The organism is Nitratireductor luteus (assembly GCF_026162365.1).
Taxonomy (GTDB): domain Bacteria; phylum Pseudomonadota; class Alphaproteobacteria; order Rhizobiales; family Rhizobiaceae; genus Chelativorans; species Chelativorans luteus.
In genome coordinates this window covers 168782-225987 of sequence record NZ_JAOANW010000006.1, presented here as the reverse complement: position 1 = coordinate 225987, position 57206 = coordinate 168782, and the positions used below count along the sequence as shown (strand labels likewise).

Annotated in this window: 53 protein-coding genes (2 of these 53 running past the window's edge); 40 read left to right on the top strand and 13 right to left on the bottom strand. The window is 62.6% G+C overall.

Translation table 11 applies throughout. The features are described 5' to 3' along the window. Both urtB and urtA read right to left on the bottom strand, forming a co-directional pair. Positions 1-1480: the 5' portion of an urea ABC transporter permease subunit UrtB gene (urtB, locus tag N1058_RS10000; RefSeq protein WP_265517367.1), read on the bottom strand. The gene continues 137 nt to the left of window position 1, outside the view; 1480 of the gene's 1617 nt are visible here — the first part of the coding sequence; the start codon lies at positions 1478-1480; its stop codon lies off the left edge, out of view. A gap of 68 nt (positions 1481-1548) precedes the next feature. Then, the gene (gene urtA / locus N1058_RS09995) at positions 1549-2832 is read right to left on the bottom strand and encodes an urea ABC transporter substrate-binding protein (protein WP_265517517.1); all 1284 of its coding nucleotides are present in this window, start codon (positions 2830-2832) and stop codon (positions 1549-1551) included. A 334-nt stretch (positions 2833-3166) separates the two neighbouring features. Here urtA and N1058_RS09990 point away from each other — a divergent pair, with 334 nt between their 5' ends. Next, positions 3167-6544: a hybrid sensor histidine kinase/response regulator gene (locus N1058_RS09990; RefSeq protein WP_265517366.1), complete on the top strand. Its 3378-nt coding sequence runs from the start codon at positions 3167-3169 to the stop codon at positions 6542-6544. Further along, positions 6537-7457, top strand: coding sequence for a response regulator transcription factor (locus tag N1058_RS09985; protein ID WP_265517365.1), 921 nt, complete (start codon positions 6537-6539; stop codon positions 7455-7457). The genes N1058_RS09990 and N1058_RS09985 overlap by 8 nt, the downstream gene beginning before the upstream one ends. Before the next feature lie 15 nt (positions 7458-7472). Here the strand turns inward: N1058_RS09985 and N1058_RS09980 are convergent, their stop codons facing one another. Continuing rightward, positions 7473-8399 (bottom strand): helix-turn-helix domain-containing protein, encoded by a 927-nt coding sequence (locus N1058_RS09980; RefSeq protein WP_265517364.1) that lies wholly within the window; start codon positions 8397-8399, stop codon positions 7473-7475. Between the two features lie 165 nt (positions 8400-8564). On the opposite strand from N1058_RS09980, the gene N1058_RS09975 reads away from it, so the two are divergent. The 6 genes from N1058_RS09975 (at position 8565) to N1058_RS09950 (ending at position 15435) form a co-directional block, all read left to right on the top strand. Then, on the top strand, positions 8565-9959 hold the full coding sequence (locus N1058_RS09975) for a family 4 glycosyl hydrolase (RefSeq protein WP_265517363.1): 1395 nt from the start codon (positions 8565-8567) through the stop codon (positions 9957-9959). Further along, positions 9959-10843 carry a carbohydrate ABC transporter permease gene (locus N1058_RS09970; protein ID WP_265517362.1) on the top strand — a complete coding sequence of 295 codons (885 nt, stop codon included), beginning with the start codon at positions 9959-9961 and terminating at the stop codon, positions 10841-10843. Before N1058_RS09975 ends, N1058_RS09970 begins: the two co-directional genes overlap by 1 nt. 74 nt (positions 10844-10917) lie before the next feature. Continuing rightward, complete coding sequence (locus N1058_RS09965; protein ID WP_265517516.1) at positions 10918-11751, top strand: carbohydrate ABC transporter permease; 834 nt, start codon at positions 10918-10920, stop codon at positions 11749-11751. Between the two features lie 2 nt (positions 11752-11753). Next, positions 11754-12881 (top strand): ABC transporter ATP-binding protein, encoded by a 1128-nt coding sequence (locus tag N1058_RS09960; protein WP_265517361.1) that lies wholly within the window; start codon positions 11754-11756, stop codon positions 12879-12881. Between the two features lie 23 nt (positions 12882-12904). Continuing rightward, positions 12905-14170 carry an ABC transporter substrate-binding protein gene (locus N1058_RS09955; RefSeq protein WP_265517360.1) on the top strand — a complete coding sequence of 422 codons (1266 nt, stop codon included), beginning with the start codon at positions 12905-12907 and terminating at the stop codon, positions 14168-14170. A 131-nt stretch (positions 14171-14301) separates the two neighbouring features. Next, on the top strand, positions 14302-15435 hold the full coding sequence (locus N1058_RS09950) for a glycoside hydrolase family 88/105 protein (protein WP_265517359.1): 1134 nt from the start codon (positions 14302-14304) through the stop codon (positions 15433-15435). Between the two features lie 75 nt (positions 15436-15510). On the opposite strand, the gene N1058_RS09945 is transcribed toward N1058_RS09950, so the two are convergent. The 5 genes from N1058_RS09945 to N1058_RS09925 are packed head-to-tail and all read right to left on the bottom strand — an operon-like array spanning position 15511 to position 19968. Next, a complete protein-coding gene (locus tag N1058_RS09945; RefSeq protein ID WP_265517358.1) occupies positions 15511-16011 on the bottom strand; it encodes a prepilin peptidase in 501 nt (166 codons plus the stop codon). A 1-nt stretch (position 16012) separates the two neighbouring features. After that, positions 16013-16564 carry a tetratricopeptide repeat protein gene (locus N1058_RS09940; RefSeq protein WP_265517357.1) on the bottom strand — a complete coding sequence of 184 codons (552 nt, stop codon included), beginning with the start codon at positions 16562-16564 and terminating at the stop codon, positions 16013-16015. A 49-nt stretch (positions 16565-16613) separates the two neighbouring features. After that, complete coding sequence (locus N1058_RS09935) at positions 16614-17564, bottom strand: type II secretion system F family protein (RefSeq protein ID WP_338040657.1); 951 nt, start codon at positions 17562-17564, stop codon at positions 16614-16616. An 18-nt stretch (positions 17565-17582) separates the two neighbouring features. Continuing rightward, positions 17583-18551 carry a type II secretion system F family protein gene (locus tag N1058_RS09930; protein ID WP_265517356.1) on the bottom strand — a complete coding sequence of 323 codons (969 nt, stop codon included), beginning with the start codon at positions 18549-18551 and terminating at the stop codon, positions 17583-17585. A gap of 10 nt (positions 18552-18561) precedes the next feature. Further along, a complete protein-coding gene (locus tag N1058_RS09925) occupies positions 18562-19968 on the bottom strand; it encodes a TadA family conjugal transfer-associated ATPase (RefSeq protein WP_265517355.1) in 1407 nt (468 codons plus the stop codon). A 659-nt stretch (positions 19969-20627) separates the two neighbouring features. On the opposite strand from N1058_RS09925, the gene N1058_RS09920 reads away from it, so the two are divergent. The 10 genes from N1058_RS09920 (at position 20628) to N1058_RS09875 (ending at position 28803) form a co-directional block, all read left to right on the top strand. Beyond that, entirely contained in the window at positions 20628-20810 is a 183-nt protein-coding gene (locus N1058_RS09920; RefSeq protein WP_265517354.1) for a Flp family type IVb pilin, read from the top strand. 92 nt (positions 20811-20902) lie between these two features. Next, positions 20903-21946, top strand: coding sequence for a Flp pilus assembly protein CpaB (cpaB, locus tag N1058_RS09915; protein WP_265517353.1), 1044 nt, complete (start codon positions 20903-20905; stop codon positions 21944-21946). 61 nt (positions 21947-22007) lie between these two features. Further along, positions 22008-23432 (top strand): type II and III secretion system protein family protein, encoded by a 1425-nt coding sequence (locus N1058_RS09910; protein WP_265517352.1) that lies wholly within the window; start codon positions 22008-22010, stop codon positions 23430-23432. Continuing rightward, on the top strand, positions 23419-23709 hold the full coding sequence (locus N1058_RS09905; RefSeq protein ID WP_265517351.1) for a hypothetical protein: 291 nt from the start codon (positions 23419-23421) through the stop codon (positions 23707-23709). Before N1058_RS09910 ends, N1058_RS09905 begins: the two co-directional genes overlap by 14 nt. A 176-nt stretch (positions 23710-23885) precedes the next feature. Beyond that, positions 23886-25361, top strand: coding sequence for a pilus assembly protein TadG-related protein (locus N1058_RS09900; protein ID WP_265517350.1), 1476 nt, complete (start codon positions 23886-23888; stop codon positions 25359-25361). Between the two features lie 4 nt (positions 25362-25365). Further along, a complete protein-coding gene (locus N1058_RS09895) occupies positions 25366-25878 on the top strand; it encodes a TadE/TadG family type IV pilus assembly protein (protein ID WP_265517349.1) in 513 nt (170 codons plus the stop codon). Then, positions 25853-26497, top strand: coding sequence for a TadE/TadG family type IV pilus assembly protein (locus tag N1058_RS09890; protein WP_265517348.1), 645 nt, complete (start codon positions 25853-25855; stop codon positions 26495-26497). The genes N1058_RS09895 and N1058_RS09890 overlap by 26 nt, the downstream gene beginning before the upstream one ends. Beyond that, on the top strand, positions 26494-27657 hold the full coding sequence (locus tag N1058_RS09885; protein WP_265517347.1) for a CpaE/TadZ family protein: 1164 nt from the start codon (positions 26494-26496) through the stop codon (positions 27655-27657). Before N1058_RS09890 ends, N1058_RS09885 begins: the two co-directional genes overlap by 4 nt. After that, positions 27641-28243: a L,D-transpeptidase gene (locus N1058_RS09880; protein ID WP_265517346.1), complete on the top strand. Its 603-nt coding sequence runs from the start codon at positions 27641-27643 to the stop codon at positions 28241-28243. The genes N1058_RS09885 and N1058_RS09880 overlap by 17 nt, the downstream gene beginning before the upstream one ends. Beyond that, entirely contained in the window at positions 28240-28803 is a 564-nt protein-coding gene (locus N1058_RS09875; RefSeq protein WP_265517345.1) for a hypothetical protein, read from the top strand. The genes N1058_RS09880 and N1058_RS09875 overlap by 4 nt, the downstream gene beginning before the upstream one ends. Positions 28804-28911: 108 nt before the next feature. Here the strand turns inward: N1058_RS09875 and N1058_RS09870 are convergent, their stop codons facing one another. Further along, the gene (locus N1058_RS09870) at positions 28912-29352 is read right to left on the bottom strand and encodes a hypothetical protein (RefSeq protein ID WP_265517344.1); all 441 of its coding nucleotides are present in this window, start codon (positions 29350-29352) and stop codon (positions 28912-28914) included. A 244-nt stretch (positions 29353-29596) separates the two neighbouring features. Then, positions 29597-29989 carry a hypothetical protein gene (locus N1058_RS09865; RefSeq protein ID WP_265517343.1) on the bottom strand — a complete coding sequence of 131 codons (393 nt, stop codon included), beginning with the start codon at positions 29987-29989 and terminating at the stop codon, positions 29597-29599. A gap of 264 nt (positions 29990-30253) precedes the next feature. On the opposite strand from N1058_RS09865, the gene N1058_RS09860 reads away from it, so the two are divergent. The 9 genes from N1058_RS09860 (at position 30254) to N1058_RS09820 (ending at position 39415) form a co-directional block, all read left to right on the top strand. Next, positions 30254-31201 carry a sugar-binding transcriptional regulator gene (locus tag N1058_RS09860; protein WP_265517514.1) on the top strand — a complete coding sequence of 316 codons (948 nt, stop codon included), beginning with the start codon at positions 30254-30256 and terminating at the stop codon, positions 31199-31201. 118 nt (positions 31202-31319) lie between these two features. Then, a complete protein-coding gene (locus tag N1058_RS09855) occupies positions 31320-32627 on the top strand; it encodes an ABC transporter substrate-binding protein (protein ID WP_265517342.1) in 1308 nt (435 codons plus the stop codon). A gap of 159 nt (positions 32628-32786) precedes the next feature. Further along, positions 32787-33656 carry a carbohydrate ABC transporter permease gene (locus tag N1058_RS09850; RefSeq protein ID WP_265517341.1) on the top strand — a complete coding sequence of 290 codons (870 nt, stop codon included), beginning with the start codon at positions 32787-32789 and terminating at the stop codon, positions 33654-33656. Between the two features lie 9 nt (positions 33657-33665). Then, the gene (locus N1058_RS09845; protein WP_265517340.1) at positions 33666-34496 is read left to right on the top strand and encodes a carbohydrate ABC transporter permease; all 831 of its coding nucleotides are present in this window, start codon (positions 33666-33668) and stop codon (positions 34494-34496) included. A gap of 12 nt (positions 34497-34508) precedes the next feature. Next, on the top strand, positions 34509-35513 hold the full coding sequence (locus N1058_RS09840) for an ABC transporter ATP-binding protein (protein WP_265517339.1): 1005 nt from the start codon (positions 34509-34511) through the stop codon (positions 35511-35513). Next, positions 35513-36286, top strand: coding sequence for an L-iditol 2-dehydrogenase (locus tag N1058_RS09835; RefSeq protein WP_265517338.1), 774 nt, complete (start codon positions 35513-35515; stop codon positions 36284-36286). Before N1058_RS09840 ends, N1058_RS09835 begins: the two co-directional genes overlap by 1 nt. A 54-nt stretch (positions 36287-36340) precedes the next feature. After that, the gene (locus N1058_RS09830) at positions 36341-37117 is read left to right on the top strand and encodes an SDR family NAD(P)-dependent oxidoreductase (RefSeq protein WP_265517337.1); all 777 of its coding nucleotides are present in this window, start codon (positions 36341-36343) and stop codon (positions 37115-37117) included. Positions 37118-37124: 7 nt separating this feature from the next. Next, positions 37125-37829, top strand: a complete 705-nt coding sequence (locus tag N1058_RS09825; protein WP_265517336.1) for an HAD family hydrolase — start codon at positions 37125-37127, stop codon at positions 37827-37829. Beyond that, on the top strand, positions 37829-39415 hold the full coding sequence (locus tag N1058_RS09820; RefSeq protein WP_420847971.1) for an FGGY-family carbohydrate kinase: 1587 nt from the start codon (positions 37829-37831) through the stop codon (positions 39413-39415). The genes N1058_RS09825 and N1058_RS09820 overlap by 1 nt, the downstream gene beginning before the upstream one ends. Positions 39416-39555: 140 nt before the next feature. Here N1058_RS09820 and N1058_RS09815 read toward each other — a convergent pair whose 3' ends face one another. Next, the gene (locus tag N1058_RS09815; RefSeq protein ID WP_265517334.1) at positions 39556-40236 is read right to left on the bottom strand and encodes a GntR family transcriptional regulator; all 681 of its coding nucleotides are present in this window, start codon (positions 40234-40236) and stop codon (positions 39556-39558) included. A gap of 132 nt (positions 40237-40368) precedes the next feature. On the opposite strand from N1058_RS09815, the gene N1058_RS09810 reads away from it, so the two are divergent. The 5 genes from N1058_RS09810 to N1058_RS09790 all read left to right on the top strand — a co-directional run bounded on the left by N1058_RS09810 (position 40369) and on the right by N1058_RS09790 (position 46268). Continuing rightward, positions 40369-41373: a TRAP transporter substrate-binding protein gene (locus N1058_RS09810; RefSeq protein WP_420847964.1), complete on the top strand. Its 1005-nt coding sequence runs from the start codon at positions 40369-40371 to the stop codon at positions 41371-41373. Positions 41374-41444: 71 nt separating this feature from the next. Next, positions 41445-42011 carry a TRAP transporter small permease subunit gene (locus N1058_RS09805; protein ID WP_265517333.1) on the top strand — a complete coding sequence of 189 codons (567 nt, stop codon included), beginning with the start codon at positions 41445-41447 and terminating at the stop codon, positions 42009-42011. Then, the gene (locus tag N1058_RS09800) at positions 42008-43324 is read left to right on the top strand and encodes a TRAP transporter large permease (RefSeq protein ID WP_265517332.1); all 1317 of its coding nucleotides are present in this window, start codon (positions 42008-42010) and stop codon (positions 43322-43324) included. The genes N1058_RS09805 and N1058_RS09800 overlap by 4 nt, the downstream gene beginning before the upstream one ends. Next, on the top strand, positions 43321-44757 hold the full coding sequence (locus N1058_RS09795) for a malonyl-CoA decarboxylase (RefSeq protein ID WP_265517331.1): 1437 nt from the start codon (positions 43321-43323) through the stop codon (positions 44755-44757). Before N1058_RS09800 ends, N1058_RS09795 begins: the two co-directional genes overlap by 4 nt. Beyond that, complete coding sequence (locus N1058_RS09790; RefSeq protein WP_265517330.1) at positions 44754-46268, top strand: malonate--CoA ligase; 1515 nt, start codon at positions 44754-44756, stop codon at positions 46266-46268. The genes N1058_RS09795 and N1058_RS09790 overlap by 4 nt, the downstream gene beginning before the upstream one ends. Before the next feature lie 87 nt (positions 46269-46355). On the opposite strand, the gene N1058_RS09785 is transcribed toward N1058_RS09790, so the two are convergent. Further along, the gene (locus N1058_RS09785; protein ID WP_265517329.1) at positions 46356-46835 is read right to left on the bottom strand and encodes an Lrp/AsnC family transcriptional regulator; all 480 of its coding nucleotides are present in this window, start codon (positions 46833-46835) and stop codon (positions 46356-46358) included. Positions 46836-46980: 145 nt separating this feature from the next. On the opposite strand from N1058_RS09785, the gene N1058_RS09780 reads away from it, so the two are divergent. Then, a complete protein-coding gene (locus N1058_RS09780; RefSeq protein WP_265517328.1) occupies positions 46981-47994 on the top strand; it encodes a 1-aminocyclopropane-1-carboxylate deaminase in 1014 nt (337 codons plus the stop codon). 17 nt (positions 47995-48011) lie between these two features. On the opposite strand, the gene N1058_RS09775 is transcribed toward N1058_RS09780, so the two are convergent. After that, positions 48012-48779 carry an IclR family transcriptional regulator gene (locus N1058_RS09775; protein ID WP_265517327.1) on the bottom strand — a complete coding sequence of 256 codons (768 nt, stop codon included), beginning with the start codon at positions 48777-48779 and terminating at the stop codon, positions 48012-48014. Between the two features lie 160 nt (positions 48780-48939). Here N1058_RS09775 and N1058_RS09770 point away from each other — a divergent pair, with 160 nt between their 5' ends. From N1058_RS09770 to N1058_RS09740, 7 genes are all read left to right on the top strand, one after another. Then, positions 48940-50451 (top strand): ABC transporter substrate-binding protein, encoded by a 1512-nt coding sequence (locus tag N1058_RS09770; protein WP_265517326.1) that lies wholly within the window; start codon positions 48940-48942, stop codon positions 50449-50451. 66 nt (positions 50452-50517) lie between these two features. Beyond that, a complete protein-coding gene (locus N1058_RS09765; protein WP_265517325.1) occupies positions 50518-51435 on the top strand; it encodes an ABC transporter permease in 918 nt (305 codons plus the stop codon). Position 51436: 1 nt separating this feature from the next. After that, positions 51437-52336 carry an ABC transporter permease gene (locus N1058_RS09760; RefSeq protein WP_265517324.1) on the top strand — a complete coding sequence of 300 codons (900 nt, stop codon included), beginning with the start codon at positions 51437-51439 and terminating at the stop codon, positions 52334-52336. Between the two features lie 7 nt (positions 52337-52343). Further along, complete coding sequence (locus tag N1058_RS09755; protein WP_274709220.1) at positions 52344-53345, top strand: ABC transporter ATP-binding protein; 1002 nt, start codon at positions 52344-52346, stop codon at positions 53343-53345. After that, positions 53342-54319 (top strand): ABC transporter ATP-binding protein, encoded by a 978-nt coding sequence (locus N1058_RS09750; protein ID WP_265517323.1) that lies wholly within the window; start codon positions 53342-53344, stop codon positions 54317-54319. Before N1058_RS09755 ends, N1058_RS09750 begins: the two co-directional genes overlap by 4 nt. A gap of 9 nt (positions 54320-54328) precedes the next feature. Further along, positions 54329-55903 (top strand): gamma-glutamyltransferase, encoded by a 1575-nt coding sequence (locus N1058_RS09745; protein WP_265517322.1) that lies wholly within the window; start codon positions 54329-54331, stop codon positions 55901-55903. Continuing rightward, positions 55875-57206: the 5' portion of a M20 family metallopeptidase gene (locus N1058_RS09740; RefSeq protein WP_420847963.1), read on the top strand. Its footprint extends 111 nt past the window's final position; only the first 1332 of its 1443 coding nucleotides appear in the window; it begins with the start codon at positions 55875-55877; its stop codon lies beyond the right edge, outside the window. Before N1058_RS09745 ends, N1058_RS09740 begins: the two co-directional genes overlap by 29 nt.

The following is a 57206-nucleotide window of genomic DNA, read 5'->3' as shown; positions in this document are numbered from 1 at the left end:
CGAGCGTCAGCGCCCCCACAAGCGTGCCCCATAGATTGCCGACCCCGCCGAAGACGACGACCATGAAACTGTCGATGATGTAGCTCTGGCCGAGATTGGGCGAGACGTTGTCTATCTGGGAAAGCGCGACGCCAGCAATGCCGGCGATGCCGGAGCCGAGGCCGAAAGTCAGCGCATCGACCCAGGGCGTGCGGATGCCCATGGAGGATGCCATGCGGCGGTTCTGGGTGACGGCGCGCATCTGCAGGCCGAGCGGCGTGCGGTTCAGCACGGCCAAAAGGATGGCGAAGACGACGAGCGCGAAGACGACGATCCACAACCTGTTCCAGGTGATCGACAGACCGCCCAGATCGAAAGCGCCGGACATCCAGCCGGGGTTCCCGACCTCGCGATTGTTCGGCCCGAAAATGGTGCGCACGGTCTGCTGCAGGATCAGGCTCAGGCCCCATGTGGCCAGCAGCGTCTCCAGCGGCCGGCCGTAGAGCCAGCGGATGAAGCCGCGCTCGATGGCGATGCCGACAAGGGCGGTGACGAGGAAGGCCAGCGGCAGGGCGATGGCCAGCGAATAGTCGAACAGGCCCGGAAAGGAGATGCGGATCACCTGTTGCACGGCGAAGGTGGTGTAGGCGCCAAGCATGACGATCTCGCCATGGGCCATGTTGATGACGCCCATGACGCCGAAGGTGATGGCAAGGCCGATGGCCGCCAAGAGCAGCACGGAGCCGAGGGAGAGGCCGTACCAGACGTTCTGCAGGCCGTCCCACATGGCCAGTTTCCGTTCGATGCCGGCGATGCCCCGCTCGATGGCGGGGGTCAGCTCAGATGGGGCGGTGGAAAGCGAAGCCGTCAGGACCGCCAGCGCCTCGCGATTGCCGCGGGCGGTCACGGTATCGATAGCGGCGGTCTTCTCGTCGAGCCCGGCATCGGTCTTCAGGATCGTGGTGGCCCGCGCCAGCTCCATCACCGTCTTCACTCCGGTATCCGTCTCGGCGGCAAGGGCCTCGTCGAGCAGTTCCAGCGCGTCCGGGTCAGCGTTCCTGAGCAGGCTTCGCGCCGCCGTCAGGCGGACGGACGGGCTGGGGCTCATAAGAGTAAGCTGGCCGATGGCGCTGCGGATGGCGCGGCGCAGGCGGTTGTTAACGCGGATCTTGTCGAGATCGGAGGAGGGGGCAGCACCCAGCGCCTCGCCCGTCAGCGGGTCGCTCAGCGCATAATCGCGCCCGGCGCGCTTGCCCGCAACTACGCGGCCGTCCTCTTCCCGCACATAAAGATCGCCTTCACCCAGCACCTTCAGGATGCTCGCCACGCGGTCGTCGCCGGTGGCGGCGAGGTCGAAGATCACTTTCTCGCGGTCGGAATAGCTGCCTTCAGGCAGGGTGTTTACGAGGGCTTCCACGTCTTGCGCGAACGCGCCTGGCGCTGCCGTGATCAGCAGCGCGAGCGCAAGGAGGAGCTTCGGTATGAGGCGGAACGGGTGCATATGCCGTGGCCGGAAAGTTTGGGATCAGGGATTGGGGGAAGGCGGCGGCCGCCTTCCCCGCTCGAATGTCAGCTCGCGCCGCCGCAGCTCTTCGTCTCGGTGTTGTAGTTCCCGCAATTGATCGGTGCCGTCCAATCCGCCTCGATCATCTTCGATTCCGGTAGGAAGTCCGACCAGGCGTCGCCCGGCACCACCTCTTCCGTCTCCCACACCACCTCGAACTGGCCGTCGTCCTGAATCTCGCCGATCAGCACCGGCTTGGTGATGTGATGGTTGGGGAGCATCTTGGCGATGCCGCCGGTCAGGTTCGGCGTCTCAAGGCCGATAATGGCGTCGAGCACGGCATCGGTGTCGGTCGTGCCGGCCTTCTCGACGGCCTGGACCCACAGGTTGAAGCCGACCACATGGGCTTCCATCGGGTCGTTGGTCACGCGGTTCTCGTCGCCGATGAATTCGCGCCACTTGGCGATGAATTCCTCGTTCTCCGGCGTGTCGACGGACTGGAAGTAGTTCCAGGCGGCGAGGTGCCCCACCAGCGGCTCGGTGTCGATGCCGGCAAGCTCTTCCTCGCCCACGGAGAAGGCGACGACCGGGATGTCCTCGGCGGCGATCCCTTGATTGGCGAGCTCCTTGTAGAACGGCACGTTGGCGTCGCCGTTGATGGTGGAAACCACCGCCGTCTTCTTGCCCGCCGAGCCGAACGCCTTGATGTCGGAGACGATCGTCTGCCAGTCGGAATGGCCGAAGGGCGTGTAGTTGATCATGATGTCCTCGGCGGCCACGCCCTTGTCCATCAGGTACTGCTCGAGGATCTTGTTGGTCGTGCGCGGATAGACATAGTCGGTGCCGGCCAGCACCCAGCGCTCCACGCCTTCCTCGTTCATCAGGTAATCGACGGCGGGAATGGCCTGCTGGTTGGGCGCCGCACCCGTGTAGAAGACGTTGCGCTGGCTCTCCTCGCCCTCATACTGCACCGGATAGAAGAGGATCGAATTCAACTCCTCGAACACCGGCAGAACGGATTTGCGGGAGACCGACGTCCAGCAGCCGAATACCGCCGCCACGTCGCTGACCGAGATCAGCTCGCGCGCCTTCTCGGCGAACAGCGGCCAGTCGGAAGCGGGGTCGACCACCACGGCTTCGAGCTTCTTGCCCAGAAGCCCACCCTTCCTGTTCTGCTCGTCGATGAGGAAGAGCATCGTGTCCTTCAGCGTCGTCTCGGAAATCGCCATGGTGCCCGAGAGCGAATGGAGGACGCCGACCTTGATGGTCTCTTCCTGTGCGTAGGTAATTCCTGCCGAAAGGCAGATCGAACTTGCCAATGCAGCGGTCATCACCGCGCGGCGGGTCATCTTCATGCTCATCTGTTTGTTCCCCTGAATGTTCTTTCAGGCCTGACCTTGCAGACCGTGGGAACAATTCTGGAACGCAATGCGCGCGGTGCCCTATACGCAGAACGACGTAGTTCAGGATGTTTGAGGAAGGCTGCCCGAGCGATGGACGCCGTTTTTCCAGTGAAAACATGTGGGTAGGCTCAAAACACCTTCTGCGCATTTTTTTGGCATATTGCGAACTTGATGAAAAAGTAGTCATCTAGAGGCAGGCAATGGCTGCCTGGCGGGCGGAAAAGGGTCCGTCCTGGAGGAGCGAGCGGCGGACGGCCGCCAGGGGGACACGAGAACAGGCATGGCGCGGCAGCGGATCCTACCTATCAGGCGGCAGTATAACCGCTGGGTCGCCAACCAGACTCTCGAAGACTACGCCCTGCGCTTCACCGCCAAGAGCGCCCGGCAATTCTCCAGCCGGCGCATTTCGCAGACGGCCATCGGCGCCATCTCGTTCCTGGCGCTGGAGGCGATCGGCGGGGCGATCACGCTTTCCTACGGCACGAGCAACGCGATTGCCGCGATCATCGTCGCCAGCGTCGTCATCCTGGTCGTAGGCCTGCCGATCTCGCGCTATGCGATGCGGCATGGCCTGGATATCGACCTGCTGACACGCGGGGCGGGGTTCGGCTACATCGGCTCGACGGTCACCTCGCTTATCTACGCCAGCTTCACCTTTATCCTCTTTGCGATCGAGGCCTCGATCATGTCGAGCGCGCTTCAGCTGGCGTTCGGCATTCCGCTCTGGATCGGATACATCGTCAGCGCGGTCGCCGTCATTCCGCTGGTGACGCATGGCGTGAGGCTGATCAGCCGCTTCCAGTTGCTCACACAGCCCGTCTGGATCGTGCTCAACATCCTGCCTTTCCTGTTCATCGCCTGGGTCGACTGGGACGCATTCGATGTCTGGCGGTCGTTTGGCGGCATTGGCGTTGCGGCTGGCGAAGGTATCCCGGCGCTGGAACTGGTCAAGTTTGGCGCTGCCTCTGCCGTGATCCTCGCGCTGATGACGCAGATCGGAGAGCAGGTGGACTTCCTGCGGTTCCTTCCCGCCAAGGAGCACTCGAAAAAGCGCCACGCGCTGGCGGTATTCCTCGCCGGGCCGGGCTGGGTGATCGTCGGCGCACCGAAGCTGCTTGCAGGCTCGTTTCTTGCCGTGCTCGTGCTTTCCTCCGGCGTCGCACCGGAACATGCATCCGAGCCGGCGCAGATGTATGCTGCGGCGTTCGGCTACATGATCCCGAACGAGATGCTGGCTCTGGTGCTGATGGCGATCTTCGTGGTGGTCAGCCAACTCAAGATCAATGTGATGAACGCCTATGCGGGATCGCTCGCCTGGTCGAACTTCTTTTCGCGGCTCACGCACAGCCATCCCGGCCGGGTCGTCTGGCTCCTGTTCAATGTGGCGATCGCGCTCTTCCTGATGGAGCTTGGCATCTACCGCATGCTGGAAGCGACGCTGGCCATCTTCTCAATCGTCGCCATGGCTTGGCTCTGCACCGTTTCGGCCGATCTGTTCGTCAACAAGCCGCTTGGTCTGGCACCTGCCGGCATCGAGTTCAAGCGGGCGCATCTCTACGACATCAATCCCGTGGGACCCGGCTCCATGTCGCTATCGGCGGGCATTGCGCTCGCAGCCCATTTCGGCGCCTTCGGCGACATGGCGGCGGCATTTGCTCCCTACATCGCCCTTTGCGCAGCCTTCGTTGCAGCCCCGGCAATAGCTTATGCGACCGGCGGCAAATATTACCTGGCACGCAAGCCGCGCAAAGGATGGCAGGGCGAGGGCACGCTTACCTGCTCGATCTGCGAGCATCCCTTCGAGCTGGAGGACATGGCGTGGTGCCCGGCTTATGCCGCACCGATCTGTTCCTTGTGCTGTTCGCTCGACGCGCGCTGTCATGATCTTTGCAAGCCGCATGCCCGCCTGAAGGCGCAGACGGCGACGGTGGCGCGACATTTCCTGCCGGAACGGGTGCTGGCCTGGCTGGGCACGCGCCTTGGGCGCTATGCGATCGCCATGGGCATTGCGGTCATGCTGATCGGCGCGATACTGCTCATGATCTATGCCGCCGCCGCCAGAGCCGCTCCCCAAACGGCCGACATCGTGGGGGGCACCATCGCGGTGGTCTTCTTCGTCTTCTGTGTGGTCGCGGGCATCGTCACCTGGTTCCTGGTGCTGGCCCGTGATAGCCGGCTGGTCGCCGAGGAGGAAAGCTCGCGCCAGAACACGCTTCTCCTGAAGGAGATCGCCGCTCACGAAAAGACCGATGCCGCCCTGCAGCAGGCCAAGGAGAAGGCCGAAGCCGCCAACAAGGCGAAGAGCCGGTATGTCGTGGGGCTGAGCCATGAATTGCGCACGCCTCTCAACGCGGTCCTCGGCTATGCGCAGATCCTCGAACGCGAAGAAGACGCGCCGAAGCCCTGGGCTTCCTCCATCCGCGTGATCAGGCGCAGTGCGGAGCATCTTTCGGGCCTGATCGACGGTCTTCTGGATATTTCCAAGATCGAGGCCGGGCGCCTCCAGTTTCATATGAGCGAGGTCAATTTTCACGACTTCCTCGATCAGATCGTGGACATGTTCCGCCTGCAGGCGGAAGCGAAAGGACTGACCTTCATCCATGAGCGCGAGCGCGGGGTGCCTCAGTTCGTGCGTGCCGACGACAAAAGGCTGCGCCAGATCCTGGTGAACCTGCTTTCGAACGCGATCAAGTTCACCGAGAAAGGCCGCGTCGAATTCAAGGTCAGCTACCGCTCGCAGGTGGCCGGATTTTCGGTAAGCGACACCGGGCCGGGCATTGGAGCCGACGATTTCGACCACATTTTCGAACCTTTCGCCCGCGGCAAGGCGGAGCGCAACCGGCTCTCGCCGGGGCTCGGGCTGGGCCTGACCATCACCAAGCTTCTGACCGAGACGCTGGGCGGAGAAATACGGGTCGAAAGCGAACCGGGGAAAGGCTCGAGCTTTCACGTGAGGCTGATGCTTACCAAGGTCGACCGGCCGCCGGTGCCGGCCACCCATGAGCGGCGGACCACCGGCTACACCGGCCGCCGCCGCACTATCATGGTGGTCGACGACAATGGCGACCATCGCGAGATGATGCGGCAGATGCTGCAACCGCTCGACTTCACGGTGCTGACAGCCGCGGACGGTCCCGCCTGCCTGACGCTGCTCGAAGGCATTGCGCCCGACATGTTCTTCATCGATATCCTGATGCCGGGGATGAACGGCTGGGAGCTGGCCGAGCGCCTTCGCACCGGGGGCATGACCGCGCCCATCGTCATGCTTTCGGCCAATATCGGCGATGGCGTGGCGGCCTTCCGGGGCGAAGTGGGGCCTGACGACGCCATCGCAAAACCGTTCGGCTTTCGGCAATTACTGGACCGGATCGAGGCGCATTTGAATTTGAACTGGACGATTGACGACAAGAGCGCGTTGACCCGGCCGGGGCAGACGGCACGCGCCGGTGCCGAATTCCGATCGCCCGGCCGGGATCATGTCGACGAACTCGTCAGGCTCGGCGAGATAGGCCACGTTCGCGCCATCGAGGAGCGGCTCGAGATTCTTTCCCAAGAGAGCGCCAACCAGCCACTGGTCGGCCTTCTGCGCGCGCGCATGGACGTGTATGACTTCGTCGGCTACCAAGATATTCTGGAGAACTTGAAGCACGATGGATGATCGCGAGCCGGCTGGCGAAATCGTATTGGTTGTCGATGATTCGCCCGAAACGCTGGGCTTTCTGACCACCGCGATGGAGCAGGCGGGGGTGACGGTGCTGGTCGCAACGAGTGGCGAGGCGGCGCTGAACATCGTCGACAAGATCAGCCCCGATGTTATTCTCATGGACGCCGTCATGCCGGGTCTCGACGGTTTCGAGACTTGCAGGCGGCTCAAGGGGCACACCACGGCCGCCCACATTCCGGTGATCTTCATGACCGGACTGACACAGACCGAGCATGTCGTTCATGCACTGGATTCGGGCGGCGTAGATTATCTGACGAAGCCGATCAATCTGGAAGAGCTGCGCGCGCGCATGAGGGTGCATCTGGTCAACGCCAGGCGGGCACAAAGCACCCGGTTGGCGCTCGATGCCGCAGGCCGGCATCTGCTTGCCCTGTCGGCGGCCGGCAACATCCTCTGGTCGACGCCGCAGACGAGCCGGCTGCTGGAGGCCCCGGAAGCCGGCCCGGATGCGCCTGAGGCAATAGTCCAGGCCGCCGCGCAATGGATGGCGGCGCATGCCGGCACCCCGCCGCTGGGCAAGTCCCTCGATATTCCGGTGAGCGGGACCAGGCGATTCGAACTCGTGTGTCTCGGCCAGATCGGGCAGGACGAGTTCCTGTTCCGCCTCCTGAGCAAGGGCGAGGACCGGCAGGACGAGGTGTTGCGCCGGCATTTCGCGCTCACCCACCGGGAAAGCGAGGTTCTCATGTGGGTCGCGCGCGGCAAGACCAACCGGGATATCGCCGAGATACTGGACCTGAGTCCGCGCACCGTGACCAAGCATCTGGAACAGGTCTATGTCAAGCTGGGTGTGGAAAACCGCGCCTCGGCCGCTGTCAAGGCGGTATCGGCGCTTGCCGCGATGTAGGTCGCAGGTCGCCGGTTACAGGGTTTGTTCCTGCCGTTCCACCAGTGGATACATGACCTGGCCGTCTTCCTCGCCGCGCGGGAACCTGCCGTTCTGGCTTTCCTTGACGGCAAGCTTGTAGCCGACCGGGCTGGTCCCGATGTGGCGCTTGAACATGCGCGAGAAGTAATAGACGTCGGAATAGCCGACGAGGGCGGCGGTGTCGCTCACCGTGTTGCCGCTGGCGAGTATGTTCATGGCCCGCTCCATCCTTTTGAACTCCTGGAACTTTCTCGGCGTCCAGCCGATCTGGCGGCGGAACTCCCGCTTGAAATATTCGGGGTTGTAGGGCGCCTCGGCGACGACGCGCTCGCAGATATCCTCGTCGAGCGGCTCGGCCGTTATCCGGGCGGCGGCCAGCATGATGCTGAGCGAGATGCCGTCGGCGGTGCTCACGGCGCCCACCGGCGGTGTGTTCCAGGCGATGAAGGCATCCTCCAGGAATTCGATCAGGATGAACATGAAGAGATGGTGCTGCAGGAGTGTCGTCGAGGATGCAGGGGCGATGTCGTGATAGTAGCGGATCACCGGTTCCAGCAGCGGCCAGCGCGAAAAGCGCACGATCCGCTCGATGCGCATCTGCGAGATGAGGTCGTGCCTGCCGAAGACGTCGAGCGTGAAGTGCTGCGCCACGCCCGTATAGGCCTCGCCGGAAGCGTGCCAGCCGACGAAATGGCTGCCGGCCGGTATCAGCATGGCGTCGCCCGGCGTCAGCGTGTAGGCGCTGTCGTCGACGACATAGCTGCCGCTACCGCTCAGGCACACGATGAGGTCGTGAACGGTGTTCGACTTGTCGACGCGCCATGTCCGCGGGTGCTGCATCTTGATGGCGGAGCGCGTCAGGTTGAGCTTCAGGGCGTTCTCCGGGATGCCGGCCAGAACGCCACCTTCAGTTTTGTCCATCCCTTTTTCCAGATTCGTCAATTTCAAATGGACGCGTGAGACAGAATACTGTCTCCATACATCGCGGCAAGCGCGAAAACCACGTCATTCTGGGAGGAACCGACGACGCCGGGCACCCGATCTGGGCACTCCGCTCCAGATCACGGCATCGTCCGCTATATCGACATGCATGATTTTGAAGATCAAAAGAGCCTTGCGATAGCCTATATCGGCGGAGGTTCGCTCAACTGGGCGACCAAACTGATGGGCGACATCGCCCAGGACGGCACGCTGGCCGTCGACATGCGCCTCTACGACATCAATCTCGCCGCCGCCGAGCGAAACGCCCGTCTCGGGCGGCGCATAGCGCAGGCCGGCAAGGGCAAGCCCGCCCGCTATACGGCGCATGAGCGCATCGAGGATGCGCTCGACGGTGCCGATGTGGTCGTCATCTCGATCTTGCCGGGCACTTTGGAGACGATGGCCTCCGACATCGCCCTGCCGGAACGCTACGGCATCCGCCAGTCGGTCGGCGACACGGTCGGGCCGGGCGGCTTCGTGCGCGCCATGCGGTCCATTCCCATGCTGGCGGAGATAGCGCAATCGATCAGGGCCTGCTGCCCGGATGCCTATGTCTGCAACCTTACAAATCCGATGTCGGTGCTGACGGGGGCGCTCTACGCCGTTTTCCCGGGCATCAAGGCGTGGGGCGAGTGCCACGAGGTGACGAAGCTGCGGCACATCGTGGCATGGCTCGCCAACCGCAAGGCGGGCAGCGTCAGCTACAGCTTCCGCGATGTCGAGGTGAATGTGCTCGGCATCAACCATTTCACCTTCGTCGACCGCGCCGTGGTCGGCGGTGTCGACATGTTGCAGGATTATCTGGATTTCGCCCGGACCCATCGCGCGTCCGGCTGGCGCGCGACGCCGATCGATCCCGGCAACGAGCAGGAGCGCTGCTTCCTGGACCACAACATGGTCAAGTTCGACCTTGCCTCGCGGTTCGGCATTGCCGCGGCGGCAGGGGACCGGCACCTGGCCGAGTTCGTGCCCCAGACCTGGTATCTCGACCGCAACGAGGAATTCGGCTTCGGGCTGACGCCCGTGGACTACCGCATGCGCGAGCGGGATGAGAAACGCCGCGCGGCGGCTGAGCTCGATGCCGGCGCGCCTTTGCCTCCGCTCGCCGCGTCCGAGGAGGCATTGGTGGCAGAGATCAAGGCTCTGGCCGGCGGCGCGGCGCACGTGACCAACGTCAACCTGCCCAATCGCGGCCAGCTTTCGGGATTTGCCGAGGGCGTCGTGGTGGAAACCAACGCCCGGTTCTCTCCCGCCGGAATCCAGCCGCTGCATTCGGGCCGACTGCCCGAGGCGCTGGAGCTCATCGTCAAGCCGCATGCCGAGCGCCAGACCGCACTGGTCGCGGCGGTTATCGAGGGCCGGCGGGACGATCTGTTCCCGCTGTTCCTCAGCGACCCGCTGGTCGCTCCTCTCGGCCCCGACAAGGCTCGCGACCTGTTCGGCCAGATGGTGGCGGCTACGGCCGAGTTCCTTCCGGAAGCGTTGAAAAGGGCCGGCTGATGGGCGGCGACAGCAGATATCTCGGCCTTGCCTATGTCGCGCCTTACATTGCCGGGCTGCTGATCTTTACCGCGATCCCGTTCATCGCGTCCTTTTATCTCAGCTTTACCGACTACGATTTGCTGAGCAAGCCGCGATGGTCGGGCCTCGACAACTACACGGAACTGTTCACGCGCGACCGGACCTTCAGGAAATCGCTGAGGGTGACGCTTCTCTACGTGCTCCTGACGGTGCCGCTGAAGCTCGTCTTCGCGCTGTTCATCGCGTATATCCTGAACTATCGGCTGAAATTCATCAATTTCTTCCGCACGGCCTATTACGTGCCGTCGATCCTCGGCGGATCCATCGCGGTGGCGGTGCTGTGGCGCTACATCTTCGCCGATTCCGGTCTGGTGAACATGGTCATCACGGCGCTTGGCGGCGAGCCGGTCAACTGGTTCGGCGATCCCGACAATGCGCTCTTCACCATCACGCTGCTGCGCCTGTGGCAGTTCGGCTCGGCCATGGTCATCTTCCTCGCCGCGCTGCAAAGCATCGACAAGACGCTCTATGAGGCGGCGGCGATCGACGGGGCTGGCAAGTGGCATACCTTCGTCTACATCACGCTGCCGCTCATCACGCCGGTCATCTTCTTCAACCTGATCATGCAGATGGTGCAGGCGTTCCAGGAGTTCAACGGCCCCTACGTCATCACCCAGGGCGGGCCGCTGAAATCGACCTACCTCCTGCCTCTCTACATCTACGAGGAAGCCTTCAAGAAGTTCGACATGGGTTACGCCTCGGCGATCGCCTGGGTGCTGTTCGCCATCATCATGGTGCTGACGCTGATCGCCTTCTGGTCGTCGCGCCACTGGGTCTACTACGCCGGGGACAAGAGGAGCTGACGATGACACAGGAGATCGCCGTCCCCGCCGCCGCCGAACTCGAAACCGCACGCGCGCATATCGAAAGCCGGCGCATGCACGTGATCTCATCGGCCGTGCGCTACTTCCTCCTGGCGGGCGTCGGCTTCATCATGCTCTACCCGCTGATCTGGCTGATCGGCGCCTCCTTCAAGACCAATTCCGAGATCTTCACCAATCCCGGCTTCATCCCGCAGGAGCCCACGATCGACGGCTATATCCAAGGCTGGAAGACCTCGACGCCCTATACGTTCGCGACCTTCTTCTGGAACACGTTCCTCATCATCCTGCCCAAGACGATCGGTACCGCCATCTCCTGCGCAGCCGTGGCCTACGGCTTTGCCCGCTTCGAGTTTCCAGGCAAGAAGATCCTCTTCGCCACGCTCATCGCGACGCTGCTCCTGCCCAACGTGGTCACGCGCATTCCACACTATCTGCTGTTCCGTGATCTTGGCTGGCTCGACACCTTCCTGCCGCTCTGGGTGCCGTCGGCCTTCGCGGGAGACGCGTTCTTCGTCTTCATGCTGATCCAGTTCCTGCGGGCCATACCGCGCGACATGGAGGAGGCCGCCCGCGTCGACGGGGCCAACACGCTGCAGACGCTGATCTATATCGTCGTGCCGATGCTGGCGCCGGCGCTGATCTCGGTCTGCCTGTTCCAGTTCATGTGGACCATGAACGACTTTCTGGGTCCGCTCATCTACCTGTCCTCGGTCGACAAATATCCCATCTCGCTGGCCCTGAAACTGTCGATCGACACGACCGAGGCGTTCCAGTGGAACCGCATCCTGGCTATGTCCGTGCTGGCGTTGATGCCCGCGCTCGTCGTGTTCTTCCTGGCGCAGAAGTATTTCATCGAGGGCATCTCGACGGGCGGAGTGAAAGGTTAGCCATGGCGCGTTTGCAGATCCGAAACCTGGAAAAGGTCTATGGCAACGCCTTCAAGGCGGTGCACGGCATCAGCCTCGACGTGAACGACGGCGAGTTCATGGTGCTGGTCGGCCCTTCCGGCTGCGCCAAATCCACCACCTTGCGCATGATTGCAGGTCTGGAGACGATCACCGGCGGCGAAGTGCGCATCGGCGACAGGATCGTCAACAATCTGCCGCCCGGCCAGCGCGGCATCTCCATGGTGTTCCAGAACTACGCGCTCTACCCCCACATGAAGGTGCGCAACAACCTTGCCTTCGGGCTGAAGCTGAAGCGGCGGCCGAAGCCCGAGATCGAGGAGAGCACCCGCGCGGTGGCGGGCATCCTGGAGATCGATCCATTGCTCGACCGGCTGCCCAAGCAGCTTTCCGGCGGGCAGGCGCAGCGCGTGGCCGTGGGCCGGGCGCTCATCAAGAAGCCGGAAGTCTTCCTGTTCGACGAGCCGCTGTCCAATCTCGACGCAAAGCTGCGCGCTTCCATGCGCGTGCGCATCACCGATCTGCACAAGCGCCTGAAGCGGGACGGGCTGTCCTCCACCGTGGTCTATGTGACCCACGACCAGACCGAGGCCATGACCATGGGCGACCGGATCTGCGTCATGAAGGACGGCCATATCATGCAGGTGGCCGACCCGGTGACGCTCTACAACCGGCCGGAAAACGCCTTCGTCGCCGGGTTTATCGGCAGCCCGGAAATGAACCTTCTGGAGGGGACCGTCGTCGCTAATGGCGGGCTGACGGTCGCGCTCGCCGGGCAGCCGCTGTCCTTCGGGCCGGCGCTGACCGACCGGCTGAAGGCAAAGGACGGTGATGCGGTGACGGTGGGTATCAGGCCTCAGCATCTGAGCATCGCCGCACAGGACGACGACAATGCACTGGAAGGCACCGTGGCCCATGTCGAGTTCATGGGGCACGAGGTCTATCTCCACGTCGATCTCGCCGGCATGCGGCTCGTCGCCGTTGTGCCTTCCGATCGCTACAACCCCGCCGACATCCACGACGACCATATCCGGCTGACCCCGCGCGAGGAGGCAGTCCACATCTTCGACCGGCAGACTGGAAGAAATATCAGCCTGCCGCCAGAAGCTTGAACAAGATCAAACGGGAGGATGAAATGAAGAAGACAGCAACAGCACTTGCAACAATTCTTTTACTGGGCGCAGGCGCCGCGCAGGCGGCGGATCTGCGCATGTCGTGGTGGGGTGGCGACAGCCGCCACATCGCCACGCAGGAGGCGCTGAAGGCCTGCGGCGAAAAGCATGGCCATACGATCCAGCCGGAATTCACCGGGTGGACGGGTCATCAGGAAAAGGTGACCACGCAGCTTGCCGGCGGCACCGAGGCCGACATCATGCAGATCAACTGGCCCTGGCTGCCGCTGCTGTCGCTGGACGGCTCGGGCTTTGCCGATCTGCGCGAGTATTCCGATACGATCGATCTCGGCCAGTGGCCGGAGGAGCAGCTGGAAAGCGGGACGATGAACGGCAAGCTGAACGGCCTGCCGATCTCCACCACGGGCCGCGTCTTCTTCTTCAACAAGGCGTCCTTCGAGAAGGCCGGCGTTCCTCTTCCCGCCACCTGGGACGACCTCATCTCGGCGGCATCCGTCTTCAAGGAAAAGCTGGGCGAGGACTATTTCCCCTTCGACGCCACAGGGCAGAACGGGCTGACCGCCGTTCTCGTCGTTTCGCTGGCGACAACGCAGATGACCGGCAAGGACCTGATCGACCCGGCAACCAACACGGTCGCCTGGTCGGCGGAGGAACTGCAGAAGGGAATCGAGTTCCACCAGAGCCTCGTCGACCAGGGCGTCATCCGGTCATGGAAGACGGTGGCCGGTGGCGGCAATGTGGAATTGTTCGAGCTGCCCGCCTGGTCGGACGGCCGCATCGCGGGGTCCTATGAGTGGGATTCGACCTATTCCAAGTTCAACGACCCTCTGGAAGAGGGCCAGGAACTGGTGCCGGTGAAGCTGCTGACGATCCATGATGCGGTGACGGAGGGCGTGTACCGCAAGCCCTCCATGGTCTTCTCGATCTCCAAGAACAGCAAGAACCCGGAAGCTGCGGCCCAGATCGTCAACTGCCTTTTGAACGAGCCCGAAGGCATTCAGGCGCTGGGCGATTCGCGCGGCATCCCGGCAAGCCGGATCGCCTCCGAGACGCTCGCCGACAGCGGCGCCATCAATCCGCAGCTGCTCGAGGCGAACCGGATCGTCATGGAGGCCAAGGGGCCGACCGTTTCGCCCTTCAACGAACATCCGGAGGTGCGCGAAATTTTCCAGGATACGCTGGAAGCGCATGCCTATGGCCAGATCTCGGCCGCCGATGCATCGGTGGAAATCATCGAGGGCGTGAACGGCGTCCTTGAAAAGTTCTGAAAACCCCGACGCGGCGGCGGGCAACTGCCTGCCGCCGTCATTTTCCCGAAACGCCTCTGCCGGACGCCCATATTTCCCGGAACTTCCACCGGGCGGCGGCGGTCCTGCATCATGGAGGGAGCTGCCGCGGCATGCTGATGGACTATTTCGATAATTATGCCGCTGCCTATACGCCCTACAAGAGCGGTTCCTGGTGCTATGAAGACGGGTGCATTTATCGTGGTCTTGCGCTTTTGCACGAGGCGACGGGCGAGGGACGCTGGTTCGCTCACCTGGAGCGCCTGGTGAACGCCCAGGTTTCGACCGATGGCGATCTGGCGGGCTATACGGTCGAGGAATTCAACATCGATCATATCCTGTCCGGTCGCGCCCTGATCTACCTCTACAAGGCCACCGGCGATGAGAAATACAAGGCCGGCGCTTATCTGCTCGCCAGGCAGCTTGCGCTGCACCCGCGCACCAGGTCGGGCGTTTACTGGCACAAAAAGGTGTACCCATGGCAGATATGGCTCGATGGCCTCTATATGGGCCTTCCCTTTCAGATTGAATTCGCGCGCCTGAGCGGGGATGACGCTCTCCTCGACGACGCCTTGGAGCAGCTTGTGAAAGCCCTGTCTCTGACAAGGGAAAGTGCGACGGGGCTTTACGCCCACGGTTATGATGAAAGCCGTCAACAGCAGTGGGCGGACCCTGATACCGGCCGCTCGCCCGCGCATTGGGCACGAGCGCTCGGCTGGCTGGCAATGGCCCTGGTCGATATCGCCGAACTGGTGGGCATGGGGCGGATGGACGCCACGGGCGCCGGCGACCATGCGCGCCGTTTACTCGCCCAGATTCTGGCCTTGCGTACCGCGGATGGCACCTGGCTGCAGGTCATAGACCGGCCCGATCTGCCCGGCAATTATGCCGAAAGCTCCGCGACTGCCATGTTCGCCTACGCGTTGCTCAAAGCCGAGCGCATCGGTTTTGCCGAAGGATTCGCCGCTGTCGGACATGGCGGCCTGCTGGCGTTGGCAAGGCGGGGATTGCAGACCGACGCCAAAGGCAGGTTGCGGCTTGCGGGCATCTGTCACGTGGCGGGGCTTGGCGGGTTCTCGAACGTTTATCGCGACGGCACGGCCAACTACTATCTGACCGAGCCGGTTGTCGAGGATGACGCCAAGGGTGTTGGCCCCCTCATGATGGCTAAGGCTGAATCCATTCGTCTCGGTCTGGACGCGCCCGAACACCCCGCGGTGCCGGCTACCCCTCCGGCGCATATTTGAAGCAACCGGGCTATCGGCGCCGACGATCATCAGAGCCTTTGGAGACCTGTGGCGACAAGGGACTCGAGAGCAGTGCTATACCCTGACGCCTGCGATCTGCAGCAACAGCACCACAAGCAGGGCGGCCGAGATGGGCACGCCAAACGGCACGACATTGTTGTCGGCGAAAAGCGCGACATAGCGCTTGTAGAGGGTTTCCGGCAGAAGCATCGGCATCTTTACCAGGAGCGCGGTGATGAGGGTGAAGACGATGAGGGCAAGCGCGAAGGACAGGAGATAGTCGCCGCCGGCGACCAACGCCGCCGCCCCCATCAGCTTGACATCGCCCGCTCCCACCTTGCCAATCAGCCAGAAGGGAACGAGCACCAGAAAGAACAGCGCGCCGGCGGCGGCGCCGATTGCAAAGTTCGCCCATGATCCGCCGGCGGCCGGCTGTAGCAGAAGCCCGGCGCCGACCAGGGCGATCACAAGGACGTCGCGATTGGCGATTTTCTGCCGTCCAAGATCGGACCATGCGACCCTCAGCAGGAGCACGCCCAGAACCGCGCGCGCAAGGATTGCGGCAGCCGCTAGCATTTCACCGCTGGATGCTGCGCGCGCTGGAGGCGAGCAACTCGAGATTGTTGGTGACGGTCGGGTCGTTTGGCGCCAGTTCGTAAGCTTTCAGGAAGTTGCGCCGCGCTTCGACGAGATTGCCGCGCAGGAGATGGGAATAGCCGACATTGTTGTAGTAGGCGGCCGTGCTGCCGACCAGCCGGTAGGCCTCGCGATAGGCCTTGTCGGCGAGGTCGAAACGGCCGATGCGGTCGCTGGCCGCGGCAAGGCCCAGCCATGCCTCGCCGTCGTTGGGCGCGAGCCGTACGGCCTTGTAGAACAGTGCGCCGGCATTGCCGTAATTTTCCTGCCGGAACTGGTTCTTGGCCGCCGCCACCGCCTGATCAGAGGCGTAGTAATCGACATCCGAGATCGTTTTCAGCCCGTCGAAAGCATCACCGAAGGCCGTGAACTCCAGTTTGGCGGGTTCGTTGGTGCGCACCACGCCGTCGGAGTTCAGTTCAGCGGTCTGGCATCCCGCCAGTGCGGCGGCCAGCACAACTGCTCCAAGCGCAAAGCGCAGTGACTGCATCATCCTCATCCCCCAAGAGGCCATTCTTGCCCCGTTTGCAGCCGATTCCCAGCTAGAAGAATATACCTTTCATTCGCAAAATGACAGGCAGCATCACGATCATCAGCACGACCGGAAACACACACAGGCCGAGCGGGATCACCATCTTTACCGGTAGCGAATTGGCCTTTTCCTCCGCCCGCAGGATGCGCTGGGTGCGCATTTCGTCGCTGTAGACGCGCAACGCATCGGTCAGGCTGGTGCCGAGCTCCTCCGACTGTCGGAAAAGCACGGCCAGCGAGCGGGCCTCGTCGATAGCGATGCGGTCGGAAAGGTCGCGCAGCGCGTCGCGCAACGGCTTTCCCGCCCGCATCTGCAGCGCCATGATGGAAAGCTGCACACCCAGCGCCTTGTGCGTTCCGGCCAGTTCGCTGCTTACCCGCTCCACGGCGGCTTCGAGGCTCATGCCGGCATCGGCGCAGGTGATCATCATATCCATGAAATCGGGAAAGCCGCGCCGGTACTGCTCCTTCTGGCGGTTCTCGAAACGGTCGAGGGCGATGGAAGGGATAACGAGACAGGCAAGGCCGAAGACCGCCGCCACGACAAAGGGAATGAAGCCCGGCAGGCCCGGCGGCAGGATCATCTGGAGCGGGATATAGGCGGCCAGAAAGCCCGCGACGACGAAGCCGATGCGCGTCAGCATGTAGTAGACCGGCGCCTTGGTGCTGTAGAAGCCGGCGCGGAAGAGCTTGGCCTCCAGCGGGTCGGGCTCGCCCTGTTCCTTTTCCAGCGCCTGGAAGTAGGCCTCCACCGGCCGCCGCGCCTTCAGCCTGACGAGCTCCGAACGGGCTTCCAGCGAGCGGCGGTTGATCGGGCTTTCCGTGACCAGCTCGCGGGTGACCCGCCGCCGCGTCTGGATCGCCGGCAGCATGAGGAAGGCGGCGAACAGGAAGAGCATCATGGCCGCTGCGAAGACGGCACCCAGCACCAGCGCTTCCGATTCAAAAATGGCTTCCAGCACGCTTGCCAACACCTCCCGTCAATAGTCGAAATTTACCATGCGATACATGATGAAATCACCCAGAAGCGCCCAGCCGCCGAAGATGACAAGGGTCGGCATGACCGCCGGATTGTCCCATATGTCGCCGTAATAGCTCGGTGTGATGAGCATCAGGAGACCGAACATGACCAGCGGGAAGCCGGAGATCATCCAGGCCGAGACGCGGCCCTCCGCCGAAAGAGCGCGGATCTTCAGCCGCATCTTCCAGCGCTCGCGCAGCACCTTGGAAAGATTGGCGAGGATCTCGGTCAGGTTGCCGCCGGTCTTGGCCTGGATCGACAGCGAGACGGCAAGCAGGTTGAGCCCTTCGAAGCCAACGCGCTCGGCGAGCTTCCTGACCGCCTGTTCCAGGCTCAGGCCGAAGGTGATCTCGTCGGAGACGATGCCGAATTCGGTGCCCAGCGGATCGGGCATCTCGCGCGACACGAGGCCAACGGCGACCGTGGTCGGATGGCCGGCCCGCAGCGACCGCACGATCATGTCCAGCGCGTCGGGAAGCTGACGCTCGAACCGGGTGATCCGCTTCTTGCGCTTGCGCTTCAGATGCAGCCAGGGCAGCGCGAAGGCGATGAAGAGGAAGGTGAGAAAAGAGAGGATGCTGGAGAAGGCGAAGATGCGCATGCCGAGGCCGGTAACGGCGCCGATCGCCGCGAAGACGGCCAAGAACGCGATCGGATTGCCGGTCACGCCGGACTGGGTGTAGAGCCGGTTGAGCGCCACGGCACCGAAGGCGAAGTCGCCGGTCTCGCTCAGACCCCGCTCGCGTAACAGGCCCTTCAACGTCTCCTCCGCCGGAGCGTCCTCGGCCAGCCGTTTCAGCCTCCGGTTGATGATGCCGCTCCTGGCGCGGCGCCTGGCGAAGCTGAGATAGAAGGCCTCGATGGCGAGGATGGCGGCGGCGGCAACCAGCACATAGACGACGTAGAGGAGTGTCTGGCCGGTCAGCATTTCCGCCCCCTCACAGAGGCACCTGAGGGTTGAAGGCGTCCTTGGCGAACTGCAGGCCCATCGTGGCAGCTTCCTGGGCGAAGCGTGGGCGGACGCCGGAGGCGCGGTAGTCGCCGATGATCTTGCCCTCCGGCGTGACGCCGCGGCGCACGAAATGATAGATTTCCTGGATCTGGATCACGCTGCCTTCCATGCCCGTCAGTTCCGCGATTGAGATGACGCGCCGGCCGCCATCGGAAAGCCGCTGCGTCTGCACGATCATGTCGATGGCGGAGGCGATCTGGCCGCGGATCGATTCCTGGCTCATCGGCATGCCGGCCATGCCGACCATCTGCTCCATGCGTGACAGCGCGTCGCGTGGCGTGTTGGCGTGGATCGTGGTCATGGAGCCCTCGTGGCCGGTATTCATGGCCTGCAGCATGTCGAAGGCCTCCTCGCCACGCACCTCGCCCACGATGATGCGGTCGGGCCGCATCCTGAGCGCGTTCTTGACCAGTTCGCGCTGGCGTACCTCGCCCTTCCCCTCGACATTGGGGGGGCGGGTCTCCAGCCGGCCGACATGCGGCTGCTGCAATTGCAACTCGGCCGCGTCCTCGATGGTGATCAGGCGCTCCAGCGGCGAGATATAGTTGGACAGCGCGTTGAGCAGCGTCGTCTTGCCGCTGCCGGTGCCCCCTGAAACCAGGATCGACTTGCGCGTCTGGACTGCAATCCGCAACAGATCGATCATTTGCGGGCGAATGGAGCCCAGTTCCACAAGCCGTTCCAGCGAATAAGGGTTGCGCGAGAACTTGCGGATGGAGACCAGCGGCCCGTCGATCGAGACCGGCCGCACGGCGACATTGACGCGTGAGCCGTCCTCCAGCCTCGCATCCACCATGGGATAGGATTCGTCGACACGCCGGCCGACGGCCGAGACGATCTTGTTGATGATGCGCAGAAGATGCGTCTCGTCGCGGAAGCGCACCGGAGTTTCTTCCAGCTTGCCGCGGCGCTCCACATACACGCTGCGATGCGTGTTGATGAGGATATCGGCAATCGAATCGTCTTTCAGGAGCGGCTCCAGCGGCCCCAGACCCAGCATCTCGTCCGCCGTGTCGCTGGTCAGCCTGTCGAGCTCGCGCGCATTGAGCGGCACGGCGGAGGTCCGCACGAAGTCGCGCACCACGGGGCGGATCTGGTCGAGGATCTGTTCCTTGGTCGCCGTCTCCATGACCGCCAGGTTGAAGCGCTCGATCAGGTGGCGGTGAAGCTCCACCTTGAGATCGAGCATGGCGTCGGTGTGGCTCTTCTGCTTCGCCACGCCGGCTTCGGAGATTACCGGCTCGGGCGGCCTCGGCGCTTCGGCAACGGGCTCGACATTCGGCTCGATGCGCGCCGGCGCTGCGACATTGCCTCTCGTGAACCGTCCGAGCATCTCGGTGGAGCCCCCTTGCCTCCATACAATCTAGCCGGTAGGGGCCGTCTTGTGCAAGACAACTTTAGAAAAAACGCCGTAACGACTTAATCTGCGCTCAATCGTCCCGTATCGGTAAAGTGAAATTTGGGATTGTCCTGAACTTTTATTTGATTTGTATGACTTTTGCTTTGCAACCTGCGGATGCGGCTCCATGCCTATGAGGCCCACCGCTGCTCGGTGGAAAAACTGCAATCTGCGCGTGGGTCAACGCATTCGAGACACGTAAAAGTATATATAGCATTTTACATCGGGAAGGCAAATAGGTGTTTTGTACTCAAGTTTCCAGTTCATTATGAGTTGCCACGAATACAAAAGAAAAGAAGATCGAATACCTCCAACTAGGTAGGTTATTTCTGTTTCTTACGAAAGTGGCGTAAAATTGGCATTGCCGTGAACGTTCGGTTAATGATCAAGAAAACAAATTGAAAACAAATGTTTAGCGCGAATCTGGGCACAATTCCGGGAGGCGTGAATGGGGCCGGAGATAGTTAAGGGTAAGTTAAGCTGATTGACTATTATATTAGCCGGCAGCAAGATTGCAGATGACGGGGGTGCTTGCCGGGGGATCGCCTCGACGCAGGTCTCGTCGAGTAAAAACCGAGTTGGGGTAAGTTGAGATGAAAAAGATCATGTCGATAGCCCGGCAGTTCCGCGACGACGAGAACGGCGCTGCCATGGTCGAATATACGATCCTGATAGGGCTCATCACCGCTTTGGTGATCGCCGCCGTGGTTGCAGTGGGAATCTGGGCGCAGGGTAAATGGGGCGCCTTGTGTACCGCTCTAGGCATCGTCTGCTGAGCAAGAGCATCAATTCAGGCCCGGGTGGATGCACCCGGGCCTGACAAACTAATCAACGCGAGTGTTGAGCGCTCGTGGGGCGGGGCATTAAGATGCGTGCGAATTCAATTATCATGGTCGTTCTGGCGGCCGTCTTCGGCATCGTCGCCGTCGTGCTCGCCAATGTGTGGCTCGACGGCCAGCGCAGCGCGTTCGCGAGCGGCGGGGGCGAGGAGACGCCGCAGGCGACTATTGTCGTGGCGGCCACCGCACTGAACTTCGGCGATACCCTGAATGCCGACAATCTGCGCGAGATCGCCTGGCCCGCCAATGCGGTTCCGCCCGGCACCTTCAGGACGCGCCAGGAACTGATCTCCGCCGAGGGCGGCCGCCAAGTGCTCACCGCCATGGCGGCCAACGAGCCGGTCCTTGAAAGCAGGATCACCGGGCCCGGTCAGCGCGCCACGCTCTCGGCTGTGCTGGCGGAAGGCATGCGCGCCGTCTCCATACGTGTCAACGACGTGCTCGGCGTGGCGGGCTTCGTGCTGCCCGGCGACCGGGTGGATGTGCTGCTTACGCGCAATGCCCGCAACAATGATGGCGATGATCAGCCGTTCGTCGACGTGCTTTTGCAGAGCATCAAGGTGCTCGCCGTCGATCAGCAGGCCGACGAGAAGAGGAACGACCCCACCGTGGTCAAGTCGGTGACGCTGGAGGTCAGCACCAAGGACGCGCAGAAGCTGACACTCGCCTCCGGCGTGGGGCAATTGTCGCTGGCGCTCAGGCAGGTCGCCTCTCCGGAAGGCCAGATCACCGACCGCATCACGCTGAACGACCTGATTGGCGATACGCCGGCCGATGTGGCTGCCCGGCAGGCCGAGCTCGCGCGCCAGCAGGCGCTGGAGGAAGCGCGCAAGCGCGCCGAGGCTGACATCGCCGGCATCAGGGAAGCTGTGGAAAGCGTCGGCAGCAGGCTCGAAACACGTATCGACACCGTTGAGAATGAGCTCAAGAGAGTGCAGCAGCCGGTGATTCGGGAAGAGCCGGAAGTGCGCGAGGTGGTACGGCTCATCGAAGCGGAACCGCCGAAACGTGTGTCAGTGAATGTGCATCGCGGCCTGGATAGGCAGGCCTATGACGTACCACGGCTGCGATAGCCGCGGTGCTGGAGGATTCCGCGTTGGTGGATGCGCGGATGACGAAGTGGGGACGGAACACATGCTGCATATCGGATCAAGGCGGTTCGCCGCCCTCGCAATGTTGGCCCTGGTTGCCGCATTGTGGGCAGGCTCAGGGGCTCACGCCGCCGACCGGCGCATCGACGTCTCCTCGCCGCGCGTCCATCGCATCTTCCTGCCCATCTCGCAGTCGCTGACGATCGAGGTGAACCAGACGCTGGGCGACATCGTGGTGGCGGACAACAACATCGCCGACGCCCAGCCTATGACCGACCGCACGCTCTACATCATCGCCAAGGGACCGGGCACGACCTCGGTCAACCTGTTCTCCGACGACCAGCGCTCGCTGGGCGTGGTGCAAGTGGAGGTGGGCGTCGATATCGAGGACATGACGCAGGCCATCCGCCAGATCGCGCCGCGTTCCAACATCACCGTCGGCACGGCCAACGGCCGCGTGCGGCTGGGCGGCACGGTCAAGGACGGCGCAACGCTCGCCAAGGTGCTGGACGTGGCCGCACAATACGGCCCAGAGAACGTCATCAATTCGGTGATGGTCGAGGACGGCCAGCAGGTGACGCTGGAGGTGCGCATCCTCGAAGTCTCGCGCAATGCCGGGCGCGAGCTGGGAGTTTCGATGGCGGCTTCGAGTGACGGATCAGATAAGGGGTTGCTTTCCGGCGCTGCCGCGGCCGGCGCGCTGTTCGCTACCGGTAATGCGCCTTTCGCTTCCCTGATTGCGCGGGTCATCGACGCCGGGGTTAATGTCGACATCCTTATCCGCGCGCTGGAGGACAAACGGCTGGCCCGCCGGTTGGCGGAGCCCAACCTGACGGCGCTTTCTGGCGAGACGGCGAGCTTCCTCGTGGGCGGCGAGGTGCCGATCCCGGTGGCGCGCGAGGACGACAAGATCACCATCGAGTTCAAGGAATATGGCGTCAAGCTCGCGTTCACGCCGATCGTGCTGGAAGACAGCAAGATCAATCTCCGCCTCAATCCGGAGGTGAGCGAGGTCGACCCGACGACGACGCTGCGCACGGCCGACATCGAGATCCCTGCCTTCGTGACCCGCAAGGCCTCCACCGTGATCGAGCTGCGCGATGGACAGAGCTTCGCGATCGCCGGCCTCTTGCAGTCGACCAACCGCAAGATCCAGAGCCAGGTGCCCTGGATCGGCCAGATACCCATCATCGGGGCGCTGTTCCGCTCTTCGAGCTTCATCAAGAACGAGACGGATCTCGTCATCATCGTTACGCCGCGCATCGTGCGTCCGGTGAAGCCCGGCGAGCAGCTGGCCACGCCCTTCGACAAGACGCGGCCGACCAACGATCCAGAATTCTTCCTGCTCGGCCAGCTCGAGGTGAGCAAGGACATGATCCGCAAGTACGAACTCGGCGACGGGGTGATCGGCCCCTACGGCCACATGCTCGACGTCAAGAAGGATGGGATGGTCTATGTCAAGAAATAGGCTGATACCGCTTGCCGCTTTGATCGGCCTCGCAGCCAGTCTTTCCGGCTGCGCCGACTATCTCAACCATTACGACACGGTGACGCTCGCCGCCGGCGACGTGCAGAAGTACAACATGATGCTGCAGACGACCAATGCGTTCAACCCGGCTTCGGAGGTGACGGAGATACCGAGCGACGGCAAGCGGGCGGCGGACGCGGTGGAGCGCTACAGGAAATCGCAGGAGCCGGGCCAGGCGCAGCCGCCGGCCAACATCACGTTCAATATCGGACAATGAATAAAGCTTAGTTCAAACAGCAGAATCACGAGGAAGGAAAAGGACGAGAGGGCAACAGGGCTTGAACAGGAACCCGGCGCGTGGGGACGATTTGCCGGGAGGAAGTCCTGATCAGGCGCAAAGAAAGGTTCGCGGCGCGTGTTGAGGGTTTGGCGCCGGGGCTTAGGACAACAGTAATGGGTGTGCTGCGTAGAGTATTCTTCAGATTCAGGCACGACGAGCGCGGCGTTGCGCTGATTCTCGTCTCCGTCATGCTGCCGGCCATCATCGGCTTCGCCCTGCTGGCACTCGACATGAGCCGCGCGGGCAACCTCCACAACGATCTGCAAAAGGGCGCCGACGCGTTTGCCATCGCGGCGGCCTATGAACTCGATGGACGCTCGGACTCGGTCGTCCGCGGCGACCGGGCGATCGCCAATCTGGTCGACAACACCTATCGTTTCTCCGACGCTGGCCCCGAGCAGACTCTCACCAATGCCGGCATCGTCCGGCGCTACCTGCGCAGCCTGCCGGCCAATGACAGCGATCCGATCGGTGCCGCCGATGTCATCGCGGACGAGGTGAACGATGCGGACGAAGCGCAGTTCGTCGAGGTCACAGTCAATCCGACCGGCTTCTCCGCGATCTTTCCAGCCTCCTTCCTGCCGGGAGGCGGGCAGAACAACTTCAATGTGAGCGCTGTTGCTGTGGCGGGCAACGCCGGAGGTGTCATCTGTGAAATGACACCTTTGTTTATCTGCAATCCGTTCCCCGGCCAGCCGTTCCACGAGGTCGTCAACGACGACAATTTCTACCGCAGGAGCATCAAGCTCGTGGTCGGCGGCACATCCTGGGGTCCGGGCAATTTCGGCTTCCTGCGGCCGGAAGATGCGCATGGCTATGGCGAGAACGAGTTGGCGGAGGATCTGGCGCGGGGCACCCTGCCCGAATGTGTCAGCAGGCGGCGTGTCTACACCCAGACCGGCAACCTGACGACAAAGGCCAAGGCGGGCTTCAATACGCGCTTCGACATGTACCACAATGGCGGCGGCTTCCCGTCGAACACGAATACGGCCTGGCCGCCCGCACCGAATGTGCGCAAGGGTTTCAGGTATCAGAACGCCAGCGCCAACGCCTGCAACATGGAATTGGCATCTGATCCGGCTCTATTCCAGCAACTGACGCCCGATACGGCCTTCACCGGCCAGATCGGCAACGGCGAGTGGGACTATGAGACCTATCTCGCGGCCAACAACTTCACCGCGACAGACATGGCCAATTTCACCGATGAGGATGGCAGCGCCTATTCGAATGCCAATCCTCCAAGCCGTTATGAGCTCTACAAGTATGAGATTTCGCAGGGATTGGTGCCGAGGGCATCGGTGGGTGACGCAAACGGAGGCGAAACCGGCGTTCCGGCTTGCCATTCCACGGTCGGCGACGAGGAGCGCCGCATGATCCATGCTGCCGTCCTGGAGTGCTCCGATCCCGACGTGCAGGCTCAGCTGCAGGGTCAGAGCGGCGCGCCGCCGGCCATCGGTTTTGCCAGCTTCTTCCTGACCGAAGCCGTCACCGCCGACGAGGTTCTGGCCGAGATCGTCGACATCGACGGTATCCAGGGCCGGGGAACGCTGACGAACTTCGTGCGCGAAGAAGTGCAGCTCTACAGGTGATGTGATGCAGCGCGCGCTCCATGCACTTCTCAAGAAATTCCGCGGCGACGAGCGCGGCCAGGTCCTCATCGAAATGACGCTGATCACGCCATTGATGATCGCACTTTCCGCCGGTGTCTTCGAATTCAGCAATGTCATCTATCGCAAGCTGCTGATCGAGGCCGGCCTGCGCGATGCCGCCCGCTACTATGCGCGCTGCAACGAGCCGCTCTTCACCGAAGCAGGCCTGGCCATCAATTGCGGGACCAATGCTGCGAACATCGCGCTCTACGGCACAATCACCGCCGGCACCCTGCGCCTGTCCGACTGGTCCGGTCCCGTCATAATCGCAACCTACACCACCGCGAACAACGTCGATCCGGGCACCGGCCTTCAGGACTATCGTTCCTCGGGCGATGTAGACACGGTTCGCCTCACCACATCCTACAACTATGCCGGCACCTCCCTTCTCAGCTATCTCGGCATCGGTCCGATCACGCTGACCGCTTCCCATGAAGAACGCGTCGTGGGGTGGTGAGATGACGCTGTTCCAGCACTTTCTCAGGGATCAGAGCGGCGCGACGATGGTCGAGATGACCATCAGCATCGTGCTCTTGCTTGTGCTGACGCTCGGTTTCGTCGATTTCGGCTACGCATTCTACCAGTGGAATGCCGCCAACAAGGCCGTGCAGGTCGGCGCGCGCATGGCCTCGATTTCCGATCCGGTGGCGCCCCAGATTGCAAGTGCCGGGCCTGCGACGACGCCGGGGGATCCCATACCGCCGGGCAGCTACGACTATATCTGCGATGGCGCCACGAGCGCCTGCACTTCCTCCGGCACGTTTACGCCCGCCAACTTCAACCGCATCTTCTTTGGCGACGATCTGAACACGTGCGGACAGGGATCGACCGGCCGACCGGGTATGTGCGATTTCTTTCCGCGCCTTCAGCCAGCCAACGTGGTCATCCGCTATACCGCTTCGGGGCTGGGTTATCAGACGCGTCCCGGTGGTGCCGTGCCGACGATCACGGTCAGTCTCCAGAATCTCACCTTCCAGTTCTTCTTCCTCGGCGGCCTGCTCGGTTTCAACAACGTCAACATGCCCTCCATGCTCAGCACGGTGACGGGCGAAGATATGAGAGGCGTCTACCCATGAACGCCATTAACCAGAAAGTCCTGCCCACACGGCGCAAGCGCATCGCGCTTTTCTCGTCGGACCAGAAGTTCCGCAGCGAGGTCGCCCAGCGGCTCGACGCGCTCGCGATCTACGAGGTGCAGGTAGCCGACGCCCGGGAGTTCCTGCGCGGCGCACCTGGCGATCTCAGGCCGAGCGTCATCATCCTCGACGTGGGCGAGGGGGAGATGCTGGGCGACCCGTCGATCACCGCTGTGCGCTCCTCCTGGGGCGCCGTGCCGCTCATTGCCGTTTCGGCGGAGTTGAAGCCCGAACAAATGCGCAATCTTGTGCGTATTAACGCCTCGGACTGGCTGAAGAAGCCGTTCGACGGCAAAGATCTGTTGAATGCGGTGACCTTCCACGACAGCGGCGACCAGGCGGTGAAAAGCCGCATCATCACCTTCATCGGCGCCTCGGGTGGCGCCGGCGCGACGACGCTCGCGCTTGCGGCAGCCGACTATTTTGCAGGCAGTTCACCCGGCAAGGCGGAGGACACCTGCCTGGTCGACCTCGACTTCCAGAGCGCCTGCTGCAGCGCCTACCTCAACCTCTCCAACGAGTTCGATCTTGAGGCCATCGTCAGCCATCCGGAGCGGCTGGATGTCGAATTGATGGACGTCATCAAGCTGTCGCGCAAGCCGGGCTTTACGCTCTATTCCTTCGAGCGGCCGGGCCTTCCCTACGAGCCGACCGGCGCCGACTTCGTCTTCCGGCTGCTCGACCTCGTTGCCTACCGGTTCGAGGAGGTGATCATCGACCTGCCGAACCTGGAGACGCCCTGGCACAATTCGGTGCTTTCGACCAGCGATGAGATCTTCATCGTTTTCGAGCTCAACATCGCCTCCCTTCGCCTGGCGAAGCGCCTGCACAGGAAGGTGCGCGAGTTGCGCGGCAATTCAGCCAGCATCACCCTCATCGCCAACAAGCACAAGCGCAAGCTCTTCGGCAACCATTTCTCGCAAAGGGAACTCGAGAAAGTATTCAAGGCACCGAACATCCGTTCGGTGGCGCTCGACGGTGCACTTTTGACCGACGCGCTGAACCGCGCCATGCTGCCCACGGAGGTGCACGCGCGGGCGCGTTTCAACAAGGATCTGAAGAATATTTTCCGGGAGCGGCTGCATGCAAAGACCAATTGACGCGCTGCCATGGATGCGGCTTTTGTCGGTGCTCGCGCTGGTGCTCGGCGTCCTTACCGCCGCGCCGCTCTCCCATGCGCAGGGCAGCATCCAGTGGGTCTCGCAGCAAAAGCGGCCACCTCTGCCGTCCATGGGGCCGAGCCTGCGTCGTCAGGTGACGTTCGCCACGCAGGAAACACCCGGGACGATCCTTATTCGCAAGGACGAGAGGGCGCTCTATCTGGTGACCGGCAGGGATACGGCACTCAGATACGACATCAGCGTCGGGCGAGAAGGCTTCGGCTGGACCGGAGTGGTCAAGGTCGGCGCCAAGAAGGTGTGGCCCGAATGGCGCCCGCCGACGGAAATGCGTAAACGCCAACCCGGCCTGCCCGACTATGTGCCGGCCGGTCCCTACAATCCGCTTGGCGCCCGCGCGCTCTACTTGCACGATAACGGCCGGGACACGCTCTACCGTATCCACGGCACGAACGACCCGGACGGCGTCGGATTCGACGGCACCTCGGGCTGTTTCCGACTCACCAATACCGATATCGTCGACCTTTATGAGCGCGTTTCCATAGGTGCCAAGGTGATGGTGCAATGACCGAGATCCACACACTGACGGGTCTGCCCGCCGAAGACCGGGGTCCTCGTCACGTGCAGGCCGGTGGCAGAAATCCGCTGTTCGTGGCGCTGACCATCTCCACGGTCATCCTGACGGTCATGAATCTCGCTGCCGCCGTCTATCTCCTCAAGGCGGCTGGCGAGGTGAGGACGGTTGAGCAGCGGCTGGCCGAGCTCGCCGAGGTCGAATCCCGTATCAAGGCACGTCTCGAAGGGATGAATAACGGTCTGCAGAACCAGTTCGACGAGCAGAACGCCACGCTGCAGGTGCGGTTCGACGATATCGAGCGTGCATTCTCCGCTTTGGACAAGAGCCTTGCCGACATGCGCCGTGCCGAAGTCTGGGCCCCGCCGCCGGCCGATCCGGCATCGGCTCTGATGATGCCGCCGATGGAAGAGGCAGGGGTGGAAGCCCCCGCTGCCATAGCCCGCCCGCCCGCGGCAAAGAAGCCGGCCGCCCGGCCTGCGCCGGAGGCAAGTGCCGCATATCAGCGTTTCGAATCGACCGATGGCAAGGTCTATTATCGCAAGATCAGATAGCGCGGCAGGGAACGAACATCCCGCATCGTTTGGGCAGGAGGGCCGGCAAGGCAGAGGTCATATGTCAGGCGTCTCCCCGGCTATGAACCGGGGAACGCATGGTATTGTTCAGCCGTCGATGGCGGACGGTTCGGCATCAACGTCTTTCGGGTCGACAACGGAGGCTTCAGGCATGACCATGCGCTCCGGAAGATCTTCCATGGCAACAAGGCGCTCGGCGCAGATATCCGCTGCTCCAGCAACCTGCTCGTTGTCTGGAAGGGCCGTCAACGTTATCCAGCCCGCTTCCTCGATGAGATTGTCGCGCTGCCAGGAACTGGCTTCTTTGAGATCGGCCTGGTCGCTGGCCGCGTCGGCGCTGGCGATGAAGCGCTCGACACAGATCGACGCGACTATCTGCTCGCGGGCATCCTGCGCGGCATGCGCGGCAATGCCCTCTGCGGTGCCGCCGGTCACCCAGCCGCCCCATGTAAATCCAAGGATCGCAAGCGCAAAGGCGCCGCCTGCCGCGCCAAAAATGGCGGGTTTAGTCCATTCGGGAATGTTCATTATGTGTCCAATCAATGTGTGAGGACAGACGCGCAGGATCGCGCGCAGGTGAAACATTGTAACACCAAGTGTAACCGATAGCAAAACTTCGTGAATAACGCCAAAACGATGACACTTCCTCTAGTGCAAACGTGATGGGAGTTGCACATTATATATGGGTTTTGTGCAGGATGCTACATGAAGGATGGAGCGAGGAAGCGCGCCAGGGACAGGAAGCACCCGTTGGCGGCACGCTGTCTCAGCATCAGCGAGTGTAAATCGTGATTAGCCCCTCGCCGTCCATCGTCGCTGCGACCACGTTCCTTACCTCGACCGAGCGGCGGCTGAGTTCCTGCATGATTGACTCGTTGCCGACAATCGCAGTCTGCACCATCGCCCAACTGTCGTCAGTTCTGCTCAGGGCTTCCTCGAGCGCTTGATACTCGTCACTCGACTTGAAGGCGCTCAGGTCCACGACATTAAGACGAACATAGGATTCGGCCGTCCGAATCTCGTTCGCGCTCATATCGTTAGCCTCGAGTGCGGCTATGACTTCTTGAACATTCACTTCATGATCGGCCAAGTCACTCCCATGCGCAATCGCCGGCGGGCTTCCGCATGCGATCAACGAGGTAAGCCAGATAGCACTCGTTTTCATCGCAACTCCTTGACGACAGGGACGCTGTAGCAAAGTCAATGTTGCATACGGCGCGGTCGCTGTCACCGCACCACGTCGGACGGAAGGTCCGGGGGCGGCGATGACAGCGCGGCCCATCAGTGTTGGTTCGGGTCTGCCGACGCACGAATCGCAGCAATGTGTCGTTGCTACGGATTTACGTCTCCCGGTCGCAAGGGCTATGGACCGGCTGCATCGATGGCGGATACTGTCGCGGATCGTGGCGATAAGGAGTGGTGCGGAACGATGGCAGTGCGGGAGAGTCGGTTGGATGATGCGGCCAGGGCCGGCTGGCTTTACTATGTTGCCGGCAATACTCAGGACCAGATTGCGGCCAAGCTCGGCGTATCGCGCCAGTCGGCGCAGCGGCTCGTTTCGCTCGCCGTTTCCGAGGGGCTGGTGCGCGTGCGTATCGACCACCCCATCGCAAGCTGCATGGAGCTCGCCCGCCGGCTGAAGCAGCGTTTCTGCCTGCAGTTTGCCGAAGTGGTCCCGAGCGATCCATCTTCGACCTCGACCACGACCGGTATTGCCGAAGCAACTGCGGCCGAGATCGAGCGGCGCCTGCAATCGCCCGAACCGATCGTCATGGCAATCGGCACGGGCCGCACGCTGAAGGCGGCGATCGAGCAGTTGCCATCCATGGAGTGCCCCCAACACCGCATCGTCTCGCTGACGGGCAACATCGCCCCCGACGGTTCGGCCGCTTTTTACAATGTCATCTTCACCATGGCTGACACGGTCAAGGCGCGCAGTTTCCCCATGCCCCTACCGGTCATTGCCTCGTCGCCGGCGGAGCGCAAGCTTCTGCATGATCAACCCATGATCCACTCGACGCTTGCGTTGTCCGCGCAGGCTGACGTGACTTTCGTCGGCATTGGCGATCTGGGCCCCAGCGCGCCGATTTTCGAAGACGGGTTCATCTCACGGGACGAACTCACAGCCCTGCAGGAAGCGGGCGCCGTGGGCGAGATCGTCGGCTGGGCCTTCGATGCCGACGGGATGCTGGTCAAAGGCATCACCAACGAGCGGGTGGCGAGTGCGCCAATACCGTCGAGCGACACTTCTCTCGTCATCGCCGCCGCCATGGGACCACGAAAACTCCCCGGCATTGCCGCAGCCGTCAAGCGCCACATCGTCAACGGCCTGATCACCGACGAACGCACCGCATCGGCGCTTCTCAACGGAGTCTGATTTTCCACTTTGACCTCGCTTTTTGCTGCGCCGCAGCAAGGGAGCAGGGTTGACTCATTCCAAAAATGGGTATTTGCTCACTAACATAGCAAATGCTCATTACTTTGGGAGGAGTATCATGAAGGTGAAGCGACTTGCTCTTGCTGCGTGTTCGGCGCTCGCAATCGCCGCGCATGCGCAGGCGGAAACACTGACCATTGCCACCGTTAACAATGGCGACATGATCCGCATGCAGAAGCTGTCTGATGCGTTCACGGAGCAGAATCCCGACATTGACCTCGAATGGGTGACGCTGGAGGAAAACGTTCTGCGCCAGCGCGTGACCACCGACATAGCCACCAAGGGCGGCCAATACGACATCATGACCATCGGCACCTATGAAGTGCCGATCTGGGCCAAACAGGAATGGCTGGTGCCGCTCGATTTCGGCGCGGATTACGACGTCGACGATCTATTGCCGGCGATCCGAGCCGGGCTCTCGCAGGACGGCACGCTCTATGCAGCGCCGTTCTACGGTGAAAGCTCGTTCGTCATGTACCGGAAGGACCTCTTCGAGGACGCCGGCCTGGAAATGCCCGAAGCGCCAACCTGGGACTTCATCGCGGAGGCAGCGCGCAAGATCACCGACAAGGAGAATGAGATTTACGGCATCTGCCTGCGCGGCAAGGCAGGCTGGGGCGAGAACATGGCCTTCCTGACGGCGATGGCCAATTCGTTTGGCGCGCGCTGGTTCGACATGGAGTGGAAGCCGCAGTTCGATCAGCCGGAGTGGAAGGAGGCGTTGCAATTCTACGTCGATCTCATGAACGATGCAGGACCGCCCGGAGCCTCCTCCAACGGCTTCAACGAGAACCTTGCGCTGTTCCAGACCGGCAAGTGCGGCATGTGGATCGATGCCACGGTCGCGGCCTCCTTCGTGACCAATCCGGAAGAGAGCCAGGTGGCCGACAAGGTCGGCTTCGCTCTGGCTCCGGACAAAGGGCTGGGCAAGCGCGGCAACTGGCTGTGGGCGTGGTCGCTTGCCATTCCAGCGGGCTCGCAGAAGATCGATGCGGCCAAAAAGTTCATCGCCTGGGCGACGGGCAAGGACTATGCCGCGCTCGTGGCGGACAAGGAGGGCTGGGCCAACGTGCCGCCCGGTACGCGCACCTCGCTCTACGAGAACCCGGCCTATCAGGAAGCCGCGCCCTTCGCCGAGCTGACGCTCAAGTCGATTCAGGCGGCTGACCCCACGCATCCCACGGTCGAAGAAGTTCCCTATGTCGGCGTGCAATTCGTGGCGATCCCCGAATTCCAGGGCATCGGTACCGCAGTCGGGCAACAGTTCTCGGCGGCGCTCGCCGGCCAGTCGACGGTCGATCAGGCCCTGTCCAATGCACAGACGCTTGCCGAGCGCGAGATGATGAAGGCCGGCTACACCAAGTAGCCGTCCGTCTCCCGGAGCCGGGCCCCCTGTTTCCTCCCAGGTGGCGCGGCTCCGGCCGCCTTGCAGTATATCCCGCGGTCGATCGAAATCGGCGAAGGGTTGGCAAACGGGGTACCTTGCGGGGCCTGACTCCCATCCATCACAACGAAGGTGCAAATCATGGCGACATTGCAGACACGCGCCAGCGCTCGGCTGATGATGACGCCGGCTGTCGTCCTGCTGCTTTTGTGGATGGCCGTGCCTCTGGCGATGACCCTCTACTTCTCGATGCTGCGCTACAACCTTCTGATGCCCGGTATGGAGGAATGGGCGGGTACGCTGAACTACCGCTTCTTCCTGACCGATCCCGCCTTCTTCACGGCCCTTGCAAACACCCTGCTTCTGGTTGGAGGCGTTCTGCTAATCAGCGTCGGCGGCGGCATCATGATGGCGCTGCTCCTCGACCAGCCGTTCTTCGGCCAGGGCCTGGTAAGGCTGATGGTCATCGCACCCTTCTTCGTAATGCCCACGGTCTCGGCACTCGTGTGGAAGAACATGCTGATGCACCCGGTCAACGGGCTGTTCGCGTGGATTTCCCGCACCTTCGGTCTGCAACCGGTCGACTGGTTCGCCGAGGCGCCGCTGCTGTCGATCGTTCTCATCGTCTCCTGGCAATGGCTGCCCTTCGCGACGCTGATCCTGCTCACCGCGCTCCAGTCGCTCGACAGCGAACAGAAAGAGGCGGCTGAGATGGACGGGGCCGGTAGCGTCTCGCGCTTCATCCATATCGTGCTTCCGCATATGGCACGCGCCATCACCGTGGTCGTTTTGATCGAGACGATCTTCCTGCTTTCCGTCTTCGCTGAAATCCTCGTCACGACAAACGGCGGGCCGGGCATACAGACGACGACGATCACCTATCTCGTCTATGTTCAGGCGCTGTTGCAGTTCGACGTGGGCGCGGCTTCGGCCGGCGGCATCGTCGCCGTGGTGCTCGCCAACATCGTTGCGATTTTCCTCATCCGCCTCATCGGCAAGAACCTGGATTAGGAGGGCACGATGGCACGCGCAGTTCCGACCCGTACCAAACTCGGCTTCACCATCCTCGGCTGGCTCGTCGGCTTCCTCATCTTCTTTCCAATCCTGTGGACAGTGCTGACGAGCTTCAAGACCGAGGGCACGGCCATCGCGACACCGCCGCAATTCCTGTTCTTCGCCTGGACGGCGGAGAATTATATCGAGGTGAACGCCCGCTCCGACTATTTCAAGCACTTCGCCAATTCGGTGATCATTTCGGTGGGGTCGACGCTTCTCGGCCTGCTGATAGCCATTCCGGCCGCCTGGGCCATGGCCTTCTCGCCGACCAAGCGCACCAAGGATGTGCTGTTGTGGATGCTTTCGACCAAGATGCTGCCGGCGGTCGGCGTCCTGGTGCCGATTTATCTGCTTTTCCGGGACAGCGGGCTTCTGGACACGCGGCTCGGCCTCACGGTCGTGCTTACCATGACCAACCTGCCGATCATCGTTTGGATGCTCTATACTTATTTCCGCGAGATCCCGGGCGACATCTTGGAAGCCGCGCGCATGGACGGGGCGTCGCTGGCCAAGGAGATCGTCTATGTGCTGACGCCGATGGCCGTTCCGGGCATCGCCTCGACACTGCTTCTCAACATCATCCTGGCCTGGAACGAAGCGTTCTGGACGCTCAACCTGACCGCGGCCAAGGCCGCGCCGCTGACTGCCTTCATCGCTTCCTATTCGAGCCCGGAAGGGCTGTTCTGGGCCAAGCTTTCGGCCGCCTCGACACTGGCCATCGCGCCGATCCTCATCCTCGGCTGGTTCTCCCAGCGGCAACTCGTGCGCGGGCTCACCTTCGGCGCCGTCAAATAAGGAATCACGACAATGGGAGAAATCCGCCTCGACAAGGTGCACAAGTCTTTCGGCTCGACGGTCGTCATTCCGCAGATCGATCTCGACATCGCCGACAACGAGTTCGTTGTCTTTGTCGGACCCTCCGGCTGCGGCAAGTCTACCCTGCTTCGGCTGATCGCGGGTCTGGAGGACACGACGAGTGGCAAGATCCTCATCGACGGCGAGGACATGACCGCCCGCGCGCCGGCCAAGCGCGGGCTATCCATGGTGTTCCAATCCTATGCGCTTTATCCGCACATGAGCGTCTTCGGCAACATCGCCTTTCCGCTGAAGATGGCCGGCATGGACAAGTCCGCGATCGAGGAGAGGGTGCGCGATGCGGCGCGCATCCTCAATCTCACCGACTATCTCGAGCGACGGCCAGGCCAACTTTCGGGTGGCCAGCGCCAGCGAGTCGCCATCGGGCGCGCCATCGTGCGCGAGCCCAAGGCTTTCCTGTTCGACGAGCCGCTGTCCAATCTCGACGCGGCGCTGCGCGGCTCCATGCGGCTCGAGATCAGCGAGTTGCACCACAAGCTGCAGACCACAATGATCTACGTCACGCACGACCAGGTCGAAGCCATGACCATGGCCGACAAGATCGTCGTGCTCAATGCCGGCCATATAGAGCAGGTGGGCTCGCCGCTGGAGCTTTACCGCAGTCCCACGAACCTTTTCGTGGCCGGTTTCATCGGTTCGCCGCGCATGAACCTGATCACGGGCGCGGAGGCTGAGAAGCTGGGTGCCGTGACCGTCGGCGTCAGGCCGGAGCACTTGCAGCTTTCGACGACCGAGGGTCTGTGGAAAGGGAAGGTGGGCATCGCCGAGCATCTTGGCTCCGACACCTTCCTGCACGTGGACGTGGACGTGGACGGCATCGGTCAGCTGACCGTGCGTGCCGATGGCGAGGTCGGCATGCGGCATGGCGACAGCGTCTTCGTGACGCCGGTCGACGGCCGGGTGCACAAATTCAATCAAGAAGGAGACGCGCTCTGATGCAGCGCTTGAAGGGCAAGTCGGCGCTCATCACAGGTGCCGCACGCGGCATCGGTCGGGCTTTCGCCGAAGCCTATGTGCGCGAAGGCGCGACGGTGGCTATCGGCGACATCGACCTTGCGCGTGCAGAGCAGGCCGCGCGGGCGATTGGCGAAAAAGCCTATGCGGTGGATCTCGACGTTGCCGATCAGGCCTCCATAGACGGCGCCATCGAGGCGGTAGTGGCAAAAGCGGGCGGCCTCGACATTCTCATCAACAATGCGGCGCTGTTCGACCTGGCACCAATCGTCGAGATCACGCGCGAGAGCTACGAGCGGCTGTTTTCGGTCAATGTGTCCGGCGCCTTGTTCACCATGCAGGCGGCCGCGCGGCAGATGATCGCGCAGGGGCGCGGCGGCAAGATAATCAATATGGCGAGCCAGGCCGGCCGGCGCGGCGAGGCACTTGTCGCCGTCTATTGCGCCACCAAGGCGGCGGTGATCAGCCTCACCCAATCGGCGGGCCTCAACCTCATCGAGCATGGCATCAATGTGAATGCTATCGCGCCCGGCGTGGTGGAAGGCGAGCACTGGGATCATGTGGATGTGCTCTTTGCGAAATATGAGAACCGCCCGCAAGGCGAGAAGAAGCGCCTGGTGAGCAAAGCGGTGCCTTTTGGTCGGCTGGGAACGGCTGAGGATTTGGCCGGCATGGCCATTTTCCTCGCCTCGAGCGAGGCCGATTATATCGTTGCCCAGACCTACAATGTCGATGGCGGCAACTGGATGAGCTGAAGCATTTTGCTGGCGCGCAAATTGCGGGTGGAAGACAAAAAAGGTGTTTCAAAAATGTATCTGGAGAAACTGAAGCTCGACGGGCGCGTCGCCGTTGTCACCGGAGCGGGGCAGGGGATCGGCGCTGCCTGTGCACGCGCGCTTGGCGAGGCGGGCGCGCATGTCGTGGTCGCCGATATGCTGGCTGAGCGCGTGGAGGCGAGCGTTGCCGGATTGACGGAGCTCGGGCTGAAGGCCGAGGGCGTCGCGATCGATGTCACAAAGTCGGCCGAGGTTGACGCGGTGGCCGCCGATATCGCGGCGCGGCTTGGGCGCATCGACATTCTGGTCAACAATGCGGGCGTCGCCAGAAGCGATGTGCCGGCGGAGGAGACCAGCGACGAGCACTGGCGGCTTCATATGGACGTCAATGTTGATGGGCTCTTCTGGTGCTGCCGGGCGTTTGGCCGCGAAATGCTCAAGCGGGGCTCAGGCTCCATCGTCAACATCGGCTCCATGTCGGGCATGATCGTCAACAAGCCGCAGCCGCAAGCTTTCTACAATGCCTCAAAAGCTGCCGTGCACCAGCTCACCAAATCGCTGGCCGCCGAATGGGGCCGACGGGGCGTAAGGGTGAATGCCGTGGCGCCGACCTATATCGAAACCCCGCTCACGGCCTTCGGCATCAAGGAAAATCCGGAAATGTATTCCACCTGGCTGGAGATGACGCCGATGGGACGTGTCGGTCAGCCGGAGGAGATCGCCTCGGTCGTCCACTTCCTTGCCTCGGATGCGGCGAGCCTCATGACCGGCTCCATCGTGGTTGCCGACGGCGGCTACACCTGCTGGTGAACGGAGGATGAGAGAGGACCGCATACCTTCGCCCATCGGCCTGGTCATCTTCGACTGCGACGGCGTGCTGGTGGACAGCGAACCCCTGTCCATGCGCGTGCTGCTGGAGACTATCGCGGAGAACGGCATCGAGATCGATTCCGAGACAGCCTACGAGCTCTTTCTGGGCCGCAGCCTGACGACGATCACCGCGCTCCTCAGGGAGCGCTTCGCCGTCAACCTCGACGAGGCTGCGCTGGAGCGAATGCGGCAGCGGCTCTACGCCGTCTTCCGGGCCGAGCTACGATGCATCGAGGGTCTTTCGGCCGCGCTCGACGGTCTTTCTGTTCCCTTTTGCGTTGCCTCCTCCAGCCAGCCGGAGCGGGTTCGGCTTTCGCTGGAGGTGACGGGAGTTCTGGCTCGGTTCGAGCCGCACATCTTCAGCGCGAGCATGGTGGCGCACGGCAAGCCGGCGCCCGATCTTTTCCTTCATGCAGCGCGCGCGATGGGCGTCGAGCCCAAGCGCTGCGTGGTCGTCGAGGACAGTCCGGCCGGCGTCGAGGCGGCCAGGCGAGCGGGCATGCGGGTGCTTTGCTTCGCCGGGGCGTCGCATTCGATGGGCGAAGCCCATCGCAGCCTGCTGCGCCGCTTGGAACCCGACTTGATCTTTGACAAGATGGACAGTCTGCCGTGGCACCTCGCCGGGCTTGGAGGAACGCAGAAGGTTTCATGATGCGCGATCTTGTGGTGGCGGTGGACGTGGGTACCGGCAGCGCCCGCGCGGGAGTGCTCGACCGCGAGGGCAGGCTTCTCGGGCGCGCCGAAAAGCCGATCCTGATGAACAGGCCGCAGGCCGATTATGCCGAGCATGATTCGGAAGACATCTGGAAGGCGGTGTGCCAGAGCGTGCGGGCGGCGTTGCAACGGGCCGGCGCTAGAGCCGAGGCGATCGCCGGGATCAGCTTCGACGCCACCTGCTCGCTCGTCGTCCGCAATCCGGCCGGCGCGCAGGTCAGCGTCTCTCTTACAGGCGAGACGCATTGGGACACGATCGTATGGCTCGATCACCGGGCGATTGGCGAGGCGGACGAATGCACGGCCACCGGACACCGGGTGCTCGACTTCATCGGTGGCGTCATGTCGCCGGAGATGCAGACGCCGAAGCTGATGTGGCTGAAGCGCAACCTGCCGGAAAGCTGGAAGGCCGCCGGGCATTTCTTCGACCTTGCCGATTTCCTGACCTGGAAGGCCTCGGGCAGCCTCGAACGCTCCCAGTGCACGCTGACCTGCAAATGGGGCTATCTGGCCCACGAGACGCCGGGGTGGCAGCGGGACTTTTTCGCCGGAGTTGGGATAGGCGACATGCTGGAGCGCGGAGCATTGCCGGAAAGGGCGAGCGCCATCGGCACCGATCTCGGGCCGCTTACGCCGGTAGCCGCCGGAGAACTTGGTCTAACCGAGCAATGCCGGGTGGGCGCAGGGCTGATCGACGCCCATGGCGGGGCCCTCGGGGTGCTGGGCGGCTTTGCCGGCAATGCTGCAAGCATCGACAGGCATATGGCGCTCATCGCCGGCACGTCGAGCTGTATCATGGCCTTTTCCCCGGAGCCGAGACCCGTACGCGGCGTCTGGGGGCCTTATCTCGGTGCCGCGCTTCCGGGCTACTGGGTCGGGGAGGGCGGACAGTCGGTCTCCGGCGCTCTGCTCGACCACATCATTCGCTGGCACGGTGCCGGCGGCGAGCCCGATGCGGCTATGCATCAGAAGATCGTCGGGCGCATCATCGAACTGCGCGAGCAGGAGGGCCCTGCTCTGGCCTCGCGCCTGCATGTCCTGCCGGATTTCCACGGCAACCGTTCGCCGCTGGGCGACCCGCATGCGGTCGGCGTCATTTCAGGGCTGACCCTCGACTCCTCCTTCGACAGCCTCTGCCGGCTCTACTGGCGTACGGCCGTGGCAATCGCCTTCGGCATCCGACATATCCTGGATGCGCTCAACAAGAGCGGCTACGGCATCGACACGCTGCATGTGACGGGCGGGCATGTGAAGAACCCGCTGCTCATGGAGCTCTACGCCGACGCCACCAGTTGCACGGTGGTAGAGCCGCAAGCCGAGGACGCCGTGCTTCTCGGCACGGGCATGGTCGCCGCGACGGCGGCGGGTCTCTATCCCGATCTTTCGCAGGCATGTGTCGCGATGGACAGGGGCGGACGAAAGCGCCTCCCCGATCCGGCTTCGCGGGACAGATTCGAGCGGGACTATCTGATCTTCCTCGAAATGCACCGTCAGCGCCAGGCGATCGACACGATGCTTGCATGACGGGAACCGCATGGCCACCATGACCACAGTGAAAGGCAGCGCGCCGATCACTGGATAAGGACCGGCACGGCTGCCTTTGGAAGGCGGCCGGACAGAGTGTTTTCAGCACCGCGAACTCGTCGGCTCGAAGTTCAAGACTGTCATCGGCGGTGACCGCTGGTGGCCGCCGACTCACGCCTGCTGAGGTTTGAGATGAGATCGCTGAAGCGGTCGCCCTGAACGGCGACGTGGTCGCGCAGGTGGGACCGGGCTGCCTCGGCGTCGCCGGCCAGGATCGCTTCGACGATGGCCGCATGCTCGCTGAAAGAGACCTTCATGCGGTTGCGCACGCGCAGTTGCAGGCGCCGGTATGGGCGCAGACGGCGATGAAGGGTCACGCACTGTTCGGCGAGGAAGCCGCTGTGGCTGGCCTCGTAGATCGCGTAATGGAAGACCTCATTATCGTAGTAGTAGGCATCCGCGTCCTCGCTCGCTGCCGAGCGCTCGCAACGCGCATGGCTTTCCTGGATGGCGGCCTTGTCCTCCTCGGTATGGCGGCGCGCTGCCAGTGCACCAGCCATGCTTTCCAGTTCCGCCATCACCTCGAACATCTCGAAAATCCGGTTGGGGCCGGGATCGACAACGACCGCACCGCGCCGCGGCCGGATCTCCACCAGCCCTATCGCGCCGAGCTGCATCAGCGCCTCGCGGATGGGCGTGCGAGACACACCGAAACGTGCGGCGAGCTGCGCTTCATCGAGACGTTCTCCAGGTTCGAAGATTCCGGTCACGATACCGTTTTCGATCTCGTCGCGCAGTTTGTGGAATGTGTTGCCGGTCATTGGGTTCCCGAAATCAGAATCGTGACAAAATACATATCACATCCTTTTGTATACAAGAATTGACATTATGCATAATATCGGCAAGCTACGACACTTATCCGGGCTAGGAGCCAGGATATCAGGGAGGACGAAATGCCAAAGTTCCTAAACATGCTGAAATTTGCGACCTGTCTCGCCATCGGGTGCCTTGCCGCCGGTACCGCCGGGGCCCAAACGATTCTGAAGGCATCGCACCAGTTCCCGGGAGGTAAGGGAGACATCCGCGACGAGATGGTGCAACTGATCGCACGCGAGGTCGCCGCTGCCGATGTGGGCCTGGAAATACAGGTCTTTCCCGGCGCTTCGCTTTACAAGCCGAACGACCAGTGGAACGCTGTGACCCGCGGCTTGCTCGATCTGACTTCCTTTCCGCTCGACTACGCGTCGGGGCGGCATCCGGAGTTTTCGGCAACGCTGATGCCTGGCCTCGTCGGCAATTTCGACAGGGCCATGCGCCTGAACGATTCCGAGTTCATGGCCGACATCAAGCAGATCATCGAAGACGCGGGGGCTATCGTGATTTCCGATGCCTGGCTGTCCGGCGCCTTCGCATCAAAGAAGAACTGCATTACCTCGCCGGACACCGTGAAAGGCCAGGTGATCCGCGCGGCCGGCCCGGCGTTCGAGCAAATGCTGGCCGCCGCCGGTGCCTCGATCACCTCCATGCCGTCGTCGGAAATCTACACCGGCATGCAGACCAACGTTCTCGATGCCACCAACACTTCTTCGGCCAGTTTCGTGTCCTATCGGCTGTTCGAACAGGTCAAATGCCTGACGGCACCGGGCGAGAACGCCCTGTGGTTCATGTACGAGCCGGTGCTGATGTCCAAGAGCGTGTTCGAGAGGCTGACTCCTGAGCAGCAGCAGGCGATCCTGGACGCCGGCGAAAAGGCCGAGGCCCATTTCAACGCCGAGATCAGGAACGGCGACGCGATGTTGGTCGAGACCTATGAGAAAGCCGGCGTCGAAGTGGTCGAGATGTCGAAGGCCGATTACGATGCCTGGCTCGAAGTGGCCAAGGGTTCCGCCTACAAGAACTTCGCGGAGCGCGTGCCCGGCGGCGACAAATTGATCGAGAAAGCCTTGGCTGTGGAGTAAGGGCGGATGCCGGCGGCATACGAAGGGCGTACGCCGCCGGTCACTCTCTTCTTGCAACAGGAAACTTGCGAATGGTGCAGGTCTATATCCGCAGTGTCGGTCATATGTCGCGCGCGTTTGCGGTGCTGGCGACCGGACTCTTGATCGCAGCCATGATCGTCGTCTGCCAGATGATCCTGATGCGGTATGTCCTTCGGCTGCCGACGATCTGGCAGAACGATTTCGTCGTCTTCGCTGCGACGGCCGCGATGTTTCTGGGTGCGCCTTACGTATTGCTCAAAGGCGGCCATGTCGGCGTCGACGTGGTCGAACTCGTCGTGAGCGATGGGGTCCGCCGGCGTCTGCGTCTTGTCGCCAGCCTGCTGGGCTTTTCCTTCTGCGCCATCATGCTCGCCGCGACATGGATACAGTTCCACGATGCCTGGGCGGGCAATTGGCGGCATTCCGGCGTTTGGGCGCCGCCGCTATGGATACCGCTTTCGGCCCTGCCGTTAAGTTTTGCGATGCTATGCCTGCAATATATCGCCGGTATAGCGGCGCAGCTTTCGGGTCATGCGATGCAATCGCCTGATCCCGAAAGTGCCGGTGCCGAAAGTCTGGTGCCTGTCGAACCCGTGATAAAGGGGGACGCCCGATGAGCCCGACTTATGCCGGCCTGACCATCATTGCCGCGTTGTTCCTGCTGCTGGGCACGGGCATGCCGATCGCCTTCGCGCTCGGACTTGCCGCCTTCGTCGCCCTGTTCCTGCAAAGCGGTCTCGACATTTTCTATATCCTGGGCGACACGATGTTTTCGGGTATCGCCAACCTTGCCTATGTGGCGATCCCGATGTTCGTCCTGATGGGCGCTGCGGTCGCCTCCTCACCGGCGGGAGCCGACCTCTACACTTCGCTCGACCGCTGGCTTAACCGGGTGCCCGGGGGACTGGTGCTGTCCAATATCGGCGCCTGCGGCATCTTTTCGGGCATGACGGGCTCGTCGCCCGCCACCTGCGCAGCCATAGGCAAGATGGGCATTCCCGAAATGCTGCGGCGCGGCTACCCGAGTTCCGTTGCCACCGGCTCTATCGCCGCGGGCGGGACGCTCGGCATCCTCATTCCGCCATCGGTGACGCTGATCGTTTACGGCATCGCCACGGAGACCTCGATCGGCCGGCTGTTCATGGCCGGCATATTCCCGGGGATCATGCTGATCTTGATGTTCATGGTCTGGGCGATCATCGACTGCAAGCGCAAGGGATATGAATTCGCCGCACGCGCCACGCGCTTTACCATGCGCGAGCGATTGGCTGGCCTGCCTCGTGTCCTGCCTTTCCTGATGATCATCGCCGGCACGCTCTACGTGCTTTACGGCGGCATCGCCACGCCGTCCGAGGCCGCCGGCGTGGGAGCGATGCTGACGCTTCTCGTCGTGGTCATCGCCTACCGGCTGTTCCGTTTCCGGCCGGTTGCCGGCATCTTCGGATCGGCCATGCGCGAAAGCGTGATGATCATGATGATCATGGCGGCGGCCGAGCTCTTCGCCTTCGCGCTTTCCTCGCTCTTCATCACGCAGACGATCGCCGCGGCCATTGGCGACATGGAGGTCAACCGCTGGGTGCTGCTGGCGGTCATCAATGTTTTCCTGTTGGTCGCCGGCATGTTCCTGCCGCCGGTGGCCGTGATCGTGATGACGGCACCGATGCTGTTCCCGATCGTCACCCAGGCGGGCTTCGATCCTTACTGGTTTGCAATCGTGCTGACGATCAATATGGAAGTGGGGCTGATCACGCCGCCCATCGGGCTCAATCTGTTCGTCATCAACGCGATCGCTCCCGACGTTCCCACCAGGGAGATCCTGTGGGGCGCGCTTCCCTACGTGTTGGTCATGTTCCTGGCAATCGTCATCCTGTGCGTCTTTCCGCAGATTGCCGTCTGGCTGCCGAACCAGATGATGGGAGTTGTGCAATGAACGGGGCGACCTTCTTCAGCGACATGCTCCAGGCGATCACCGAACGCGGGCGCCGCATCCTGTCCATCGGTCCGCGCGACCACCAGGCCCAAGGCATGGGCGCCATCGAAGCGGCCTGTGAAACGCTTCTTTCAAGCCGGGGAGAGGCCTCCGGCATGGCGCTTGCCAAGGGTATACTGGACCGCTGGGAGCAATTCAGTCCAACGCAGCAACGCGATTTCATGACGATGCTTCTCAGTCGTTTCGGGCCCGACACGGAACGGCTGGAAACGGCTATCGACGCCTACCGCGCCGATCCGACGCCGAAGGCGCTGCTCGAACTCCACGCCGCGGCGGAGCCGCGGCGGCAGGAGTTGATCCGCCGCCTGAACCTGGCGCCGAAGGGTATTGCGACGCTGGTGCGCATGCGCGAGGCACTGCTACGCCTCAAGACCGGGGAACCCGACCTTGCAGCGGTCGATGCCGATTTCGCGCATCTCTTCACATCCTGGTTCAATCGCGGCTTTCTGGTGCTGTGGCCGATAAGCTGGTCGACGCCGGCCGATATCTTGGAAAAGGTGATCCGTTACGAAGCGGTGCATCACATAGACGGCTGGGACGAATTGCGGCGCAGGCTGAAGCCGGAAGACCGACGTTGTTTTGCCTTCTTTCATCCGCAGCTCGTCGACGAGCCATTGATCTTCGTGGAAGTTGCGCTGATGAAGGAGATGCCGGCGAACATCGCGGACGTGCTTCGCGAGGACCGGGCGCCGCTGCGCGCGGAGGAGGCGACCACCGCAGTCTTTTATTCCATCTCCAACTGCCAGGAAGGGCTGCGCGGCGTTTCCTTTGGTAACTTCCTGATCAAGCAGGTGGTGGAGGATCTGCGCCGCGAACTGCCCAAGCTCAACAGCTTTGTCACGCTGTCCCCGGTGCCGGCTTTTGCTGACTGGTTGTCGCGCGAACGCCATCCGGAGGTGTCCGACATGCTGGATACCGGGGAGCGCGAACGGCTGGAAGTGCTGGACGATCCCGAATGGGCGGAGAAGCAGGAGATCGTTGCCGCGGTCAGGCCTGTCATGACGGTGCTGGCCGCCCGCTATTTCCTGCGCGCGAGAACGGCCCGGGGCAAGATCGTGGATCCGGTCGCCCGTTTCCATCTGGGAAACGGCGCGCGGCTTGAAAGGATCAACTTTCTCGCTGATCGCTCGCCGCGCGCGATGCGTCAGGCGCATGGGCTGATGGTCAATTATCTTTATAAGCTCGAAGACATAGAAGCCAATCATGAGGCCTTTGCCGGGCGCGGCGAAGTGGTGGCGGCACAGCCCGTCCGGCGGCTGGCACCGGCGGGCCGCGCTTCGCGGAGCCTGGTGCCCGTGTCCGACGTGGACGCAGGCGAAAGCCTCGCGAGTGAGCGTGCAAGAAGAGAAGGCAGCAAGGAGTTTTCCCGATGAGCAACCATATGTTCGACGCCATAAGGGATGCGGCCAGCCCGGGCGCAACCTTCATCGAGACGCTCGATGGGCGGGTATGGACATATGACGAGATGTTCGCCTTTTCCGGCCGCCTTGCGGCCACGCTGAAGAAGCTGTCGGTGGAGCCCGGCGACCGTGTCGCCGTGCAGGTGGAAAAGAGCCCCGAGGCGCTGATGCTCTATCTGGCCTGCCTGCGCGCCGGGGCCGTCTATCTGCCGCTCAACACCGGATACACGACGGCCGAGCTCGATTATTTCATCGGCGATGCGGAGCCGCGGCTGGTGGTGTCGACGCCCGCTGCAGCCGACAGCATCCGCGCGATCGCGGCCAAGCACGGAGCACGCGTCGAAACGCTCGACGACAAGGGTGGCGGGACGCTGCTGCAGCTCATGCCGGGCGAGGGTGCCGATTTCGGCGATGTGCCGCGCGGGCCCGACGATCTGGCGGCGATCCTCTACACCTCCGGCACGACGGGCCGCTCGAAAGGAGCGATGCTCACGCATGACAATCTCCTGTCGAACGGGCTGACATTGCGCGACTACTGGCGGTTCACCGAGACCGACCGTCTGATCCACGCTCTGCCGATCTTCCACACGCACGGGCTTTTTGTCGCCTCCAACGTCATCCTCCTGTCCGGCGCATCGATGTACTTCCTGCCGAAATTCGACGCCGACGAGGTGTTGCGGCTGATGCCGAAGGCGACCGCGTTGATGGGGGTGCCGACCTTCTATGTGCGGCTCGTCCAGCACGCGGGCTTGACCCGTGAGGTGGCGTCCGGCATGCGCCTGTTCGTCTCCGGTTCGGCGCCGCTGCTTGCCGAGACCCACACGCGGTTCCGCAAGATGACCGGCCACGCCATTCTCGAACGTTACGGCATGACCGAAACGAACATGAACACGTCCAATCCCTATGACGGAAAGCGCATCGCCGGCACTGTCGGCTTTCCCCTTCCGGGGGTTTCGCTGCGCGTTACGGATCCCGAGACGGGCAGTACGCTGGGCACGGACGAGACGGGCATGATCGAAGTGAAGGGCCCCAATGTCTTCAAGGGCTATTGGCGCATGCAGGAAAAGACGGAGGCCGAATTCCGCCCGGACGGATACTTCATCACCGGCGATCTCGGGAAGATCGACGCGGACGGGTATGTTCACATCGTGGGGCGCGGCAAGGATCTCGTGATCTCCGGCGGATACAACATCTATCCCAAGGAGGTGGAAACCGAGATCGATCTGCTCCCAGGTGTGGTCGAAAGCGCGGTCATCGGCGTGCCTCATCCCGACTTCGGCGAGGGCGTCACGGCGATCGTCGTGCGCAAGCCGGAGGCCGGCATAGACGAGAACGCGGTGCTCGGCGGCCTCAAGGACCGGCTCGCGCGTTACAAGCAGCCCAAGCGGGTGATCTTTGTCGGCGACCTGCCGCGCAACACCATGGGCAAAGTGCAAAAGAATGTCCTGCGCGAGACCTACAAGTCGCTTTACGGGAATGGCTGAGCAGGAAATCTCATTCCGGCGGCGAGAACTGCTCAAGGACGTCAATTAGGGCGCAGTGGACCTTAGGCGCCCTGGCCCGTGGCGCTGCTAGAAATCGAGCAGCGCCCCGTCCACCACCTCCTTCATGACGAAGAAGGTTCGCGTCTGGCGCACGCCTGGCAGGGCGATGAGCTGGCTGCCGTGCAGGCGATTGAAATCGGCCATGTCGCGCACGCGGATCTTGAGAAAGTAATCGAAGTCGCCGGCAACCAGATGGCAGTCGAGAATAAACGGCAGCTTCCGGACCGCCGTCTCGAAGGCGGCAAAGCTCTCCGGCGTCGAGCGGTCGAGAACCACGCCGACCATAACCAATGCTCCACGTTCCACACGTCCGGGTGCGACCGCAGCGTGGACGCCGCGAATGTACCCGGCCTTGAAAAGCCGCTCGGTGCGACGATGGCAGGTGGCCGGGCTGACATCGACCAGCCTGGCCAGATCCGCGTTCGTCAACCGGCCGTCGCGTTGCAACTGCCGCAGGATCTTGCGGTCGATCCTGTCCAAGGCCTGCTTCTCGGAAGATTCTTTCATATATCCGGCTGCAAAGTAGGATTTCGGTCGAATAACCGATGTCTATAGCTATTTTGGATGAGATCAAAGGTAAACTTTGAAAGCACCTTCCGCATGTGATGCGCTAGCTTTCGGCTTTCTCCCCCTTCATCCGGAAAGGCTGCCCATGCTGGAAAAATTCGAACGCTATCCGCTCACCTTTGGCCCCACCCACATCGAGAAGCTGGAGCGCCTGACCGCGCATCTGGGCGGCAAGGTAGAGCTTTACGCCAAGCGCGAGGACTGCAATTCGGGCCTTGCCTTCGGCGGCAACAAGCTGCGCAAGCTGGAATATATCGTGCCCGACGCCATCGCCTCCGGCGCCGACACGCTGGTGTCGATCGGCGGCGTGCAATCGAACCACACGCGCATGGTGGCGGCGACAGCGGCCAAGATCGGCTTCAAATGCCGGCTGGTGCAGGAAAGCTGGGTGCCGCATGAGGATGCCGTCTATGACCGGGTCGGCAACATCCTGTTGAGCCGGGTCATGGGCGCGGATGTAGAACTGGTCGACGAGGGTTTCGACATCGGCATCCGCGAGAGTTGGGAAAACGCGCTGAAGGACGTGAAGGCGAAGGGCGGCAAGCCCTATCCCATCCCCGCCGGCGCCTCGGTGCATAAATATGGCGGGCTGGGCTATGTGGGCTTTGCCGAGGAGGTGCGCGCGCAGGAAAAAGAGCTCGGCTTCAAGTTCGACTATATCGTGGTCTGCACGGTGACCGGCTCCACCCATGCCGGCATGTTGGTCGGTTTCGCCGCAGACGGTCGGGCGCGCAACGTCATCGGCATAGATGCCTCGGCAACGCCGGCGCAGACGAAGGCGCAAGTGCTCGACATCGCCCAGAAGACAGCGGCGCTTGTGGAACTGGGGCGTGCGATCGAGGAAGACGACGTGGTGCTCAATGAGGACTACGCCTATCCCATCTATGGCGTGCCATCGCAGGAAACCAAGGAGGCGATCCGCCTTTGCGCGCGGCTGGAAGGCATGATGACCGACCCCGTCTATGAGGGAAAATCCATGCAGGGCATGATCGACCTGGTGAAAAAGGGGTTCTTCCCGGAGGGCTCAAAAGTGCTCTACGCGCATCTGGGCGGCGTGCCGGCGATCAACGGCTACAGCTACGCCTTCCGCAACGGCTGAAAGCAAGGCAGGCCGCCTCAGGATAACTGGATGGAGTTCGCCACCTCGATCAGATGGGGGGCAATGCCGCTGCGCACTTTTTCGATGCTCCATTTCATGCTCGACACCGAGCATTGCACGGCTGCCACGGGGCGGCCGTCGGCGGCGAGAATGGGGGCGGCGATGCCTATTTCGTTGAGGATGTTTTCGCTGACCGTCAGGCCATAGCCGCAGGCGGCCGCTTCCTCGATCGTGGCGGCAATCTTGGCCCGGTCCAGCGTCGTCTTCAGTGTCAGAGCGGTGAGCGGCCAGGTTTCCGCTGCGTGCTTGCGTTCGGCGGCGCTCAAACAGGCGATCATGGCGCGGCCGCTGGATGTAGTGAGCGCCGATAGGCGGCGCCCCGCGATCATCGCGCCGAAGCTCGTCAGCTGCGTGGGGATGCGGATGACGTAGACAATCTGGTCTCCGTCGAGCCGCGCAACATTCACGCGTTCGCCAAGCTTGCGGCCAAGCTCGATCAGCTTAGGCATGGCAAGCTGGACCAGAGGGTCGGACCACAGATAGGCATTTCCCAGCTCGAGAAACTTCAGCGACGGGCTGTAGCGCCGCGTCTCGGGGTCCTTGTTGAGGTAGCCCGTCTTGTGCAGCGTGTTGGCGAGCCGTTGCACGGCGCTCCTGTCAAGGCCGGTGAGGGCGGCGATCTCCGTTAAACCCAATGCGCGGTGACGCTCGCCGAAAGCGCTCAACACGCGCATTCCCTTTTCCAGCGAGCCGACAAACAGCGTGTCCTGCTTCTGCTTGGTCAATGCTGTGTCCCCTGTCCATCGCGCCGGTAAATCGCATCGCCTCATTCTTGACAAGCAAAATCCCCGCTCATACGCTGAACCATTATACGGTGTACCGTATCATAATATAATAAAAAGATGCCAATCAGAGGGGGCCGGTTTCGCGCCGGCTTAAGAACAAATGAAATCACGCATTTTGATGGGCTCGATTGCTTTGGCCGCCGTCATGACGGGCGGTCATGCCTTGGCGGGCAAGGCAGGCGACACGCTCAACGCAGCCTTCACGAAAGAGCTGGAGTCGGTCGACAGCTATTTCAATTCGGCCCGCGAGGGCGTTATCCTGCAGCGTTCCATCTGGGATGGGCTGCTTTATCTCAACCAGGAGACGGGTGAGTATGAAGGCAATCTCGCCACCTCCTGGGAATGGGTCGACGACACGACGCTGGAATTGAAGCTGCGCGAGGGCGTGCGGTTCCACAACGGCGAGGAATTCGACGCCGACGATGTGGTTTACACGGTCAACTACGTAGCAGATCCGGAAAACGGCGCGGTCGTCCAGCGCAACGTCAACTGGATGAAGGAAGCCGTAAAGGTCGACAAATACACGGTTCGCATCGTCACCAGCGGGCCGTTCCCGGCCGCGCTGGAATATCTTTCCGGGCCGGTTTCGATTTACCCGAACGAGTATTACGCCGAGGTCGGCCCGGCCGGGATGGCGCTGAAGCCAGTCGGCACCGGCCCGTACATGGTTGAAAGCGTCGAGCCCGGCAAGCATTTCGTTCTGAAGAAGTATGAAGGCTATCACGATAGCCCCAAGGGGAAGGCGACCATCGGCACCGTCGATATTCGCACCATCCCCGACGTCAACACGCAATTGGCTGAACTGTTCAGCGGCGGTGTCGATTTCATCTGGGGCGTGCCAGCCGACCAGGCGGAGAAGCTCGCCGCCATGGGCCGCTTCAACGTGGTCAATGAAAGCACGATGCGCATCGGCTATCTGGAACTCGATGCGGCCGGCCGCAGCGGCGACCATCCGATAACCAAGCGCGCCGTGCGCCAGGCGCTCGGCCATGCGATCGACCGCCAGGCGATCGTCGACAACCTGCTCAAGGGAGCGTCGAAGGTGGTCAATTCGGCTTGCTTCCCGACCCAGTTCGGCTGCGAGCAGGACGTGACCGCCTATGACTACGATCCGGAGAAGGCCAAGGCGCTTCTCGCCGAGGCGGGTTATCCGGAAGGCTTCGAGATCGATCTCTACGCCTATCGCAACCGCGAATATGCCGAGGCGATGCTGGCCTATCTGGCCGAGGTGGGGATCACGGCAAACCTCAAATATCTGCAGTATTCGGCGCTGCGCGACCTGCGCCGCAGTGGCGAGACGCAGATGAGCTTCCAGACCTGGGGCTCCTATTCGGTGAACGACGCCTCCGCCATCACCAGCGAGTTCTTCAAGCACGGTGCAGAGGACTTCGCCCGCGACGACGAGGTCAAGGCCTGGCTCGACCTCGCCGACACCTCGGTCGACCCGGCGGTGCGCAAGGAGAATTATTCCAAGGCGCTGAAGAAGATCGCGGACGAAGCCTACTGGGTCCCGCTGTTCTCCTATAATTCCAACTACGTCTTTACCCAGGACGCGGAATACACGCCGACCCCTGACGAGGTGGTTCGTTTCTTCCAGATGCGCTGGAAGTAACCATCCTTTTGGGTGCGCCGGAGCATGTGTTTCTGCGGCGCGCCGTCCTCATGAATCGGGGTGCAAATGCTTGCATTCACACTGAAACGGCTCGGGCTCGCGGTGCTGGTGACGCTGACCGTGTCATTGCTCAGCTTCAGCCTGCTGTTCATGTCGGGCGATCCGGCTTCCGCCATCGCAGGCGAAAACGCCAGCGCCTCCGACGTCGACGCCATTCGCGCGCTCTATGGCTTCGACAGGCCGTTCCTCGTGCAGTATGGCGACTGGCTGACAAGTGCGCTCCGCGGTGACTTCGGCCAGAGTTACTACTTCAAGATGCCAGTCTCGGAGTTGATCGCCGACCGCCTGTCGATCACCATGCTGCTTGGCGTGTGCGGTATTTCCTTCGCGCTCCTGACCGCCGTGCCGCTGGGCGTGGCGGCGGCCATGCGCCCCAACACGCTGATCGATCGGACGGCACTTTTCATCTCCGTCATGGGCCAGGCGATGCCCAGCTTCTGGTTCGGCCTGGTGCTGATCGTGATCTTTTCCATCCGTCTCAACTGGCTGCCGCCATCGGGCTCCAACGGCTGGCAGAATTTCATCATGCCGACCGTTGTGCTCGGCTATTACGCCATGCCGGCCATCATGCGGCTGACGCGGGCGGGCATGCTGGAGGTTTTGGGCGCCGATTATATCCGCACCGCCCGCGCCAAAGGCGCAAGCGAGATGCGCGTCATGTTCAAGCATGCGCTGCGCAATGCCGTGGTGCCGGTGGTCAGCCTCGCCGCCGTGCAAATGGGCTTCATGCTGGGCGGGTCCATCGTCGTGGAATCGATCTTCGCCCTTCACGGAGCCGGCTATCTCGCCTGGGAGTCGATCGCGCGCAACGATCTGCCGACGGTGCAGGCGCTGATCCTGATCTTCTCGCTGTTCTACATCGTATTCACATTCCTGTCGGACCTGGCCAATGCCTGGCTCGACCCGCGCATCAGGGTGGGCTGACATGGCGCGTACCATCGACACCATCGCCGAAGAGGTCCGCACGCCGAGCCCGGTTGCGCTTTTGCGCCGGCGCATCTTCGGCCATTATGGCCTCGTCTTCGGCATCACCGTCCTGCTCGTGATCGTTCTGATCGCTCTCTTTGCACCGCTGCTTGCAGGTCACGATCCCTATGCGCAGGATCTGGCGGCGCGGATGAAGCCTCCCTTCTGGATGACGGGCAGCGATCCCGACCACATTCTGGGCACCGATCACCTCGGCCGCGACTATCTGGCCCGTCTTCTCTACGGCGCGCGCATCTCGCTCGCCATCGGCGCCTTCGCGGCACTGATTTCAGGTATCATCGGCACGGCTATGGGGGTGGCCGCCGGCTATTTCGGCGGCCGCATCGACCTCATTGTCACCTTCTTGATCAACGTGCGTCTGGCCATGCCTGTCGTGCTGGTGGCGCTGGCGGTGGTGGCCGTCCTGGGCGGATCCCTGCAAGTGGTAGTATGCGTGCTAGGCCTGCTTCTGTGGGACCGCTTCGCCGTTGTCATGCGGTCTTCGGTACTGCAGGTGCGCGACCTGGAGTATGTCAACGCGGCGAAAGCCATAGGCTGCTCGACGCGGCGCATCATCCTCTCGGAAATCATGCCCAACATCGCCAACAACCTCATCGTCGTGGCGACGCTGGAGATGGCGCATGCGATCCTGCTGGAGGCGGCGCTTTCCTTCCTCGGCCTAGGCGTGCAGCCGCCAACGCCTTCGTGGGGTATTATGATCTCGGAGGGCAAGCAGATGATGCTGTTCGAACCGTGGGTAATCGCCATACCCGGTATCGCGCTCTTCATCCTGGTTCTTGCCATCAATCTTCTGGGCGACGGGCTGCGCGATGTATCCGCGCCGGAAAACAAGGGGTAGGCCGATCATGAGTGACCCCATTCTCAGCGTTCACGATCTCACCATCGACATTCCGATGGGCCAGGGGACCATGCATGCCGTGCGCGGCATCGGCTTCGATCTCAAACGCGGCGAAACGCTGTGCATCGTCGGGGAATCGGGCAGCGGCAAATCGCTGACCTCGCTCGCCATCATGGGTCTCCTGCCGAAGAACCTCAAGCGCGCCGCCAGCCGGCTGGAATTCGCCAGGATCGATCTGCAGCACCAGAAACCACGGCAGATGCGCGATCTGCGCGGCAACCGCATGGCGATGATCTTCCAGGAGCCCATGACCTCGCTCAACCCCGCCTATACGATCGGCGACCAGTTGGAAGAGGCGTACCTGCTGCACAACAAGACGGGCAGGGCGGAGGCGCGCGCCCGCGCGGTGGCGCTTCTGGGCAAGGTCGGCATCACCGCCGCCGAAAGCCGCCTTTCGCAGTATCCGCACCAGCTTTCGGGTGGCCTGCGCCAGCGCGTAATGATCGCCATGGCTCTGATGTGCGCCCCGGAGCTGATCATCGCCGACGAGCCGACCACGGCACTTGACGTCACCATCCAGGCGCAGATCCTCCGGCTCTTGGCCGATCTGCAACGCGAGATGAACATGGCGATGATCCTTGTTACCCATGATCTGGGCGTCGTCGCCCGCATCGCGGACAAGGTTGCCGTCATGTATGCCGGCGAGGTGGTGGAGCAGGGCACGGCACAGGAGATTTTCAGGCATCCGCGCCATCCCTATACGAGAGGGCTCCTGCGCTGCATCCCTGTGCCCGGCAAGACGAAGCCGGGCGAGCATCTGGGCTCCATTCCCGGCATCGTGCCGTCGCTGATCGGCCGGATGGAAGGCTGCGCCTTCCGCACCCGCTGCGACGTCGCTGAAGCTGCCTGTGCTTCCGCTGTCCCCGAGCGGCACACGGAAACGGGGCATGCCTGGCGCTGCATTCATGAGAATGAGGGGCATGAAAACGAGGGGAGGGTGCCGGCATGAGCGAGCAAGCCACGGCGTCGATCCTCGAACTCGCCGCCATCACCAAGACCTATCAGGTAAAGCAGGGTATGTTCGCCGCGGCCAAGCCGCTCCATGCGCTGGGCGGCGTATCCCTGCGCATCAACCGCAAGGATGTCGTGGGGCTGGTGGGCGAATCCGGTTGCGGCAAATCCACACTGGCGAAGATCCTGCTCGGCCTTGAGGCGCCTACCACCGGCAAGGTTCTGGTGGATGGCGCGGAGATCGGCCCGCGTGAGCGGCGGCTTCTGGCGCGTCGCATCCAGCCGATCTTCCAGGATCCCTATTCCTCACTCAATCCGCGCAAGAGCATCGAGGATATCATCGCTTTGCCGCTGGTGGTCCACAATGTGGGCGATCATGCCTCGCGCATGCAAGCGGTGACGAAAATGCTCGATCTGGTCGGCCTGCCCGCCCGTGTGCGGCGCGGCTACCCGAGCCAGCTTTCCGGCGGCCAGAGGCAGCGCGTGGCGATTGCCCGCGCGCTTATCATGAAGCCGGAAATCGTCATCTGCGACGAGCCTACCTCGGCGCTGGACGTGTCTGTACAGTCGCAGATCCTCAACCTCTTGGGTGATCTGCGCCAGGAATTGGGCCTCACTTATCTCTTCATCAGCCACAATCTGGCGGTGGTGGAGCATCTGGCAACCCGCGTGGCGGTCATGTATCTGGGCCAGATCGTCGAGGAGGCGCCGGCGGCCGAGCTCTTCGCCGGCCCGCGCCACCCTTACACGCAGGCTCTGCTGGATTCGGTGCTGACGCCCGATCCCGCCCTCTCGGTTCCCGACACGCACCTGGGCGCGGCCTATCCCAACCCGATTTCGCCGCCCTCGGGCTGCCGCTTTCATCCGCGCTGCGCACAAGCCCGTGCTGCCTGCAAGACCACGCCGCCCCCGCATGTCGTTGGGGCGGGCGGTCATGTGGATTGCCACCTTTATGGCGCCGCCACAAATTAGGACCGGATGATGGGCAATTTTTCGCGCTCGCAGAGCGTGCGCAAACATGTCGTGGCCACGAAAGGTGGCGTGGTCGCCGCCCAGCACCGGGTTGCAGCGGAGATCGGGGCTTCCGTGCTGGAGGCAGGTGGCGATGCGGTGGATGCTGCTGTCGCAACGTCCTTCGCAATCGGTGTTGTCGAGCCGTGGATGAGCGGACCGGCGGGGGGTGGGGCCATGGTCGTCTGGCGCGAGGACGAGCAGCAGGCGCGCACGATCCAGTTCGGCATGCGCTCGCCCGCATCCCTGAACCCTGCGCACTATCCCCTTTCAGGCGCTGGAAAAGCCTCCGATCTCTTCCCATGGCCGGCGGTGGCGGACGACCGCAATGTGCAGGGCGCGACTGCCATTGCCGTGCCGGGCACGGTCGCCGGCATGGAACTGGCTCACGAGACCTACGGAGTTCTTTCCTGGAAAGATCTTCTGCTGCCGGTAGTGGGGCTTGCGCGTGAGGGTCTGCTGGTCGACTGGTACGCCTCGCTGCTGATTGCCTCGACAGCACGCGAACTGGCAAAGGACGCCGACGCGGCGGCCCTGTTTCTCGACGATGGACAATGGCCGAAAATCGCCGGCTGGACGGCGCTGTCGGCGACGCGACTGAACCAGGACCGCATGGCCGATACGCTGACGCGCCTGGCCGAGGCGGGCGGGCGCGACTTCTATGAGGGCGACATTGCCGCCGCACTCGTTGCCGACATTCAGGCCAAGGGCGGCTCCCTTTCCCGCGACGATCTCATGTCCTATCGTGCACAGCTCACCGGGACCATCAACACGCCCTATCGCGGCGGCACCGTTCATGCGGCACAGGGCCTGACGGCGGGCAGAAATCTGGCCGATTGTCTGGCGATGATGGAAAAAACCTTCGCGCCCGGCGCACGGCCTGACAGCACGAGCTTTGCCGAAATGGCACGCGCTCTCGGCAAAACTTACGAGCGGCGCCTGCGTGAAATGGGCGACGCGGAAGCTCCGCACGCCCCCTCCTGCACGACCCATTTCAGCGTCGTCGACAAGAATGGCAATATGTGCGCGGTGACGCAAACATTGCTGTCCATCTTCGGTTCGCGCGTCGTTTCGCCTTCCACCGGCCTGCTGATGAACAACGGCATCATGTGGTTCGACCCAGAGCCCGGCAAGCCCAACTCGCTGGCGCCCGGAAAGGGATGCCTGATGAATGTCTGCCCGACCATCGGCGAGAAGGACGGCAGGCGCTTTGCCATCGGCGCCTCGGGTGGGCGGAAGATCCTGCCGGCTGTGCTCAATCTTACCTCTTTCATGACGGATTTCGGCATGTCGCTGGAAGAGGCATTCCACCATCCGCGTATCGACAACAGCGGTGCGGGCACGATCGTCGCCGACGAGACCCTGGCGCCGGACATCCTCGCGGCGCTGGAGGGCATCCACCCGGTGGTGACCACGCAACGAACCGTTTTCCCCTACGCCTTCGCCTGTCCGGCAGGCGTGATACGGGAGAACGGCATGAATATGGGTTGCACGGAAGTCATGTCGCCTTGGGGCGATGCCGTGCACGAAAAGGAAGGATCCTGACTTGGCGACCCGCGACAGCGCCATCGCGCGCATCAACGACTATCTTACCTCCGGCGGTTTCGAGGACGAACTCGCCCGCATGGTCGCTTTCGATACGCAGAGCCAGGAGCCTGCCAAGCGGCCGGAGCTCCGGCGTTATCTGATTGAGGAGATGGTGCCGAAGCTGGCCGAGCTCGGCTTCGCGCACCGGATCCTGGAAAATCCGGTCGATGCCGGCGTGCCGTTCCTTCTTGCCGAGCGCATCGAGAGCCCGGATTTCGAGACCGTGCTCGTCTACGGCCATGGCGACGTGATCCGCGCCCAGACCGAACAATGGCGCGAGGGCCTGCATCCCTTTCGGCTGGTACGCGAGGGGGACCGTCTTTATGGCCGTGGCACTGCCGACAACAAGGGACAGCATTGCATTAATATCGCCGCGCTGCGCACCGTTCTCGCCGAAAAGGGGAATCTCGGCTTCAACTGCAAGGTCATCATCGAGATGGGTGAAGAATGCGGTTCGCCAGGGCTGGGAGAGCTCTTCGAGCAGAACGGGGAGCTCTTCCATGCCGATGTGCTGATCGCCTCGGATGGCCCACGCCTGCATCCAGAGCGCCCGACGCTATTCATGGGATCGCGTGGCGCCATCAATTTCGACCTTCGCGTCGATCTTCGCGGCGGCCCGCATCATTCGGGCAATTGGGGCGGGCTTCTGCGCGATCCGGCCATCGTGCTCGCGCATGCGCTGACCAGCATCGTTGATCGGCGCGGTCAGATCCAGATCCCCGAATGGCGCCCGACCAGCCTGACACCAGCCGTGCGCGAAGCCCTGAGGGACTGCCCGGTGGGAGGCTATGACGGGCCCGCTATCGATCCGGACTGGGGCGAGGAGAGCCTGACACCCTCCGAGCGTGTCTTCGGCTGGAACAGTTTTGCCGTGCTGGCGCAGAAGAGCGGCGTGCCCGAAGCGCCCGTCAACGCAATTTCCGCCCGGGCGAACGCCCATTGTCAATTGCGCTATGTGGTCGGCACCGACCCGGACGACATCCTGCCGGCGCTGCGCCGCCATCTGGACAGGCAGGGGTTTGCGGAAGTGGAGATCATCCCCGCCGATCGCGGCTTCTTCCGCGCCACGCGGCTCGACCCCGACCATCCCTGGGTGGCGCGGGTGAAGGAGTCGATCATCGCGACGACTGGTAAGAAGCCGGCCATCCTGCCCAACCTCGCCGGCTCTCTGCCCAATGAGACCTTTGCCGGGATTCTCGGCCTGCCCACGGTATGGGTGCCGCATTCCTACCCCGGCTGCTCGCAGCACGCACCGAACGAG

Coding starts and splice junctions, on each gene's coding strand:
- N1058_RS09980 (WP_265517364.1), bottom strand. CDS start 8,399: ATGGACAAAACTGAAGGTGGCGTTCTGGCCGGCATCCCGGAGAACGCC.
- N1058_RS09990 (WP_265517366.1), top strand. CDS start 3,167: ATGGCGCGGCAGCGGATCCTACCTATCAGGCGGCAGTATAACCGCTGG.
- N1058_RS09850 (WP_265517341.1), top strand. CDS start 32,787: ATGGCGACATTGCAGACACGCGCCAGCGCTCGGCTGATGATGACGCCG.
- N1058_RS09885 (WP_265517347.1), top strand. CDS start 26,494: ATGAACGCCATTAACCAGAAAGTCCTGCCCACACGGCGCAAGCGCATC.
- N1058_RS09920 (WP_265517354.1), top strand. CDS start 20,628: ATGAAAAAGATCATGTCGATAGCCCGGCAGTTCCGCGACGACGAGAAC.
- N1058_RS09800 (WP_265517332.1), top strand. CDS start 42,008: ATGAGCCCGACTTATGCCGGCCTGACCATCATTGCCGCGTTGTTCCTG.
- N1058_RS09855 (WP_265517342.1), top strand. CDS start 31,320: ATGAAGGTGAAGCGACTTGCTCTTGCTGCGTGTTCGGCGCTCGCAATC.
- N1058_RS09825 (WP_265517336.1), top strand. CDS start 37,125: ATGAGAGAGGACCGCATACCTTCGCCCATCGGCCTGGTCATCTTCGAC.
- N1058_RS09975 (WP_265517363.1), top strand. CDS start 8,565: ATGCATGATTTTGAAGATCAAAAGAGCCTTGCGATAGCCTATATCGGC.
- N1058_RS09765 (WP_265517325.1), top strand. CDS start 50,518: ATGCTTGCATTCACACTGAAACGGCTCGGGCTCGCGGTGCTGGTGACG.
- N1058_RS09840 (WP_265517339.1), top strand. CDS start 34,509: ATGGGAGAAATCCGCCTCGACAAGGTGCACAAGTCTTTCGGCTCGACG.
- N1058_RS09820 (WP_420847971.1), top strand. CDS start 37,829: ATGCGCGATCTTGTGGTGGCGGTGGACGTGGGTACCGGCAGCGCCCGC.
- N1058_RS09835 (WP_265517338.1), top strand. CDS start 35,513: ATGCAGCGCTTGAAGGGCAAGTCGGCGCTCATCACAGGTGCCGCACGC.
- N1058_RS09880 (WP_265517346.1), top strand. CDS start 27,641: ATGCAAAGACCAATTGACGCGCTGCCATGGATGCGGCTTTTGTCGGTG.
- urtA (WP_265517517.1), bottom strand. CDS start 2,832: ATGACCCGCCGCGCGGTGATGACCGCTGCATTGGCAAGTTCGATCTGC.
- N1058_RS09780 (WP_265517328.1), top strand. CDS start 46,981: ATGCTGGAAAAATTCGAACGCTATCCGCTCACCTTTGGCCCCACCCAC.
- N1058_RS09865 (WP_265517343.1), bottom strand. CDS start 29,989: ATGAAAACGAGTGCTATCTGGCTTACCTCGTTGATCGCATGCGGAAGC.
- N1058_RS09950 (WP_265517359.1), top strand. CDS start 14,302: ATGCTGATGGACTATTTCGATAATTATGCCGCTGCCTATACGCCCTAC.
- N1058_RS09930 (WP_265517356.1), bottom strand. CDS start 18,551: ATGCTGACCGGCCAGACACTCCTCTACGTCGTCTATGTGCTGGTTGCC.
- N1058_RS09760 (WP_265517324.1), top strand. CDS start 51,437: ATGGCGCGTACCATCGACACCATCGCCGAAGAGGTCCGCACGCCGAGC.
- N1058_RS09965 (WP_265517516.1), top strand. CDS start 10,918: ATGCACGTGATCTCATCGGCCGTGCGCTACTTCCTCCTGGCGGGCGTC.
- N1058_RS09955 (WP_265517360.1), top strand. CDS start 12,905: ATGAAGAAGACAGCAACAGCACTTGCAACAATTCTTTTACTGGGCGCA.
- N1058_RS09815 (WP_265517334.1), bottom strand. CDS start 40,236: ATGACCGGCAACACATTCCACAAACTGCGCGACGAGATCGAAAACGGT.
- N1058_RS09805 (WP_265517333.1), top strand. CDS start 41,445: ATGGTGCAGGTCTATATCCGCAGTGTCGGTCATATGTCGCGCGCGTTT.
- cpaB (WP_265517353.1), top strand. CDS start 20,903: ATGCGTGCGAATTCAATTATCATGGTCGTTCTGGCGGCCGTCTTCGGC.
- N1058_RS09870 (WP_265517344.1), bottom strand. CDS start 29,352: ATGAACATTCCCGAATGGACTAAACCCGCCATTTTTGGCGCGGCAGGC.
- N1058_RS09810 (WP_420847964.1), top strand. CDS start 40,369: ATGCCAAAGTTCCTAAACATGCTGAAATTTGCGACCTGTCTCGCCATC.
- N1058_RS09960 (WP_265517361.1), top strand. CDS start 11,754: ATGGCGCGTTTGCAGATCCGAAACCTGGAAAAGGTCTATGGCAACGCC.
- N1058_RS09830 (WP_265517337.1), top strand. CDS start 36,341: ATGTATCTGGAGAAACTGAAGCTCGACGGGCGCGTCGCCGTTGTCACC.
- N1058_RS09785 (WP_265517329.1), bottom strand. CDS start 46,835: ATGAAAGAATCTTCCGAGAAGCAGGCCTTGGACAGGATCGACCGCAAG.
- N1058_RS09795 (WP_265517331.1), top strand. CDS start 43,321: ATGAACGGGGCGACCTTCTTCAGCGACATGCTCCAGGCGATCACCGAA.
- N1058_RS09770 (WP_265517326.1), top strand. CDS start 48,940: ATGAAATCACGCATTTTGATGGGCTCGATTGCTTTGGCCGCCGTCATG.
- N1058_RS09910 (WP_265517352.1), top strand. CDS start 22,008: ATGCTGCATATCGGATCAAGGCGGTTCGCCGCCCTCGCAATGTTGGCC.
- N1058_RS09945 (WP_265517358.1), bottom strand. CDS start 16,011: ATGCTAGCGGCTGCCGCAATCCTTGCGCGCGCGGTTCTGGGCGTGCTC.
- N1058_RS09925 (WP_265517355.1), bottom strand. CDS start 19,968: ATGCTCGGACGGTTCACGAGAGGCAATGTCGCAGCGCCGGCGCGCATC.
- N1058_RS09970 (WP_265517362.1), top strand. CDS start 9,959: ATGGGCGGCGACAGCAGATATCTCGGCCTTGCCTATGTCGCGCCTTAC.
- N1058_RS09750 (WP_265517323.1), top strand. CDS start 53,342: ATGAGCGAGCAAGCCACGGCGTCGATCCTCGAACTCGCCGCCATCACC.
- N1058_RS09905 (WP_265517351.1), top strand. CDS start 23,419: ATGTCAAGAAATAGGCTGATACCGCTTGCCGCTTTGATCGGCCTCGCA.
- N1058_RS09745 (WP_265517322.1), top strand. CDS start 54,329: ATGGGCAATTTTTCGCGCTCGCAGAGCGTGCGCAAACATGTCGTGGCC.
- N1058_RS09940 (WP_265517357.1), bottom strand. CDS start 16,564: ATGATGCAGTCACTGCGCTTTGCGCTTGGAGCAGTTGTGCTGGCCGCC.
- N1058_RS09860 (WP_265517514.1), top strand. CDS start 30,254: ATGGCAGTGCGGGAGAGTCGGTTGGATGATGCGGCCAGGGCCGGCTGG.
- N1058_RS09900 (WP_265517350.1), top strand. CDS start 23,886: ATGGGTGTGCTGCGTAGAGTATTCTTCAGATTCAGGCACGACGAGCGC.
- N1058_RS09890 (WP_265517348.1), top strand. CDS start 25,853: ATGAAGAACGCGTCGTGGGGTGGTGAGATGACGCTGTTCCAGCACTTT.
- N1058_RS09755 (WP_274709220.1), top strand. CDS start 52,344: ATGAGTGACCCCATTCTCAGCGTTCACGATCTCACCATCGACATTCCG.
- N1058_RS09985 (WP_265517365.1), top strand. CDS start 6,537: ATGGATGATCGCGAGCCGGCTGGCGAAATCGTATTGGTTGTCGATGAT.
- N1058_RS09875 (WP_265517345.1), top strand. CDS start 28,240: ATGACCGAGATCCACACACTGACGGGTCTGCCCGCCGAAGACCGGGGT.
- N1058_RS09790 (WP_265517330.1), top strand. CDS start 44,754: ATGAGCAACCATATGTTCGACGCCATAAGGGATGCGGCCAGCCCGGGC.
- N1058_RS09895 (WP_265517349.1), top strand. CDS start 25,366: ATGCAGCGCGCGCTCCATGCACTTCTCAAGAAATTCCGCGGCGACGAG.
- N1058_RS09845 (WP_265517340.1), top strand. CDS start 33,666: ATGGCACGCGCAGTTCCGACCCGTACCAAACTCGGCTTCACCATCCTC.